Annotated in this window: 48 protein-coding genes, 7 tRNA genes and 1 pseudogene; 46 read left to right on the top strand and 10 right to left on the bottom strand. The window is 54.0% G+C overall.

Annotation, left to right across the window (positions count from 1 at the left end):
• Positions 1 to 65 precede the first annotated feature (65 nt).
• From ybfF to tcuC, 8 genes are all read left to right on the top strand, one after another.
• Positions 66 to 839: an esterase gene (gene ybfF, locus ACZAHD_RS04760; protein ID WP_462455751.1), complete on the top strand. Its 774-nt coding sequence runs from the start codon at positions 66 to 68 to the stop codon at positions 837 to 839.
• 133 nt (positions 840 to 972) lie between these two features.
• The gene (gene ybfE / locus ACZAHD_RS04755; protein WP_462455750.1) at positions 973 to 1,266 is read left to right on the top strand and encodes a LexA regulated protein; all 294 of its coding nucleotides are present in this window, start codon (positions 973 to 975) and stop codon (positions 1,264 to 1,266) included.
• Between the two features lie 150 nt (positions 1,267 to 1,416).
• Positions 1,417 to 1,947, top strand: a complete 531-nt coding sequence (fldA, locus tag ACZAHD_RS04750) for a flavodoxin FldA (protein ID WP_462455749.1) — start codon at positions 1,417 to 1,419, stop codon at positions 1,945 to 1,947.
• Positions 1,948 to 2,246: 299 nt separating this feature from the next.
• Entirely contained in the window at positions 2,247 to 2,699 is a 453-nt protein-coding gene (fur, locus tag ACZAHD_RS04745) for a ferric iron uptake transcriptional regulator (RefSeq protein WP_462455748.1), read from the top strand.
• Between the two features lie 136 nt (positions 2,700 to 2,835).
• Positions 2,836 to 3,762, top strand: a complete 927-nt coding sequence (gene tcuR / locus ACZAHD_RS04740) for a tricarballylate utilization LysR family transcriptional regulator TcuR (protein ID WP_100685674.1) — start codon at positions 2,836 to 2,838, stop codon at positions 3,760 to 3,762.
• A 97-nt stretch (positions 3,763 to 3,859) separates the two neighbouring features.
• Positions 3,860 to 5,263 carry an FAD-dependent tricarballylate dehydrogenase TcuA gene (gene tcuA / locus ACZAHD_RS04735; protein WP_100685675.1) on the top strand — a complete coding sequence of 468 codons (1,404 nt, stop codon included), beginning with the start codon at positions 3,860 to 3,862 and terminating at the stop codon, positions 5,261 to 5,263.
• A complete protein-coding gene (gene tcuB, locus ACZAHD_RS04730; protein ID WP_462455747.1) occupies positions 5,250 to 6,389 on the top strand; it encodes a tricarballylate utilization 4Fe-4S protein TcuB in 1,140 nt (379 codons plus the stop codon). Before tcuA ends, tcuB begins: the two co-directional genes overlap by 14 nt.
• A gap of 55 nt (positions 6,390 to 6,444) precedes the next feature.
• Positions 6,445 to 7,740 (top strand): tricarballylate/proton symporter TcuC, encoded by a 1,296-nt coding sequence (tcuC, locus tag ACZAHD_RS04725; protein ID WP_462455746.1) that lies wholly within the window; start codon positions 6,445 to 6,447, stop codon positions 7,738 to 7,740.
• Between the two features lie 52 nt (positions 7,741 to 7,792).
• On the opposite strand, the gene ACZAHD_RS04720 is transcribed toward tcuC, so the two are convergent.
• The 4 genes from ACZAHD_RS04720 to nagE form a co-directional block, all read right to left on the bottom strand.
• The gene (locus ACZAHD_RS04720; RefSeq protein ID WP_462455745.1) at positions 7,793 to 8,125 is read right to left on the bottom strand and encodes a ChiQ/YbfN family lipoprotein; all 333 of its coding nucleotides are present in this window, start codon (positions 8,123 to 8,125) and stop codon (positions 7,793 to 7,795) included.
• Between the two features lie 47 nt (positions 8,126 to 8,172).
• On the bottom strand, positions 8,173 to 9,576 hold the full coding sequence (gene chiP / locus ACZAHD_RS04715) for a chitoporin ChiP (protein WP_462455744.1): 1,404 nt from the start codon (positions 9,574 to 9,576) through the stop codon (positions 8,173 to 8,175).
• A gap of 451 nt (positions 9,577 to 10,027) precedes the next feature.
• A complete protein-coding gene (gene glnS, locus ACZAHD_RS04710; protein WP_462455743.1) occupies positions 10,028 to 11,695 on the bottom strand; it encodes a glutamine--tRNA ligase in 1,668 nt (555 codons plus the stop codon).
• Positions 11,696 to 11,872: 177 nt separating this feature from the next.
• Positions 11,873 to 13,894, bottom strand: a complete 2,022-nt coding sequence (gene nagE, locus ACZAHD_RS04705; protein ID WP_462455742.1) for an N-acetylglucosamine-specific PTS transporter subunit IIBC — start codon at positions 13,892 to 13,894, stop codon at positions 11,873 to 11,875.
• Positions 13,895 to 14,207: 313 nt separating this feature from the next.
• Here nagE and nagB point away from each other — a divergent pair, with 313 nt between their 5' ends.
• The 12 genes from nagB to ACZAHD_RS04645 all read left to right on the top strand — a co-directional run bounded on the left by nagB (position 14,208) and on the right by ACZAHD_RS04645 (position 21,276).
• A complete protein-coding gene (gene nagB / locus ACZAHD_RS04700; protein WP_462455741.1) occupies positions 14,208 to 15,008 on the top strand; it encodes a glucosamine-6-phosphate deaminase in 801 nt (266 codons plus the stop codon).
• Between the two features lie 129 nt (positions 15,009 to 15,137).
• Positions 15,138 to 16,286 (top strand): N-acetylglucosamine-6-phosphate deacetylase, encoded by a 1,149-nt coding sequence (gene nagA, locus ACZAHD_RS04695; RefSeq protein ID WP_462455740.1) that lies wholly within the window; start codon positions 15,138 to 15,140, stop codon positions 16,284 to 16,286.
• Positions 16,287 to 16,293: 7 nt separating this feature from the next.
• Positions 16,294 to 17,514, top strand: coding sequence for a DNA-binding transcriptional regulator NagC (gene nagC, locus ACZAHD_RS04690; RefSeq protein ID WP_462455739.1), 1,221 nt, complete (start codon positions 16,294 to 16,296; stop codon positions 17,512 to 17,514).
• A 45-nt stretch (positions 17,515 to 17,559) separates the two neighbouring features.
• A complete protein-coding gene (locus tag ACZAHD_RS04685) occupies positions 17,560 to 18,312 on the top strand; it encodes an HAD-IIA family hydrolase (protein ID WP_015584887.1) in 753 nt (250 codons plus the stop codon).
• A gap of 279 nt (positions 18,313 to 18,591) precedes the next feature.
• On the top strand, positions 18,592 to 20,256 hold the full coding sequence (gene asnB / locus ACZAHD_RS04680) for an asparagine synthase B (protein WP_462455738.1): 1,665 nt from the start codon (positions 18,592 to 18,594) through the stop codon (positions 20,254 to 20,256).
• Positions 20,257 to 20,481: 225 nt separating this feature from the next.
• A tRNA-Met gene (locus tag ACZAHD_RS04675) sits at positions 20,482 to 20,558 on the top strand.
• Between the two features lie 7 nt (positions 20,559 to 20,565).
• Positions 20,566 to 20,650: transfer RNA gene (locus ACZAHD_RS04670), tRNA-Leu, on the top strand.
• Between the two features lie 109 nt (positions 20,651 to 20,759).
• A tRNA-Gln gene (locus ACZAHD_RS04665) sits at positions 20,760 to 20,834 on the top strand.
• Positions 20,835 to 20,871: 37 nt separating this feature from the next.
• Positions 20,872 to 20,946, top strand: a tRNA-Gln gene (locus ACZAHD_RS04660).
• A 21-nt stretch (positions 20,947 to 20,967) separates the two neighbouring features.
• A tRNA-Met gene (locus ACZAHD_RS04655) sits at positions 20,968 to 21,044 on the top strand.
• 46 nt (positions 21,045 to 21,090) lie between these two features.
• Positions 21,091 to 21,165 (top strand) — tRNA-Gln (locus ACZAHD_RS04650).
• A gap of 36 nt (positions 21,166 to 21,201) precedes the next feature.
• A tRNA-Gln gene (locus tag ACZAHD_RS04645) sits at positions 21,202 to 21,276 on the top strand.
• A 149-nt stretch (positions 21,277 to 21,425) separates the two neighbouring features.
• Here the strand turns inward: ACZAHD_RS04645 and ubiF are convergent.
• Entirely contained in the window at positions 21,426 to 22,601 is a 1,176-nt protein-coding gene (gene ubiF / locus ACZAHD_RS04640) for a 3-demethoxyubiquinol 3-hydroxylase (protein WP_462455737.1), read from the bottom strand.
• 208 nt (positions 22,602 to 22,809) lie between these two features.
• On the opposite strand from ubiF, the gene miaB reads away from it, so the two are divergent.
• The 9 genes from miaB to ACZAHD_RS04595 all read left to right on the top strand — a co-directional run bounded on the left by miaB (position 22,810) and on the right by ACZAHD_RS04595 (position 32,058).
• On the top strand, positions 22,810 to 24,234 hold the full coding sequence (miaB, locus tag ACZAHD_RS04635; protein ID WP_462455736.1) for a tRNA (N6-isopentenyl adenosine(37)-C2)-methylthiotransferase MiaB: 1,425 nt from the start codon (positions 22,810 to 22,812) through the stop codon (positions 24,232 to 24,234).
• Positions 24,235 to 24,387: 153 nt separating this feature from the next.
• Positions 24,388 to 25,434, top strand: a complete 1,047-nt coding sequence (locus ACZAHD_RS04630) for a PhoH family protein (protein ID WP_004859576.1) — start codon at positions 24,388 to 24,390, stop codon at positions 25,432 to 25,434.
• Positions 25,431 to 25,898 (top strand): rRNA maturation RNase YbeY, encoded by a 468-nt coding sequence (gene ybeY, locus ACZAHD_RS04625; RefSeq protein ID WP_462455735.1) that lies wholly within the window; start codon positions 25,431 to 25,433, stop codon positions 25,896 to 25,898. The genes ACZAHD_RS04630 and ybeY overlap by 4 nt, the downstream gene beginning before the upstream one ends.
• Before the next feature lie 101 nt (positions 25,899 to 25,999).
• Entirely contained in the window at positions 26,000 to 26,878 is an 879-nt protein-coding gene (corC, locus tag ACZAHD_RS04620; RefSeq protein WP_462455734.1) for a CNNM family magnesium/cobalt transport protein CorC, read from the top strand.
• Positions 26,879 to 26,900: 22 nt separating this feature from the next.
• Positions 26,901 to 28,439 (top strand): apolipoprotein N-acyltransferase, encoded by a 1,539-nt coding sequence (lnt, locus tag ACZAHD_RS04615; RefSeq protein WP_462455733.1) that lies wholly within the window; start codon positions 26,901 to 26,903, stop codon positions 28,437 to 28,439.
• A gap of 404 nt (positions 28,440 to 28,843) precedes the next feature.
• Complete coding sequence (locus ACZAHD_RS04610; protein WP_462455732.1) at positions 28,844 to 29,752, top strand: glutamate/aspartate ABC transporter substrate-binding protein; 909 nt, start codon at positions 28,844 to 28,846, stop codon at positions 29,750 to 29,752.
• Positions 29,753 to 29,915: 163 nt separating this feature from the next.
• A complete protein-coding gene (locus tag ACZAHD_RS04605; RefSeq protein ID WP_462455731.1) occupies positions 29,916 to 30,656 on the top strand; it encodes an amino acid ABC transporter permease in 741 nt (246 codons plus the stop codon).
• A gap of 2 nt (positions 30,657 to 30,658) precedes the next feature.
• Positions 30,659 to 31,333 (top strand): glutamate/aspartate ABC transporter permease GltK, encoded by a 675-nt coding sequence (gltK, locus tag ACZAHD_RS04600; RefSeq protein ID WP_004859564.1) that lies wholly within the window; start codon positions 30,659 to 30,661, stop codon positions 31,331 to 31,333.
• Positions 31,333 to 32,058 carry an amino acid ABC transporter ATP-binding protein gene (locus ACZAHD_RS04595; RefSeq protein ID WP_462455730.1) on the top strand — a complete coding sequence of 242 codons (726 nt, stop codon included), beginning with the start codon at positions 31,333 to 31,335 and terminating at the stop codon, positions 32,056 to 32,058. The genes gltK and ACZAHD_RS04595 overlap by 1 nt, the downstream gene beginning before the upstream one ends.
• 69 nt (positions 32,059 to 32,127) lie before the next feature.
• On the opposite strand, the gene ACZAHD_RS04590 is transcribed toward ACZAHD_RS04595, so the two are convergent.
• The gene (locus ACZAHD_RS04590) at positions 32,128 to 32,610 is read right to left on the bottom strand and encodes a zinc ribbon-containing protein (RefSeq protein WP_462455752.1); all 483 of its coding nucleotides are present in this window, start codon (positions 32,608 to 32,610) and stop codon (positions 32,128 to 32,130) included.
• 224 nt (positions 32,611 to 32,834) lie between these two features.
• Between ACZAHD_RS04590 and leuS the strand changes: the two genes are divergently transcribed.
• The 16 genes from leuS to lipA all read left to right on the top strand — a co-directional run bounded on the left by leuS (position 32,835) and on the right by lipA (position 48,322).
• On the top strand, positions 32,835 to 35,417 hold the full coding sequence (gene leuS, locus ACZAHD_RS04585; protein ID WP_462455729.1) for a leucine--tRNA ligase: 2,583 nt from the start codon (positions 32,835 to 32,837) through the stop codon (positions 35,415 to 35,417).
• 14 nt (positions 35,418 to 35,431) lie between these two features.
• Complete coding sequence (lptE, locus tag ACZAHD_RS04580; protein ID WP_462455728.1) at positions 35,432 to 36,022, top strand: LPS assembly lipoprotein LptE; 591 nt, start codon at positions 35,432 to 35,434, stop codon at positions 36,020 to 36,022.
• Entirely contained in the window at positions 36,022 to 37,053 is a 1,032-nt protein-coding gene (gene holA / locus ACZAHD_RS04575) for a DNA polymerase III subunit delta (protein WP_462455727.1), read from the top strand. The genes lptE and holA overlap by 1 nt, the downstream gene beginning before the upstream one ends.
• A complete protein-coding gene (gene nadD / locus ACZAHD_RS04570; protein ID WP_462455726.1) occupies positions 37,046 to 37,696 on the top strand; it encodes a nicotinate-nucleotide adenylyltransferase in 651 nt (216 codons plus the stop codon). Before holA ends, nadD begins: the two co-directional genes overlap by 8 nt.
• Positions 37,697 to 37,798: 102 nt before the next feature.
• Positions 37,799 to 38,428: an adenosylcobalamin/alpha-ribazole phosphatase gene (locus ACZAHD_RS04565; RefSeq protein ID WP_462455725.1), complete on the top strand. Its 630-nt coding sequence runs from the start codon at positions 37,799 to 37,801 to the stop codon at positions 38,426 to 38,428.
• Positions 38,415 to 38,660, top strand: coding sequence for a hypothetical protein (locus tag ACZAHD_RS04560; RefSeq protein WP_462455724.1), 246 nt, complete (start codon positions 38,415 to 38,417; stop codon positions 38,658 to 38,660). Before ACZAHD_RS04565 ends, ACZAHD_RS04560 begins: the two co-directional genes overlap by 14 nt.
• Positions 38,650 to 38,967: a ribosome silencing factor gene (gene rsfS / locus ACZAHD_RS04555; RefSeq protein WP_123755943.1), complete on the top strand. Its 318-nt coding sequence runs from the start codon at positions 38,650 to 38,652 to the stop codon at positions 38,965 to 38,967. The genes ACZAHD_RS04560 and rsfS overlap by 11 nt, the downstream gene beginning before the upstream one ends.
• Before the next feature lie 3 nt (positions 38,968 to 38,970).
• Entirely contained in the window at positions 38,971 to 39,438 is a 468-nt protein-coding gene (gene rlmH / locus ACZAHD_RS04550) for a 23S rRNA (pseudouridine(1915)-N(3))-methyltransferase RlmH (protein ID WP_100685912.1), read from the top strand.
• A 27-nt stretch (positions 39,439 to 39,465) separates the two neighbouring features.
• Complete coding sequence (gene mrdA / locus ACZAHD_RS04545) at positions 39,466 to 41,367, top strand: peptidoglycan DD-transpeptidase MrdA (protein WP_462455723.1); 1,902 nt, start codon at positions 39,466 to 39,468, stop codon at positions 41,365 to 41,367.
• Positions 41,367 to 42,479, top strand: coding sequence for a peptidoglycan glycosyltransferase MrdB (mrdB, locus tag ACZAHD_RS04540; protein ID WP_462455722.1), 1,113 nt, complete (start codon positions 41,367 to 41,369; stop codon positions 42,477 to 42,479). The genes mrdA and mrdB overlap by 1 nt, the downstream gene beginning before the upstream one ends.
• Positions 42,480 to 42,489: 10 nt before the next feature.
• Positions 42,490 to 43,611, top strand: coding sequence for an endolytic peptidoglycan transglycosylase RlpA (gene rlpA / locus ACZAHD_RS04535; protein WP_462455721.1), 1,122 nt, complete (start codon positions 42,490 to 42,492; stop codon positions 43,609 to 43,611).
• Between the two features lie 143 nt (positions 43,612 to 43,754).
• Positions 43,755 to 44,954 (top strand): D-alanyl-D-alanine carboxypeptidase DacA, encoded by a 1,200-nt coding sequence (gene dacA / locus ACZAHD_RS04530; RefSeq protein WP_462455720.1) that lies wholly within the window; start codon positions 43,755 to 43,757, stop codon positions 44,952 to 44,954.
• A 114-nt stretch (positions 44,955 to 45,068) separates the two neighbouring features.
• Positions 45,069 to 45,332, top strand: a complete 264-nt coding sequence (ybeD, locus tag ACZAHD_RS04525; protein ID WP_004859527.1) for a DUF493 family protein YbeD — start codon at positions 45,069 to 45,071, stop codon at positions 45,330 to 45,332.
• Positions 45,333 to 45,430: 98 nt separating this feature from the next.
• Positions 45,431 to 46,075 (top strand): lipoyl(octanoyl) transferase LipB, encoded by a 645-nt coding sequence (lipB, locus tag ACZAHD_RS04520; protein WP_462455719.1) that lies wholly within the window; start codon positions 45,431 to 45,433, stop codon positions 46,073 to 46,075.
• A 142-nt stretch (positions 46,076 to 46,217) separates the two neighbouring features.
• Positions 46,218 to 47,177: a YbeF family transcriptional regulator gene (locus tag ACZAHD_RS04515; RefSeq protein ID WP_462455718.1), complete on the top strand. Its 960-nt coding sequence runs from the start codon at positions 46,218 to 46,220 to the stop codon at positions 47,175 to 47,177.
• Between the two features lie 179 nt (positions 47,178 to 47,356).
• Positions 47,357 to 48,322, top strand: a complete 966-nt coding sequence (lipA, locus tag ACZAHD_RS04510; RefSeq protein ID WP_462455717.1) for a lipoyl synthase — start codon at positions 47,357 to 47,359, stop codon at positions 48,320 to 48,322.
• Between the two features lie 226 nt (positions 48,323 to 48,548).
• Here the strand turns inward: lipA and tatE are convergent, their stop codons facing one another.
• Positions 48,549 to 48,755 (bottom strand): twin-arginine translocase subunit TatE, encoded by a 207-nt coding sequence (tatE, locus tag ACZAHD_RS04505; RefSeq protein WP_004859519.1) that lies wholly within the window; start codon positions 48,753 to 48,755, stop codon positions 48,549 to 48,551.
• Between the two features lie 127 nt (positions 48,756 to 48,882).
• Complete coding sequence (locus tag ACZAHD_RS04500; protein WP_462455716.1) at positions 48,883 to 49,671, bottom strand: deaminated glutathione amidase; 789 nt, start codon at positions 49,669 to 49,671, stop codon at positions 48,883 to 48,885.
• A gap of 90 nt (positions 49,672 to 49,761) precedes the next feature.
• Between ACZAHD_RS04500 and crcB the strand changes: the two genes are divergently transcribed.
• Positions 49,762 to 50,145, top strand: a complete 384-nt coding sequence (gene crcB, locus ACZAHD_RS04495) for a fluoride efflux transporter CrcB (protein ID WP_462455715.1) — start codon at positions 49,762 to 49,764, stop codon at positions 50,143 to 50,145.
• A 57-nt stretch (positions 50,146 to 50,202) separates the two neighbouring features.
• Here crcB and cspE read toward each other — a convergent pair whose 3' ends face one another.
• Positions 50,203 to 50,412 carry a transcription antiterminator/RNA stability regulator CspE gene (gene cspE, locus ACZAHD_RS04490; RefSeq protein ID WP_004859511.1) on the bottom strand — a complete coding sequence of 70 codons (210 nt, stop codon included), beginning with the start codon at positions 50,410 to 50,412 and terminating at the stop codon, positions 50,203 to 50,205.
• A 195-nt stretch (positions 50,413 to 50,607) separates the two neighbouring features.
• Positions 50,608 to 50,831: pseudogene (locus ACZAHD_RS04485) on the bottom strand (lipid IV(A) palmitoyltransferase PagP); the annotation flags it as partial.

The following is a 50,831-nucleotide window of genomic DNA, read 5'->3' as shown; positions in this document are numbered from 1 at the left end:
CAGCCGGATGGCAGAATGTCCAACATAATACCCTAACCCGACGAAGCGAAAAAAAGAACTTTGCCATGAAATTAAATAGCCGCACGCAATCTGCACAAAATCCGCACAATAATTCCCCTGTTGTCCTGGTTCACGGTCTGTTTGGTAGTCTCGACAACCTGGGCATCCTCGCCCGCGACCTGGTGAACGACTACGATATTTTGCAGGTAGATATGCGTAACCACGGTCTTTCCCCCCGTTCACCGGAGATGACCTACGCGGCGATGGCGCAGGATCTGATCGATACTCTTGACGATCGGCAGATCGAGAAAGCCACCTTTATTGGTCATTCGATGGGGGGGAAAGCGGTCATGGCGCTCACCGCGCTGGCACCGGAGCGCATCGCTGGCCTGGTCGCCATTGATATTGCCCCGGTGGACTACCACGTGCGTCGCCATGATGAAATTTTCAACGCCATTAATGCCGTCACCGACGCTGGTGCCGCGTCTCGTCAGCAGGCGGCCGCAGTGATGCGGGAACATCTACAGGAAGAAGGCGTAATTCAGTTTCTGCTGAAATCTTTTGTTGACGGCCAGTGGCGCTTTAATGTGCCGGTATTATGGGATCAATATCCGCACATCGTGGGCTGGCACACGGTTCCCGCCTGGCCCCATCCGACCTTGTTCATTCCGGGGGGCAACTCTCCCTACGTCACCGATGACTACCGCGATACCCTGCTCGCCCAGTTCCCGCAGGCGCGGGCGCACGTCATCGCCGGTGCCGGCCACTGGGTACATGCGGAGAAACCGGAAGCCGTCCTGCGCGCTATTCGTCGCTATCTAACCGCTTTGCAGGCTTAACTGACTAAAAACTGCCCGACCGCGCTGCAGAATGCCCGCGGTCGTTGGCGCAGCGGTTCGCCTGATGTATTATGGCGCGCTATCTGTGTCGGCTATAGCCCGGCAACTTGTTTCCCCGAAGTCACTCTGAATCATGGCAAAAGAACAAACGGACCGTACGACATTAGATTTGTTCGCAACCGAGCGTCGCCCGGGTAGACCAAAGACCAATCCGCTTTCGCGCGATGAACAACTGCGCATAAATAAACGCAATCAGCTCAAACGCGATAAAGTTCGCGGCCTGAAGCGTGTGGAGTTAAAGCTCAACGCTGAAGCGGTTGATGCGCTCAACGAACTGGCGGAAGCTCGCAATATGAACCGCAGCGATTTGATCGAAGAGATGCTAATGAACCAGCTGGCAACCCTGCGCGGTTGGGACAAAGCCTGAAAATCCTTAAAAAAAAGACTTTCATGTAGCAGAGTGTGCAGTCGGGCGTGATTGCTGTTTCCGCGCCCTCCCCTGTTCTGCTATGATTGCCTTTATCTGCGGGCATTACGCCACTACCACATCATTAAGTTTCAAGAGGTTATTTTACTCATGGCAATCATCGGCATCTTTTTTGGCAGCGACACGGGCAACACCGAGAATATTGCAAAAATGATTCAGAAGCAGCTTGGTAAAGATGTTGCTGATGTTCACGACATTGCCAAGAGCAGTAAAGAAGATCTGCAAGCCTACGATATCCTGCTGCTCGGCATTCCGACCTGGTACTACGGTGAAGCTCAGTGCGACTGGGATGATTTTTTCCCGACGCTGGAAGAGGTCGACTTTAACGGTAAACTGGTTGCGCTGTTTGGCTGCGGCGATCAGGAAGACTACGCGGAATACTTCTGTGACGCGCTGGGCACCATCCGCGATATCATTGAGCCGCACGGCGCCACCATCGTTGGCCACTGGCCAACTGCGGGCTATCATTTTGAAGCCTCTAAAGGCCTGGCGGATGACGATCATTTTGTCGGTCTGGCTATCGATGAAGACCGCCAGCCGGAACTGACCAACGAACGCGTGGATAAATGGGTTAAGCAGGTCGCTGAAGAACTGCACCTCGAAGAGATCAAAAACGCCTGATGCCGGATGATTGTGTGGCGTTATCATAAATTTTCGCCGCATTAATAGATAGAAGCAATCAAACAAATAGCTACAAGTTTTTAACTTTTAATCACATATCTGTACAATGTCCTCTGATTTAACGAGGTCAGGTGACGCAGTTTGTAGCTGGTGCCTCGTTTTTGACAGCATACAAGGCCCGATACTTGCAGTTTTCATTTGACGATGGCAGTTCTATAATGAGACGCATTGCATCGGGTGATTCTCTGTATTACTTCCGCTGATGGAAGTAGATCGTTTAGCAACAGGACAGATTCCGCATGACTGACAACAATACCGCATTAAAGAAGGCTGGCCTGAAAGTCACACTTCCACGATTAAAAATCCTGGAAGTCCTGCAGGAACCGGATAACCATCACGTCAGTGCGGAAGATTTATACAAGCGCCTGATCGACATGGGTGAAGAGATTGGTCTCGCTACTGTTTATCGCGTGCTGAACCAGTTCGACGATGCTGGCATTGTGACTCGCCACAACTTCGAAGGCGGTAAATCTGTTTTCGAACTGACCCAGCAGCATCATCACGATCACCTTATTTGCCTCGATTGTGGCAAAGTGATCGAATTCAGCGATGAGTCTATCGAAGCGCGTCAGCGTGAAATCGCCCACCGTCATGGCATCCGCCTGACCAACCACAGCCTGTACCTTTACGGTCACTGTGCGGAAGGCGACTGCCGTGAAGATGAACATGCACACGACGCGCAGGAAAAGTAATTTTCCTGCCGCGTTAAGCGCAAAAAGCCAACCTGACAGTTGGCTTTTTTTATGCGTGGAATCTGCCGCTCGACCTTCCCTCCCGGGCGATGTTGCTTTACTGTGAAATTCCTTTCCGTCTTACCCGAGAATCGACATGGAACTTCGTCAGCTACGTTACTTCGTCCGGATTGTGGAAACCGGCAGCATGGGCAGCGCTGCGCTCGATCTCAATATTGGCGTCTCGGCGCTCAGCCAGCAAATGACACGCCTGGAAAATGAACTCTCCATTCGCCTGCTGCAGCGCACCTCACGCGGCGTCACTCCCACCAATGCTGGCCTGGCCTTTTACTCTCAGGCGCAGCTGGCGCTACGCCATGCTGATGATGCGATCCTTGCTGCCCGGGAAGCTCGCCTGTCCGGGCACGTCAGCGTCGGCATGGCTCCCAGCACCGCATCAATACTGGGGATGCCTTTTATTAATGCGATGCGGGAAAGCTATGCTGATGTGCGCCTGCACGTCGTGGAAAGTCTCTCCGGCAATCTGGAACGAATGATCAACACCCGCCAAATTGATTTAGCCGTCGTTTTCCAGAAAGAGAAAATCCTGCGCTGGAGCGCCAGACCCATCCTCGAAGAACGGCTATTTTTGATTGGAACCTACGCCGTACTGACCGAGATTGCTGACGACACCATTTCCCCCTCGCAGCTGGCGAATATTCCCCTGATTATGCCCAGTCAGGGTCACGGCCTGCGCGGCAGGCTAGAGGCTATCAGCCAGGAACATGCCCTGAAGCTGGACATTGCCGCCGAAATTGATGGTCTGACCCTACTGATGCGCGCCGTGCGCAGCGGTCTTGGAGCGACACTGCAGCCCGGGGCTGCAATTTCCCACCTTGATAAAGAGGCATTAAGAGTGATCGGCGTCCATAACCCGATACTCAGTCGCCCCAACTTTTTAGTGAGCCTGTCTGACGATGAGCTCACTCCGGCAGGCCTCGCCGCCCGCGTGGTGCTCAGCAAAGTCATGCGCCAGCTGGTGGAAACTGGCCACTGGCCTGGGGCCACTCTTTACGCCAACTAAAGAGGTCTTTAGCCGAGCAGCATAGCGCCCACACAACTCCTGCGTATACATTTCAATTACAGATTTAACAATTGGTTAAAGAGTAATGGAGTCTACGATGGTTGATGTACTGGTGATTGGCGGAGGCAATGCCGCGTTATGTGCCGCCTTAACCGCCCGCGAAGCAGGAGCGTCGGTGCTGTTGCTTGAGGCTGCCCCACGCGAATGGCGCGGGGGAAATTCCCAGCATACCCGCAATTTACGCTGCATGCACGATGCGCCGCAGGATGTGCTGGTGGACAGCTATACCGAAGAGGAATTCTGGCAGGATCTCTGGCGAGTCACCGAAGGCAATACCAATGAAGCGCTGGCGCGTCTGGTGATCCGCACCTCGTCGCAATGTCGCGACTGGATGCGCCAGCACGGCGTTAACTTTCAGCCTCCCCTCTCCGGGGCACTGCACGTGGCGCGGACCAATGCGTTCTTCATGGGTGGCGGCAAAGCCCTGGTGAATGCCTACTACCGGAGCGCGGAAAAGCTGGGCGTACAAATTCGTTACAATACGCCGGTGCAGGCGCTTGAGCTACGCAACGGCACGTTTGTCGCAGCCATCGCGGGAGAGGAGCGCATTGCCGCCAAATCCTGCGTACTTGCTGCCGGTGGTTTCGAATCCAACCGCCAATGGCTCCGTGAAGCCTGGGGGGAAAACGCGCGCGGCGAGTGGCCTGCCGATAACTTTCTCATTCGCGGCACCCGCTTTAATCAGGGGGTACTGCTCAAATTTATGATCGATGCTGGTGCAGATATTATCGGCGATCCCTCTCAGTCGCACTGCGTGGCGATTGATGCCAGAGCACCGCTGTATGACGGTGGCATCTGTACCCGCGTGGACTGTGTCTCGTTAGGGGTGGTGGTTAACCGTGACGCGGATCGCTTTTATGATGAAGGCGAAGATTTCTGGCCGAAGCGTTACGCCATCTGGGGACGTCTTGTTGCCCACCAGCCGGGGCAAATTGGTTATTCCATTATCGACAGTAAAGCGATCGGCCACTTTATGCCGCCGGTTTTCCCTGGCGCGCAGGCTAATACGCTGGAAGAACTGGCCCGCCAGCTAGGCCTGGATGCTATGCGCTTTACCCACACGGTGAATCAATACAATCAGGCCTGCCAGCCGGGACAATTCGATCATACCACCCTTGATAACTGCGTAACGGCCGGTCTGACGCCGCCGAAAACTCACTGGGCACGCCCGATCGATACCCCGCCTTACTACGGATATGCCCTGAGACCGGGGATAACTTTCACCTATCTGGGGCTGAAAGTGAATGAACATGCGGCGGTTCACTTCGCCGGACAGCCAAGCCGCAATCTGTTCGTTGCTGGCGAGATGATGGCCGGCAACGTGCTTGGTAAAGGCTATACCGCAGGCGTTGGCATGTCTATCGGCACGACCTTTGGGCGTATCGCCGGCAAAGAGGCCGCCCTGGCCGCAGGTAAGGAGGCGCACCATGAAGCCGCTTGAGAAATTAATCATCGAGGCTCAAATTCTTAGCGAGCCAGAAGCAGAAGTCGAACGCGTCATGCAGGTCTGTAATGCCTGTCGCTATTGTGAAGGCTTTTGCGCGGTGTTCCCGGCGATGACCCAGCGCCTTGAATTCGGTAAAGCAGATATTAATTATCTGGCGAACCTGTGCCACAACTGCGGTGCCTGTCTGCATGCCTGTCAGTACGCGCCGCCGCATGAATTTGCGATTAACGTGCCGAAGGCGATGGCAGAAGTCAGGCTGGAAACGTATCAACATTATGCCCAACCAGCCGCTTTCGGCGCGCTGTATCGCCGGGCGGGCGTGACCGTTACGCTGACGCTGGTCTTTGGCCTGATTCTCTTTTTACTCCTCGCGATGGGGTTGAAAGGCTCGCTGATTCATCCCCCTTTAGCGGGCGATTTCTACCAAATCTTCCCGCACAGTCTGCTGGCGTGGATGTTTGGTTCGGTGTTTATTGTGGCGATCGGTTTGCTCATGGCGGGCGTTGTCCGCTTCTGGCGAGAGATCTCTCCCGGCACGCCGCGCTCCGCAGACATTGCCGAGGCCTCACACAACGCGTTGACGCTGAAATATCTTGATGGCGGACACGGCAAGGGCTGTAACGAAGCGGATGATGCCTTTACGTTAATGCGCCGTCGCTTTCACCACTTCACCTTCTACGGTTTTATGCTCTGTTTCACTGCTACCCTGGTTGCGACGGGATATCACTACTTCGCCGGTTGGGAAGCGCCCTACCCGTTTTTCAGCGTTCCGGTGCTCCTCGGCACGCTGGGCGGTATTGGTCTTGTTGTCGGCCCGGCGGGCCTGCTGTGGCTGAATCTGAAACGCTCAGCGCTGCATGGCGACCCGCGGCAGAAGCCGATGGATCGCGGCTTTATATTGCTGCTGTTGCTGACCAGTCTGACTGGCCTGGGACTACTGGCGGGGAGAGAAACATCGTGGATGGGTATTCTGCTCGCCATCCATCTCGGCGTGGTCATGGCACTCTTTTTGACTATCCCTTACGGAAAATTTGCCCACGGATTTTACCGCTGCGCTTCTTTACTCAAATGGGCGATAGAGAAGCGCCGTGGAAAGCAAACGGGGGTCGCTGGCGACTAACCCACACACTCTTACCTCTATAAATACAAGATAAAGACAATGGAGAGCAAACCCTATGACTCAATCCACATCGCGCGCCGGAACCTTCGGCGCAATACTGCGTGTGACCAGCGGTAATTTCCTCGAACAGTTCGACTTTTTTCTGTTCGGTTTTTACGCTACCTATATCGCAAAGACCTTCTTCCCGGCGGAGAGTGAGTTCGCCGCATTAATGTTGACCTTTGCCGTTTTTGGCTCCGGTTTTTTGATGCGCCCTATCGGGGCTATTGTGCTGGGCGCCTATATCGACAGAATCGGTCGACGCAAAGGGCTAATGGTGACCCTGGCGATCATGGGCTGTGGCACGCTGCTGATCGCCCTGGTTCCCGGTTATCAAACCATCGGCATCCTGGCACCAGTGTTGGTTTTACTGGGGCGGTTGCTACAGGGGTTTTCCGCTGGCGTGGAGTTAGGCGGGGTTTCCGTTTATCTCTCTGAGATCGCCACGCCAGGAAATAAAGGCTTCTATACCAGCTGGCAGTCTGCCAGCCAACAGGTGGCGATCGTCTTTGCTGCACTGATTGGCTACGCTCTGAACGCCACGCTGGGGCACGATGAGATTTCCGAATGGGGCTGGCGGATCCCCTTCTTTATTGGCTGTATGATTATTCCGCTAATTTTTGTTTTACGCCGCTCGCTCCAGGAAACGGAAGCCTTTTTACATCGGACCCATCGTCCTGACACCCAGGAGATTTTCACCACGATGGCTAAAAACTGGCGCATCATCGGCGCTGGCACTCTGCTGGTGGCGATGACGACAACCACATTTTATTTTATAACCGTCTATACCCCGACCTATGGAAGAACGGTTTTGCACCTCAGCGCGCGGGATAGCCTGATTGTCACGATGCTGGTTGGCATTTCCAACTTTATCTGGTTACCAATCGGCGGCGCAATTTCCGATCGCATCGGGCGTCGCCCGGTGCTAATGGGCATTACCATACTTGCTCTGCTCACCACATGGCCAATGATGAACTGGCTTACCGCCGCGCCGGATTTCACGCGTATGACGCTGGTGCTGCTCTGGTTCTCGTTCTTTTTTGGTATGTACAACGGCGCAATGGTTGCTGCACTCACCGAGGTGATGCCTGTGTATGTGCGCACCGTGGGCTTTTCACTCGCGTTCAGCCTCGCCACCGCCATTTTCGGCGGCCTGACGCCGGCTGTCTCTACCGCACTGGTTCAGATGACTGGCGATAAGAGTTCACCGGGATGGTGGTTGATGTTCGCCGCACTGTGCGGACTCGCCGCTACCGCGATGCTGTTTGGTCGTCTCAGTCGCAATTATCAACCGGCGGAACATAAACTCTGAAACGCCAACGGGCGGAGATAATACTCCGCCCGTTTTCTTACTGTCGCCCGTTTTATTTCGTCGTGTTGTTGCTGCGAATCTCTTTCCAGATGCGATCGCAACGCGCTTTCACCGCCTGGTCGTTACCGGTACGGGTTGCCTGAATACACTGTTGGTAATCCAGAACGCGCACGCTTTCCTGGTTGGCAAACGCCTGATGCTGTTTCTCTTCTTTCAGCACGTCCAGAACGCTCTGACAGGCCTGAACCTTGTCCGGGTTGCCTTCCGCCGTATTGATACAAGCGCTATAAGCCTCTTTTAGTTTCGTATCTTCCTTCGGCGCGGGAGCCTGCGTACAGGCTGTCAGGCCCGATGCCATAACCGCGATGAGCAATAGCTTCTTCATAATTAACCTCTCAGGTTTGCGGCAGGTTTATGCCTGCCGCAGCGGCATCAGAAAATAGTGAACGGAGCGATAACCACGAACTTCACGTCACGCTCATCCTGGAAGATGTTGCCATAGCCACCGCTCCAGCTCGGGATATCGGAGTGGTTGTCGTATTGGGTAAAATGCAGTTTAAACAACGTTCCTTTGGCCCGACCGTCCTGTACGGTGTACATGGCATCCAGGCTATACGCGGACTCTTCCAGACGTTTGTCCGGATTGTAGTAGGCGTCTGGTGTGGACATTCTGCCCGGTTTGGCATCCCAAGCGTAAACGTATGACGCGCCAAACGCCCAGCCCGGCATATTCCAGTTTTTCATGTCATACATCGCGCCGAAGAAGACGGCTTTTTCACCGTTGGCGTTGAAGTCAGAACGGTTATCCCACCATATATCAAGACGACCGTTAGAAGAGGCATAGGTCGGGGTCATACGTTGCAGGAAGTAGCCCTGCTGGCCTTCAGCTTTTACCCAGGTGCCCTCCAGACGCAGGTCGAGGACGTCAGCGACCTTGTAGCCAAAGGTCAGCGCCTGCAGCCAGGCGGTACCGTCGTAGATATCGTTCGTACCGCCATTACTGACTTTGTCGCGCGTGCCATAGAACTGGTAGCTGGTGTTTAACGGTGTACCTGCGATATCAAATTTGTAGCTGGCCTTGGCAAAATACTGGTCGATATAGCCTTCAGCCTGACCAAACGCCGCTTCCAGCACGAGGTCATTTTTAAAATCGTATTTGGCGCCCAGGGAGTGCAGATAATCGACTTTGGTTTTCTTGTCGTTCTGGTAGAAATTATCCATTTCGATGTGCCACGGCGCTTTGTATTCGTTCGTCCACATATAGGAGAAACTCAGCGCACCGGCGTCACCGTAATCAAAGTTGGCCCCGGCTTCGGCCCCCTGATAAGTCCCCGGCATAAAGCTCCAGTGCGGAGCCAGCAGCGTTTGCCCGGCTGGCTGGATATAACCGCCGCGAGCCCATACCGGGCCATATTTAAATTTCGCCGCCGCTTTATACAGGCTGATCCCGCTCTTGTCGCCAGAATAATCTTCGTCGTAGCCTTTATTTTTCGAGGAGAAGGCAATTTCGTTCGGATGACCGCTTTCACTGCTTTCCGCCATTTCAATCGCGGTGAAGGCAGCCACGTCAATACCAAACATATCAGCAGCATAGCCGGACTGGAAATCCAGATTGGCGTTCCAGGTCGAATGGGAAAGGTTGGTTTTGTATTTATCACCGTCGGTCACATCTTTACGGTCGCGCTCACGCTGCCAATAATAGATGCCGCCGGTTAAGGTGGAATCATCAATAAAACCTGCTGCGCTGGCCTGCGGAACAACAATCCAGCCCGACATCGCGGTGACGGCGGCAATAGCCAGCGCCAGCGTACTACGTTTGCCACTAAACGTACGCATGTGCATATCCTCTTTGACGTTTTAAAAACGCGGTGCCAAAGGCAAGCCGCGAAAAAATAAATAAGACTGCAAAAAAGTGGAGCGGTAAAAGCCACATAACCACTGTTGATAGACTATTTTTCGTGACGCGAATTATCAATCTCTTTCGCCGATCAAAGCTTAAGATTATGACAAAGCGCACATATTCTATTTCTTTTTGTAACCAAATTAGCTCTCATACTTTTTTCGTGTAAGTAATTACTAAATCGAAAGAAAATAACGAATGAAAACGCTTACAGCCATTTTATATAGCGGCGGGAGGAGTGGCGGGCCTGACAGATATGGCAGAAAGCAAACAAGATTAATTCGCATCGCGAAAATATTAAGCTTAATCCCCTGATTCCAAAATAAAAAAACGCCGCGAAATGCGACGTTTTTACGCAGAGACGACAACCGGGTCGCGATAAAAAAGTTACTCGCCGACTTTCGCCCAGGTATCACGTAGGCCAACGGTGCGGTTAAACACCAGATGCGCTGTGGTTGCATAGCGGCTATCAAGACAGAAATAACCTTCACGCTCAAACTGATAGGCTTTGCTGGCTTCGGCACCGGCCAGGCTTGGCTCAGCGAAGCCCTGTTTGATCACCAACGATTCAGGGTTCATCACCGTCAGGAAGTCTTCTTCCGCCCCCGGGTTCGGCACGCTGAACAGACGATCGTAGAGACGTATTTCCACCGGCAACGCATGCGCCGCGCTGACCCAATGGATAACGCCCTTCACCTTGCGACCATCGGCAGGATCTTTGCTCAGCGTATCGGCATCATAGCTACAGAAGATCGTGGTGATCGTGCCCTCTTCATCCTTCTCGACACGCTCGGCCTTGATCACGTAGGCATTACGCAGGCGAACTTCTTTACCCAGCACCAGACGCTTGTACTGCTTATTCGCCTCTTCACGGAAGTCGGCGCGATCAATCCAGATCTCAGCGCTAAACGGTACTTCGCGGCTACCCATCTCCGGTTTATTCGGATGATTCGGCATCGTCACCATTTCGCTTTCACCCTGCGGGTAGTTTTCGATGACCAGCTTAACGGGGTCGATAACGGCCATGGCGCGCGGAGCGTTTTCGTTGAGATCTTCGCGGATGCAGGATTCCAGCGACGCCATCTCAATGGTGTTGTCCTGCTTGGTCACCCCAATACGCTTGCAGAATTCACGAATAGAACTGGCGGTATAGCCACGACGACGCAGACCGGAAATGGTCGGCATGCGCGGATCATCCCAGCCTTCCACGTGCTTCTCGGTAACCAATTGGTTCAGCTTACGCTTGGACATCACAGTGTATTCGAGATTCAGACGCGAGAATTCGTACTGACGCGGGTGAACCGGGATGCTGATGTTGTCCAGCACCCAATCATACAGGCGACGGTTGTCCTGGAACTCCAGCGTACACAGGGAGTGCGTAATGCCCTCCAGCGCATCGCTAATGCAGTGCGTGAAGTCGTACATCGGATAGATGCACCACTTGCTGCCGGTCTGATGATGATCGGCAAATTTAATGCGATACAGCACCGGATCGCGCATGACGATAAACGGCGAGGCCATATCGATTTTCGCGCGCAGGCAGGCTTTCCCCTCGGCAAATCCACCGCTACGCATTTTTTTAAACAGTGCCAGATTCTCTTCCACGCTGCGGTCGCGGTACGGGCTATTTTTACCCGGCTCTTTCAGCGTGCCGCGGAATTCGCGGATCTCTTCGGCCGACAGTTCGTCAACATAGGCCAGGCCTTTGCTAATCAGCTCAACGGCATACTGATGCAATTGGTCAAAATAATCAGACGAGTAGCAAACATCCCCGGACCAGTGGAAACCTAACCACTGCACGTCGTTTTTAATCGACTCTACGTATTCAATATCTTCTTTCACCGGGTTGGTGTCATCGAAACGCAGGTTGCATTGACCTTGATAATCCTGAGCAATACCAAAGTTCAGGCAAATAGACTTCGCGTGGCCAATGTGCAGATAACCGTTCGGTTCCGGCGGGAAACGAGTATGAACGGTGGTGTGCTTACCAGTAGCCAGATCTTCATCGATGATCTGACGAATAAAGTTAGTCGGGCGGGCTTCTGCCTCACTCATCGTGGGTTCCTCAAAGCGTAAACAACGTATAACGGCACATGATCTTACAAGCGGGGCGTAGAGACAACTATTAGTTACTGAAAATACGTATTTGAAGAAGATTATGGGGTCAGATGCGCCAAAAAAAAGCGGCGGAGGTTTCCCCCGCCGCTCAGGCATAAATGCTACTCAGGAGCCTTACTTGCCTTTAATCTCATACAGCGGCGTCTGGCCTGCCACAACCTTACCGGTAGCCTGAATCACCAGCGCACTGTAATCATCGCTGTTGCTGCACACGACCGGGCTGATCATTGAACGGGCATTGGCATTCAGGAAATCCAAATCCATTTCCAGAATTGGCTGGCCGGTTTGCACTTCCGCGCCCTCTTCAACCAGACGTTTGAAGCCCTGGCCGTTCAGCGCCACGGTGTCGATGCCCATATGGACGACGATTTCCGCGCCATTTTCCGTTTCCAGGCAGAACGCGTGGTTGGTGTTGAAGATCTTCACGACGGTACCTGCAGCCGGAGCCACGACGGTTTTGTCGGTCGGTTTCACCGCCACGCCATCGCCGACCGCTTTGCTGGCGAAGGCTTCATCAGGCACCTGCTCCAGCGCAACGATATCACCGGTAATCGGCGATACCAGCGCCGCAATAGTTTTGGCGTTAGCCACGGCCTGCGGTTTTGCCGTCGGAGCGGCGGCGGCCGGCGCAGCGTTGCCTTCTGCCGCAGGTACCGAACCCGTCGTTTTCATCGCATTAGCGATTTTTTCCGCCACGAAGCCGACAATAATCTGTACGCTCGTTTTGTTCAGACGAATCACGCCAGATGCGCCCAGACGTTTCGCCAGCGCCTCGTTCACCAGAGAAGAGTCCTTAACATTCAGACGCAAACGGGTGATACACGCATCGATACCAGTCAGGTTGTCAGAACCGCCGACGGCGGCGATGTACTGACGTGCCAGACCCGTCACATCCTGCTCTTTGCCACTGCTGACATTCACATCCTGACCATCCGCTTCGCTACCGGCAACGGCCAGTTCGCGACCTGGGGTCATCAGATTGAATTTAGTAATGGTGAAGCGGAAGATCACGTAGTAAATAACGAAGAAGACCAGACCCTGAGGGATCAGCATGTACCAGTGGGTTGCCAGCGGGTTACGAACCCAAAGCATCATATCCACCAGACCGGCACTGAAACCGAATCCTGAAATCCAGTGCATGCTGGCAGCGATGAACACAGAGATACCGGTCAGCACAGCGTGAATGACATACAGCACCGGCGCAACGAACATGAAGGAGAATTCCAGCGGTTCGGTGATCCCGGTAAAGAAGGAGGCAAAGGCGCCCGCCATCATAATACCCAGCACTTTCGCTTTGTTCTCAGGACGTGCGCAGTGGTAGATAGCCAGCGCTGCACCCGGCAGGCCGAACATCATGATCGGGAAGAAGCCCGCCTGGTAACGACCAGTAATACCGATTTCTGCTTTTCCTGCAGCGATAGACTGCGCGCCGCCGAGGAAGTTAGGAATATCGTTAATACCGGCAACGTCAAACCAGAACACGGAGTTGAGCGCATGGTGCAGGCCGACCGGAATTAGCAGGCGGTTGAAGAATGCATAGATACCCGCACCAGCAGAACCCAATTTCTGGATGTGTTCGCCGAAGTTTACTAAACCACCAAAAATGATCGGCCACAGATACATCAAAATGAATGCTACGGCGATCATCACAAAGGATGTCAGAATTGGCACCAGACGGCGGCCGCTAAAGAATGACAACGCTTTTGGCAGTTCAACACCACTAAAGCGATTGTACAGTTCTGCAGAAATAATACCGACGAGGATACCCACAAACTGGTTTTCAATCTTCCCAAATGCTGCAGGCACTTGATCAACAGGGATTTTTTGAATCATCGCCACCGCAGCCGGAGAGCAAAGAGTGGTTAAAACAAGGAAACCGACAAAGCCGGTCAGTGCCGCTGCACCGTCTTTATCTTTGGACATACCATAAGCCACACCAATGGCAAACAGTACTGACATGTGATCGATAATGGCGGAACCCGATTTAATTAATAATGCAGCCAGGGCGTTGTCCCCCCCCCAACTAACCGGGTCAATCCAGTAACCGACACCCATTAATATCGCTGCCGCCGGCAGCGTGGCAACCGGCACCATAAGCGCGCGGCCAACCTTTTGTAGATAACCTAGAATACTCACTTTATTCCCCCTATGAGACCCGGATAAGGCTCATTCAAAGCCAATTTTTTATTGTGTAACCAGGTTGGTTTTTTAACTTACTTGCAAAGTGTGTGGAAAATTAATTCGTATCGCAAATTAAATGCGTTTTTTTTGTGACAATAATCACCAAATATCGTATTAACCCCTCCCTTTGACTGGCTAACATCGAAAACTTATTTTATCATTCAAAAAATCAACACGGATTGACCCCGCTGGTCGTGGTGACTGTAATACTCTTAATAGTATGCTGGCGCCAATCCGCCAGGTTCTAATTTAACTATAGAGGTGAAGAATGAGACTGATCCCCCTGGTAACCGCTGAACAAGTCGGCAAATGGGCCGCTCGCCACATCGTTAACCGCATTAACGCGTTCAAACCGACGGCGGATCGTCCGTTTGTCCTGGGTCTGCCTACCGGTGGTACGCCTCTGACTGCTTACAAAGCGCTGGTTCAAATGCACAAATCAGGCCAGGTTAGCTTTAAGCACGTTGTAACCTTCAACATGGACGAATACGTTGGTCTGCCGAAAGAACATCCGGAAAGCTATCATAGCTTCATGCATCGTAATTTTTTTGATCACGTTGATATTCCGGCAGAAAACATTAACCTGCTGAACGGCAATGCGCCAGATATCGATGCAGAATGCCAGCGTTACGAAGAAAAAATCCGCTCCTACGGTAAAATCAACCTGTTTATGGGCGGCGTCGGCAACGACGGGCATATCGCATTCAACGAACCCGCCTCTTCACTGGCCTCCCGCACCCGTATTAAAACCCTGACCCATGACACCCGCGTGGCAAACTCCCGCTTCTTCGACGGCAACGTGGACCTGGTGCCAAAATATGCGCTGACCGTGGGCGTGGGCACTCTGCTGGATGCGGAAGAAGTGATGATTCTGGTACTGGGTCACCAGAAAGCGCTGGCGCTGCAGGCGGCGGTTGAAGGCAACGTCAACCATATGTGGACCATTACCTGTCTGCAGCTACACCCGAAAGCGGTTGTCGTCTGCGACGAGCCGTCCACCATGGAGCTGAAAGTGAAGACGTTGAAATACTTCAATGAATTAGAAGCCGAAAGCGTCAAAGGGCTGTAAGGTAGTCTCGTCCTGCGGCTTCTCCGCGGGACATTTCATTTTTTTGCTACACCAACTCCGCCAGGCGGCATCAAACCAACCCGATAAAAAGCCAGCCTGCAACAGAGTGTGTGTGAACCGGGGGTCGTAATGTATGCATTAACCCAAGGCCGGATTTATACCGGTCATGAAATTCTGGATGACCATGCGATTATCATCGCTGATGGCCTTATCGAACGAATCTGTTCACTGGCTGATTTGCCGTCGGAAATTGAGCAACGCACGGTCAATGGCGCCGTTCTTGCCCCCGGTTTTATCGACGTACAGCTGAACGGCTGTGGCGGCGTGCAGTTTAACGACAGCCCTGATGCCGTCACCGTCGAAACGCTGGAAATTATGCAGAAGGCCAACGAACGTTCTGGCTGCACCAGCTATCTGCCGACGCTGATTACCTCCAGCGATGATTTGATGAAACAGGGCGTGTGCGTCATGCGCGAGTACCTGCAAAAACATCCGAACCAGGCGCTGGGCCTGCACCTTGAAGGCCCATGGCTGAACATGGTGAAAAAAGGGACGCACAACCCGGACTACGTTCGTAAGCCGGAAGCGGCACTGGTCGATTTTCTGTGTGAAAACGCCGATGTGATCACCAAAGTAACTCTTGCCCCTGAGCGCGTCAGTACCGAGGTGATTCGTAAACTGGTGGCTGCCGGGATCGTCGTTTCCGCAGGCCACTCCAATGCCACGCTGAAAGAGGCGAAAATCGGTTTTCGTGCCGGCATCACCTTTGCCACGCATCTGTACAATGCCATGCCGTATATTACCGGTCGTGAACCGGGTCTGGCAGGCGCGATTTTCGACGAACCGGACGTTTACTGCGGTATTATCGTCGATGGCATGCACGTTGATTATGCTAATGTGCGCAATGCAAAACGCCTGAAAGGCGACAAGCTGTGCCTCGTCACTGACGCAACCGCCCCGGCTGGCGCGCATATTGATCAGTTCATTTTTGCCGGTAAAACAATATACTACCGTAACGGGCTGTGCGTGGATGAAAATGGCACTCTCAGCGGTTCTTCACTGACCATGATTGAAGGTGTCCGCAATCTCGTCGAACATTGTGGTATCGCGCTGGACGAAGTGTTGCGGATGGCAACGCTCTACCCCGCGCGCGCAATTGGCGTAGAGAAACAGCTCGGCAGCATCGCACCGGGAATGGTCGCTAACCTGACCGCCTTCACCCGCGATTATAAAATCATCAAGACCATCGTTAATGGTAACGAGGTCGTCACTGAGTAAGTAAAGAATGACAGCAGGCGGACATGCTCAAATTGGTAACGTTGATCTCGTAAAACAGCTGAACAGCGCGGCCGTGTATCGGCTCATTGACCAGAACGGCCCCATTTCGCGCATTCAGATCGCGGAACAAAGCCAGCTTGCCCCTGCCAGCGTGACGAAAATCACGCGTCAACTGATTGAACGCGGGCTGATCAAAGAAGTCGATCAGCAGGCCTCTACCGGAGGCCGCCGCGCCATCTCTATTATTGCGGAAACCCGCAACTTCCATGCTATCGGCGTGCGCCTTGGTCGCTACGACGCGACCCTGACCCTGTATGATTTAAGCAGCAAGACGCTGGAAGAAGAACATTTCCCGCTGCCGGAACGTACGCAGGAGACGCTGGAACATGCGCTACTGAACATCATTGCGACCTTTACTGAACGCTGCCAGCGCAAGATCCGCGAACTTATCGCCATCTCGGTGATCTTACCCGGGCTCGTCGACCCGGAAAGCGGTGTGATTCGCTATATGCCGCATATTCAGGTTGAGAACTGGGGGCTGGTTGAAGCGCTGGAAAAACGCTTTAAAGTCACCTGTTTTGTTGGCCACGATATTCGCAGCCTTGCGCTGGCGGAGCACTATTTTGGTGCGAGTCAGGATTGCGAAGACTCTATTCTGGTGCGCGTCCATCGCGGTACCGGCGCGGGAATTATCTCCAACGGCCGCATTTTCATTGGCCGTAACGGCAACGTCGGCGAGATAGGCCATATTCAGGTCGACCCGCTGGGCGAACGCTGTCACTGCGGCAATTTTGGCTGCCTTGAGACCGTCGCGGCCAATGCGGCCATCGAACAACGTGTGCGTTACCTTCTTGAACAGGGCTACCAAAGTAAACTGACCGCAGACGAGTGCACGATCAAAGCCATTTGCAAAGCCGCCAATAAAGGCGACGCCCTGGCCTGTGAGGTCATCGAATATGTGGGGCGTCACCTGGGCAAAACCATTGCTATCGCCATTAACCTGTTTAATCCGCAAAAAGTGGTGATCGCCGGCGAAATAGTCGAAGCAGAGAAGGTGCTGCTACCCGCGATTCAAGGCTGCATTAACGCTCAGGCACTGAAGGCGTTTCGCAAGAATCTCCCGGTCGTTCGCTCCACGTTGGATCACCGCTCCGCCATCGGTGCTTTTGCGCTGGTGAAACGCGCCATGCTCAACGGTATTCTGCTCCAGCGTTTGCTGGAAAGCTAACGCGGCTATATAGTTTCGCCTTTCTTCAACGATGTCGGACTGTCCATGACCATTCAAAACGTAATCTGTGATATTGACGGCGTGCTGATGCACGACAACGTGGCCGTACCGGGCGCTGCTGAATTTATCAAACGCATTCTTGAGAAAGATATGCCGTTGGTGATGTTGACCAACTACCCTTCCCAGACCGGGCAAGACCTGGCAAACCGCTTTGCGACCGCCGGGATCGACGTGCCGGATAGCGCCTTTTATACCTCCGCGATGGCCACCGCTGATTTTCTGCGCCGCCAGGAAGGCAAGAAAGCCTACGTGGTTGGTGAAGGCGCGCTGATTCATGAGCTTTATAAAGCCGGCTTTACCATTACCGACGTCAATCCAGATTTTGTTATCGTCGGTGAAACCCGTTCCTTTAACTGGGAAATGATGCATAAAGCGGCCTTTTTTGTCGCCAACGGCGCGCGCTTCATTGCCACCAACCCGGACACTCACGGTCGCGGCTTCTATCCGGCCTGCGGCGCTCTCTGTGCCGGGATTGAAAAAATCTCCGGCCGCAAGCCGTTCTACGTGGGTAAACCCAGCCCGTGGATTATCCGCTCTGCGCTGAATAAGATGCAGGCGCACTCCGAGCAGACGGTTATCGTCGGCGACAATCTGCGTACCGATATCCTCGCCGGTTTCCAGGCCGGTCTGGAAACCATTTTGGTTCTCTCCGGCGTGTCGACGCTCGACGATATCGACAGCCTGCCATTCCGACCATCGTGGATCTATCCGTCCGTTGCCGAAATTGATATTTTCTGAATAAAACCACGTCCCAGGACGTGGTTTTGCATTTCTCGCAGCCGAAAAAAGAATCCCATCTAATAAAATTGGCTTATTAATGAATATCCATCAATAAAGCCGCTTAAAAGATGCTCTTTTTTTAATATTCAGTAATCGTCATTGCGTTTTTTCTTTTATTGACTGTAAATCTCTTGCGCCCTCCTCTCCTTTACGGCATTTTCTTAGGCATGCACTGAGACTTCGCGATAAGACGACGTCTGCACAACATCACAACACGACAGGGTAATGGAGAAGGTTATGTGTTCAATTTTTGGCGTACTGGATATTAAAACTGACGCAACTGAGCTGCGTAAAAAGGCACTGGAACTTTCCCGCCTGATGCGCCACCGCGGTCCAGACTGGTCCGGCGTCTACGCCAGCGATAAAGCTATTTTGGTCCATGAGCGTCTGTCTATCGTCGACGTGAACGCCGGGGCCCAGCCGTTGTACAACGTGCAAAAAACCCACGCTCTGGCGGTAAACGGCGAAATTTATAACCACCAGGTGCTGCGTGCGGAATACGGCGACCGCTACACCTTCCAGACCGGCTCCGACTGTGAAGTCATCCTCGCCCTGTACCAGGAAAAAGGCCCGGCATTCCTCGACGATCTGCAGGGGATGTTCGCCTTCGCGCTGTACGACAGCGAACAGGACGCGTATCTGATTGGTCGCGACCATATCGGCATCATTCCGCTGTATATGGGCCATGACGAGCACGGTAACTTCTACGTCGCCTCGGAAATGAAAGCGCTGGTTCCAGTCTGCCGGACAATCAAAGAGTTCCCTGCCGGTAGCTACCTGTGGAGCAAAGACGGTGAAATCCGCCAGTACTATCAGCGCGACTGGTTCGACTATGATGCGGTAAAAGATAACGTCACGGATAAAAACGAACTGCGTCAGGCGCTGGAAGAGTCCGTCAAAAGCCATCTGATGTCTGATGTGCCTTACGGCGTACTGCTGTCCGGTGGACTGGACTCGTCGGTTATCTCCGCCATCACCAAAAAATTCGCCGCTCGCCGGGTTGAAGATCAGGAACGTAGCGAAGCCTGGTGGCCGCAACTGCACTCTTTCGCCGTCGGCCTACAAGGCTCGCCGGACCTGAAAGCCGCGCAGGAAGTGGCCAACCATCTGGGTACCGTCCACCACGAGATCCACTTCACCGTGCAAGAAGGCCTTGATGCCATCCGCGACGTTATCTATCACATCGAAACCTACGATGTGACCACCATCCGCGCGTCGACGCCGATGTATTTAATGTCGCGTAAAATCAAAGCGATGGGCATCAAAATGGTGTTGTCAGGCGAAGGTTCTGATGAGGTGTTCGGCGGCTATCTCTATTTCCATAAAGCGCCAAACGCCAAAGAACTGCATGAAGAGACCGTGCGTAAACTGCAGGCTCTGCATATGTTTGACTGCGCCCGGGCAAACAAAGCCATGTCAGCCTGGGGGGTGGAAGCGCGCGTCCCGTTCCTCGACAAGCAGTTCCTTGACGTTGCAATGCGAATTAACCCGCAGGATAAAATGTGTGGTAACGGCAAAATGGAAAAACATATCCTGCGTGAATGTTTTGAATCCTATCTGCCGGCCAGCGTCGCATGGCGCCAGAAAGAGCAGTTCTCTGACGGCGTAGGCTACAGCTGGATCGATACGTTAAAAGAGGTTGCGGCGAAACAGGTCTCCGATCAGCAACTGGAAACCGCCAGCTTCCGTTTCCCGTACAACACGCCGTCTTCCAAAGAAGCGTACCTGTATCGTGAAATCTTCGAAGAGCTGTTCCCGGTACCTAGCGCTGCCGAATGCGTACCTGGCGGCCCGTCAGTCGCCTGTTCGTCGGCTAAGGCGATTGAGTGGGACGAAGCGTTCAAAACCATGAACGATCCATCAGGACGCGCCGTTGGCGTTCACCAGTCAGCTTATAAATAAACAATTTATCCAACCAACGGACCCCAAGGGGTCCGTTTTTTTATTGCTTTTTTTGCTGCTGAAAAACGATAAATAACCAAGAATTGCCGATTATTCCATCACGCTGTTCGCAACCTAACCAAACAGTCACATTCCGGCGATTTTCATTGAAAAAGGGGTTGACGCTCGCAGGCCCAATACGCATAATGCGCCCCGCAACGCCGATAAGGTAACGCGAAAAAAGATGGCTACGTAGCTCAGCTGGTTAGAGCACATCACTCATAATGATGGGGTCACAGGTTCAAATCCCGTCGTAGCCACCATCTTTTTGCGGGAGTGGCGAAATTGGTAGACGCACCAGATTTAGGTTCTGGCGCCGCAAGGTGTGCGAGTTCAAGTCTCGCCTCCCGCACCATTCACCCAAAGCGTTGCACAGATGGGGTATCACCAGGCTGTAAGATGGCCATAAAGGCTGCCGTAATAAGTTTGTAGATAACCTCTTCTGGAAGTAAAAGATTTTTTGTTGGGGTATCGCCAAGCGGTAAGGCACCGGTTTTTGATACCGGCATTCCCTGGTTCGAATCCAGGTACCCCAGCCATTTTTCTTCGATGTTTGCGGCTCACCGCGACGATTATTGGGGTATCGCCAAGCGGTAAGGCACCGGTTTTTGATACCGGCATTCCCTGGTTCGAATCCAGGTACCCCAGCCATCGAAGAATTATGATAAAATTGGCTACGTAGCTCAGTTGGTTAGAGCACATCACTCATAATGATGGGGTCACAGGTTCGAATCCCGTCGTAGCCACCATATAAAGGAGTTATTGATTCATTTCGATAAATCCAGAAAGAATTGTTGGGGTATCGCCAAGCGGTAAGGCACCGGATTCTGATTCCGGCATTCCGAGGTTCGAATCCTCGTACCCCAGCCAATTTTAAAAAGTCGTTCACACTGTGGACGCACCCGTTGGGGTATCGCCAAGCGGTAAGGCTCTGGTTTCTGATACCAGCATTCCGAGGTTCGAATCCTCGTACCCCAGCCACTTAATAACAAAAAGCTCGCTTCGGCGAGCTTTTTGTTTTCTCCGCTCGGTTCAATACTCATCGCGGTGTCAACGCCATACGCAGGCAATGACGTACAACGCGTAGCAATCATATCCCGGCGAAGCGGCGCGCCAGCCGGGAACTGCGCTTACAATCCTAACGCGTATTTCAGCGCCTGACGCTTTAAAACGCCCGCATGTGCCGCGGCCATTAAGCCGATATTGCGCAGCACGCGCACCGGCGCCAGATCGTTGGTGAAGCCGGCATAAAACAGATCCATGCCCGACTGCATAATAAAATTATCCGCCCGGCGTCGCGCCTGGTAGCGTTTCAGTACCGGCAGACTTGCCCACGCCTCACTCCGGCCTTTCGCCTCACTCAGAATATCCAGCAGGGCATCAACATCGCGATAGCCCAGATTCACTCCCTGCCCCGCCAGCGGATGAATAGTATGCGCAGCATCCCCTACCAGCGCCAGCCCCGGCTGTACATACTGCAGCGCGTGGCGACGGGTCAGTGGAAACGCCCCGGAGTTCAGCGGCGTGACGTGCCCCAGTCGGGACGGGAAGTGGCGCGCAATCTCCTGCTGCAACTGCGACATACTGATGCCCTGCAACTGGCGAATACGCGCGGGTGTGTCATACCACACCAGCGATGCCCAATTGTCGAACAACGGCAGAAACGCGCGCGGGCCAGATGGCGTAAACTGCTGCCAGGTACTGTTGCCAGGCTCCTCTGCACACTGCACGCTAATTAACATGCAGGATTGCTGATACTGCCACGCGTGAACGCCAATTCCGGCCAGCTGGCGCACCTGCGAGTTTGCACCATCGGCCCCGATAACCAGACTGGCCGCACACTCGCCGCCGTCGGTCAGACGCAATGTCGTGCAGGTCTCCTCCCGCTGCATCTCCTGTAACGAGGAGCCGACCTGGAGCGTGATGCGCTCATGCGCCGTCAGTGCCTGCCATAGGGCGAGCTGCAGAACATTGTTCTCCACCATGTAACCCAGCTCAGGCAGCTTCAGTTCAGCGGCATCAAAGGTCACATGCGCGTCCTGCCATTCCCAGGTCTCGAGACGGCGATAGGGATGCGTACGCATGGCGCGCACCGCATCCCAGACGCCGAGGCTTTTCAGTAACCCGACGGAAGCGGCGCTAATTGCCGAAATACGCACATCCGGCGGCGCAGAGGGCACAAATGCCGGCGGGGCCGAGGTCTCGATGACCGTTACGGTAAAACCGTGCTGCGCCAGCCCCAGCGCCAGGGCTCCGCCAACCATTCCGCCACCCACGATGGCGACATCTGTTGCATGAATTGTCATGGCAATTATCCTTAAACCTGAATCCGCTCAGTTTACCGGATTTTTTCTCACCTCGTGGTGATAACGCTCGTACTGGTCAGGGCGCGACCAAAGCATTACAATACGCGCCCTGCAATCCTGGCTTTATACCCGCTATCCTTCACATTGCAGAGTCATTCCCGGTGAAGAAAGTAGCTTTGGGTATATCTACTTAAGCATGAGCAAGTCGATGACAAAAAAACTCCATATTAAAACCTGGGGCTGTCAGATGAACGAATATGATTCATCAAAGATGGCCGATCTGCTAGATGTCACACACGGGTATCAACTGACCGACGTGGCGGAAGAAGCGGATGTGCTGCTGCTCAATACCTGCTCAATCCGTGAGAAGGCTCAGGAAAAAGTCTTCCATCAGTTAGGTCGCTGGAAGCTACTGAAAGAGAAGAACCCCAACCTGATTATTGGCGTCGGTGGTTGTGTCGCTTCTCAGGAAGGCCATCATATCCGGCAACGCGCCCATTATGTCGATATTATTTTCGGGCCGCAGACGCTCCATCGCCTGCCGGAGATGATCAACTCCGTTCGCAGCAACCGCAGTCCGGTTGTGGACGTCAGTTTCCCCGAAATCGAAAAATTCGACCGTCTGCCGGAACCGCGCGCCGAAGGCCCAACGGCATTCGTCTCCATTATGGAAGGCTGCAATAAATACTGTACTTACTGCGTGGTGCCTTACACCCGCGGCGAAGAAGTCAGCCGCCCCTGCGACGATATTCTTTTTGAAATCGCGCAGTTGGCCGCTCAGGGGGTTCGTGAAGTCAACCTGCTGGGTCAAAACGTCAATGCCTGGCGTGGCGAGAACTACGATGGAACGACCGGCAATTTTGCCGATCTGTTGCGTCTGGTGGCGGCGATCGACGGTATCGACCGCATTCGCTTTACCACCAGCCACCCGATCGAGTTTACCGATGACATCATTGAGGTCTATCGCGATACGCCGGAGCTGGTGAGCTTCCTGCATTTACCGGTGCAAAGCGGTTCTGACCGGGTGCTGAACCTGATGGGGCGCACTCATACGGCGCTGGAATACAAAGCGATTATCCGCAAGCTGTACGAAGCGCGCCCGAATATCCAGATTAGCTCTGACTTTATCGTTGGCTTCCCTGGCGAAACCAATGAAGATTTCGAAAAGACCATGAAGCTGATTGCCGATGTCAATCACGACATGAGCTACAGCTTTATCTTCTCTGCCCGACCGGGAACTCCGGCGGCGGATATGATCGACGACGTCCCGGAGAAGGATAAGAAGCAGCGCCTGTATATTCTGCAGGAGCGCATCAACCAGCAGGCTATGGCCTGGAGCCGCCGCATGCTTGGCACCACCCAACGCATTCTGGTTGAAGGCACCTCCCGCAAAAGCATCATGGAACTTTCAGGGCGCACCGAGAACAACCGGGTAGTCAACTTCGAAGGCACACCGGATATGGTCGGTAAGTTTGTCGATGTCGAAATCGTTGACGTTTATACCAACTCGCTGCGCGGTAAAATTGTGCGTACCGAAGAGGAGATGGGGCTGCGTATCGCGGAATCGCCGGAATCCGTTATCGCCCGTACCCGCAAAGAAAACGACCTCGGCGTCGGAACCTACCAGCCGTGATCCGTTCAGGCCTGCCGACCCCGGCAGGCCTTGTATTTCCTCTCCCCGGCCCAATATTCATCGCAATGCTTGCGCCATATTCCCATGACGTGAATAATTTCCTTACTGGCCGGAAACGTTCGCTATCCGGCAAAACGCGTAAAGAGGAACAGTTTGAACATAGAAACCCGTGAAATTACCCTGGAGCCAGCGGATAACGCACGCCTGCTGGGGCTGTGTGGCCCGTTTGACGACAACATCAAACAGCTGGAACGTCGATTAGGCATCGAAATTAATCGCCGTGACAATCACTTTAAACTGACCGGGCGCATGATATGCGTGAACGCGGCGGCCGATATCCTGCGCAGCCTGTACGTCGATACTGCGCCGATGCGCGGACAGATTCAGGATATTGAACCGGAACAGATTCATCTGGCCATTAAAGAGGCGCGAGTACTGGAACAAAGCGCCGAGAGCGTGCCGGAGTACGGCAAAGCCGTCAATATCAAGACCAGGCGTGGCGTGATTAAGCCGCGTACGCCAAACCAGGCGCAGTACATCGCCAATATCCTCGATCATGATATTACCTTTGGCGTCGGCCCTGCCGGGACCGGGAAAACCTACCTTGCGGTTGCCGCTGCGGTTGACGCGCTCGAACGCCAGGACGTACGCCGTATTCTGCTCACCCGTCCTGCCGTCGAAGCCGGGGAAAAGCTCGGCTTCCTGCCCGGTGACCTGAGCCAGAAAGTCGATCCGTACCTACGTCCGCTGTACGATGCGCTGTTCGAAATGCTCGGCTTTGAGAAGGTCGAGAAACTGATTGAGCGCAACGTTATCGAAGTCGCGCCGCTGGCCTATATGCGTGGCCGAACGCTGAACGACGCGTTTATTATTCTCGATGAAAGCCAAAACACCACCATCGAACAGATGAAAATGTTCCTGACCCGTATCGGTTTTAACTCAAAAGCGGTAATCACCGGCGACGTCACTCAAATAGACCTGCCGCGCAGCACCAAGTCCGGCCTGCGCCACGCTATTGAGGTGCTGGCGGAAGTCGATGAAATCAGCTTCAATTTCTTCCATAGCGAAGATGTAGTACGCCACCCGGTAGTTGCCCGCATCGTGAATGCTTATGAAGCGTGGGAAGAAGCTGACCAGAAACGTAAAGCAGAACTGGCCGCTGAGCGCAAACGCGAAGCCCAGGAACAGGAGCAGAAATGAGTCAGGTTATTCTCGATTTACAGCTGGCTTGCGAAGATAACGCGGGGTTGCCGGATGAAACTCAGTTTCAACGCTGGGTGGACGCCGTCATTCCTCAGTTCCAGGAGGAGTCAGAAGTGACCGTGCGCCTGGTAGACGAAGCCGAAAGCCATGAGCTGAATCTGACCTATCGCGGCAAGGATAAGCCGACAAACGTACTGTCGTTTCCGTTTGAAGCTCCGCCGGGTATTGAACTGCCGCTGCTCGGCGATCTGATCATCTGCCGTCAGGTCGTTGAACAGGAAGCCAAAGAGCAAGACAAACCGCTGGAGGCGCACTGGGCGCATATGGTGATTCACGGCAGTCTGCATCTGCTGGGCTATGACCATATCATTGATGAAGAAGCGGAAGAGATGGAAGGCCTCGAAACAGAGATAATGCTTGCTCTGGGCTATGAGGATCCGTACATTGCCGAGAAGGAATAAGCCTGCCTCCGGTTTACCGGCGATGGGCCCCCATGCCGTCCGGCGCTGAACACACGCGCGACGAGCGACAAATTAACTGACATGAGAACCCACACGACGCCATGAGCGACGACAATTCACACAGTAGTGACACAGTAAACAGCAAAAAGGGATTCTTCTCCCTGTTACTCAGCCAGCTTTTTCACGGAGAACCGAAAAACCGTGACGAACTGCTGGAGCTGATCCGTGATTCCGGGCAAAACGACCTTATCGATGAAGATACGCGCGATATGCTCGAAGGGGTCATGGACATCGCCGACCAGCGCGTCCGCGATATCATGATCCCCCGCTCGCAGATGATTACCCTGAAACGCAACCAGCCTCTGGACGAATGCCTCGATGTGATCATCGAGTCCGCCCACTCGCGTTTCCCGGTCATCAGCGAAGATAAAGATCACATTGAAGGGATTCTGATGGCCAAGGACCTGCTGCCATTTATGCGCAGCGACTCCGAAGCATTCAGCATGGAAAAAGTGTTACGCCCGGCGGTTGTCGTGCCTGAAAGTAAGCGGGTCGACCGCATGCTGAAAGAGTTCCGCTCCCAGCGTTACCATATGGCTATCGTGATCGATGAGTTCGGTGGCGTCTCCGGTCTGGTGACCATTGAAGACATTCTTGAGCTTATCGTCGGCGAGATCGAAGACGAATACGATGAAGAAGAAGATATCGATTTTCGTCAGCTGAGCCGCCACACCTGGACGGTGCGCGCCCTGGCCTCTATTGAAGATTTCAACAAAGCCTATGGCACTCACTTCAGCGATGAAGAGGTCGATACCATTGGCGGGCTGGTGATGCAGGCCTTTGGTCATCTGCCGGCGCGCGGAGAGTCTATTGACATCGATGGTTACCAATTCAAAGTCGCCATGGCCGATAGCCGACGTATCATCCAGGTACATGTCAAACTTCCTGACGATGCGCCGCAGCCGAAGCTGGAAGATTAATTACACGGGACGATCAACCTAAATGGTATTTGCCTCTCTCATCGAACGCCAGCGCGTACGTCTGCTGCTGGCGCTATTATTCGGAGCCAGCGGAACGCTGGCTTTTTCTCCTTATGACATCTGGCCTGCGGCAATTGTTTCGTTAATTGGCCTGCAGGGGCTGACCCTCAACCGACGTCCGCTGCAAAGCGCCTGGATCGGCTTTTTCTGGGGGCTGGGGCTGTTCGGTTCCGGCATCCACTGGGTCTATGTCAGCATCGCCCAGTTCGGCGGCATGCCCGGCCCGGTCAACGTGTCCCTCGTGGTACTGCTGGCGGCATATATGTCGCTGTACACCGGATTGTTCGCTGGCATCCTGTCGCGCCTGTGGCCCAAAACCCACTGGATACGCGTCGCGGTCGCCGCGCCGGTCGTCTGGCAAATCACCGAATTCCTGCGCGGCTGGGTTCTAACCGGCTTCCCCTGGCTGCAGTTTGGCTACAGCCAGATTGACGGCCCGCTGAAAGGGTTAGCGCCCGTGATGGGCGTTGAAGCCATTAACTTCCTGTTGATGGTGGTCAGCGGCCTGCTGGTGCTTGCGCTCATTCAACGTAGCTGGAAACCGCTGATTGCTGCCATCGTACTGTTCGCTCTGCCCTTCCCGCTGCGTTATATCCAGTGGTATCAGTTGCTGCCTGAGCGAGCAACTCAGGTATCTTTGGTACAGGGTAATATTCCCCAGGCGCTGAAATGGAATGAAAACCAGCTGGTGAATACGCTGAAAATCTATCTGGATTTGACGCAGCCGCATATGGGCTCATCCCAGTTGATCGTCTGGCCAGAATCAGCGATCCCGGATCTGGAAATCAACCAGCAGAATTTCCTGAGTATGATGGACGACCTGTTGCGCGCGAAAGACAGTTCGTTGATTACCGGTATTGTCGACGCCCGGCTTAACAAACAGAACCGTTACGATACCTACAACACCATCATTACGCTGGGCAAAGATAACCCTTACAGCTACGATTCCACTGATCGCTACAATAAGAATCACCTGGTGCCGTTCGGGGAATTCGTGCCACTGGAGTCTATTCTGCGCCCGCTGGCGCCATTCTTCGATTTACCGATGTCCTCTTTCAGCCGCGGTCCGTACGTGCAGCCGCAGCTGGTGGCACATAACATGAAGCTCACGGCGGCTATCTGCTACGAGATTATTCTCGGCGAACAGGTACGGGATAACTTCCGCCCGGATACCGACTACCTGCTGACCATCTCCAACGATGCGTGGTTTGGGAAGTCCATCGGTCCGTGGCAGCACTTCCAGATGGCGCGCATGCGCGCCCTCGAGCTGGCGCGTCCGCTGCTGCGCAGCACCAATAACGGTATTACCGCCGTCATTGGCCCGCGCGGGGAAATTCAGGATATGCTCCCGCAGTTCACCCGCGCAGTGCTGACCACTAAAGTCACTCCGACTTCTGGCCTGACTCCGTACGCCCGTACCGGTAACTGGCCGCTGTGGGCGCTGACCGCGCTGTTGGGTTTTGGCGCTCTGGTCATGAGCCTGCGCCAACGTCGTCGCTAGTCGTTACTGCCTGCGGATCGTATTGTCGATCCGCGCCCCCCGGCCGGTAACCATCGCCGGGGCCGCCTTTTTCTTCTTCAGACCTCTTGCTACTCGCCAACCTGGCACGACCATTGCTTAATATACTCATGTCACCGCAACATTCATTGCTGGTATAACCCGGTTGCACCAGCATCACTCACCTAAGGCACTAACCTGGTGCAAGGGACGATTTTTGCCTTTAAATGGTGCGGAGTACTTCGCAAAAATAAACAAAAAAGCAGCAAAATCTTTACATTAAGCCAAACTAAATGCTAACAAACACATACAAATGCTGCACGTTAGTATTGCAGCCATAATAACGCACACACACCTTCACAATGGGTATCAAAAGCGTCAGTGACGCTACGGATAAGGAGTTGGATATGCAATTACGTAAACTGGCCACAGCAATGCTGGTTATCGGTATGACCGCCAGTCTGGCGCATGCGGAAGATGCTGCCCCGGCAGCAGGCAGCACGCTGGACAAAATCGCTAAAAACGGCGTTATCGTTGTCGGCCACCGTGAATCCTCCGTACCGTTCTCTTACTATGACAATCAACAAAAAGTGGTCGGTTACTCTCAGGACTACTCCAACGCTATCGTTGACGCCATCAAGAAGCAGCTGAATAAGCCTGACCTGCAGGTAAAACTGGTTCCGGTAACCTCGCAAAACCGTATTCCGCTGCTGCAGAACGGCACGTATGACTTCGAGTGCGGCTCCACGACCAATAACCTTGAACGTCAGAAACAAGCCGCCTTCTCCGATACCATTTTTGTCGTGGGTACCCGCCTGCTGGTGAAAAAAGGCGGTGCAATTAAAGATTTCCCGGACCTGAAAGACAAAGCGGTTGTCGTCACCTCCGGTACCACCTCCGAAGTTCTGCTGCATAAGCTGAATGACGAGAAGAAAATGAACATGCGCATTATCAGCGCGAAAGACCACGGTGACTCCTTCCGTACTCTGGAAAGCGGCCGGGCGGTGGCCTTTATGATGGACGATGCGCTGCTGGCCGGCGAACGCGCGAAAGCGAAGAAACCGGATAACTGGGAGATCGTCGGCACGCCCCAGTCGAAAGAAGCCTACGGCTGCATGCTGCGCAAAGATGATCCGCAGTTTAAAAAGCTGATTGATGATACCGTGGCCAATGCCCAGACCTCCGGCGAAGCGGAAAAGTGGTTTGATACATGGTTCAAAAAACCGATTCCGCCGAAAAATCTGAATATGAACTTCGAACTCTCCGACGACATGAAGACGCTGTTCAAGACCCCTAACGACAAAGCTCTGAACTAATTAAAAAAACAAGGGGCAGGAGATCCTGCCCTCCCGATTGTTGTAACAGCACGGACAGACTATACGGCGGCTGGTCGTTCCCCAGCCGCCGCGAATACCGAAACAGGCTGCACAACGATCTTCGAGGGTAGCTATGCTACCCTTTTTTTTCCAGGAGTCATTTATGTCAATAGACTGGAACTGGGGAATCTTCCTGCAACAGGCCCCGTTCGGCAATACCACCTATCTGGGTTGGCTCTGGAGCGGCTTTCAGGTCACCATCGCCCTATCGATTAGCGCCTGGATTATCGCTTTTTTCGTCGGCTCGCTGTTCGGCATTTTACGCACTGCCCCCAACCGCTGGTTATCCAGTATCGGAACCTGCTACGTCGAACTGTTCCGTAATGTCCCGCTGATCGTTCAGTTCTTCACCTGGTACCTGGTCGTGCCGGAGCTCCTGCCGGAAAACATCGGCATGTGGTTTAAATCTGAGCTCGATCCGAATATTCAGTTCTTTCTCTCTTCGATGATATGTCTGGGGCTGTTTACCGCCGCTCGCGTATGCGAACAGGTGCGCGCCGCCATTCAGTCACTGCCGCGCGGACAGAAAAACGCCGGGCTGGCCATGGGCCTGACGCTGCCGCAAACCTATCGTTACGTTCTGCTACCCAACGCCTATCGGGTAATTGTGCCGCCGATGACCTCTGAGATGATGAACCTGGTGAAAAACTCGGCCATCGCCTCCACCATCGGGCTGGCGGATATGGCGGCACAGGCAGGCAAGCTGCTGGATTACTCGGCCCACGCCTGGGAATCCTTTACCGCGATTACCCTCGCCTACGTGTTTATTAATGCGGTGATTATGCTGGTGATGTATGTGGTTGAACGCAAGGTCCGCCTGCCGGGCAATATGGGAGGCAAATAATCATGTACGATTTTGACTGGAGCTCTATCGTTCCATCGATGCCCTATTTGTTGGCCGGGTTGGTTATCACCCTGAAAATCACCGTGACCGCCATCATTTTCGGTATCGTCTGGGGCACTCTGCTGGCGGTTATGCGCCTGTCAAGTTTCCTGCCGCTGGCATGGTTTGCGAAGACCTATGTCAACGTGTTCCGCTCGATCCCGCTGGTGATGGTCCTGCTGTGGTTTTATCTGATTGTTCCCGGCTTCCTGCAGAACGTCCTTGGCCTGTCACCGAAGAGCGATATCCGGTTGATCTCCGCGATGGTGGCCTTCTCGATGTTTGAAGCGGCGTACTATTCGGAAATTATCCGCGCGGGTATCCAGAGTATCTCTCGCGGCCAGTCGAGCGCCGCGCTGGCGCTGGGGATGACCCAGTGGCAATCCATGAAGCTGATTATTCTGCCGCAGGCGTTTCGCGCCATGGTGCCGCTGCTGCTCACCCAGGGGATCGTTCTGTTCCAGGATACGTCTCTGGTTTACGTTCTGAGCCTGGCCGACTTCTTCCGTACCGCCTCCACCATCGGCGAGCGCGACGGAACCCAGGTCGAGATGATCCTGTTCGCAGGCGCCGTTTATTTTGTCATTAGTCTCAGCGCATCGCTGTTGGTCAGCTGGTTGAAGAAAAGGACTGTGTAATGATTACCCTGAAAAACGTTTCAAAATGGTATGGTCACTTTCAGGTGCTGACCGATTGCTCCACGGAAGTGAAAAAAGGTGAAGTGGTGGTGGTGTGCGGACCTTCCGGCTCGGGCAAATCGACACTGATTAAAACCGTCAACGGCCTGGAGCCTATTCAACAGGGCGAGATCACCGTCGATGGTACCCGGGTCAACGATAAAAAAACCAACCTTGCCAAACTGCGCTCCCGCGTTGGGATGGTGTTCCAGCACTTTGAACTATTTCCACATCTGTCGATTATCGATAACCTGACGCTGGCGCAGGTAAAAGTGCTTAACCGCGACAAAGCCGTTTCCCGGGCAAAAGGCCTGAAGCTGCTGGAACGCGTGGGACTCTCCACCCACGCCGATAAATATCCGGCCCAGCTCTCCGGCGGCCAACAGCAGCGCGTGGCTATCGCCCGTGCGCTCTGTATGGATCCGATTGCTATGCTGTTTGACGAGCCGACTTCCGCGCTGGATCCGGAAATGATCAACGAAGTGCTGGATGTCATGGTCGAACTGGCCAACGAAGGCATGACGATGATGGTGGTGACGCACGAAATGGGCTTTGCCCGTAAGGTGGCCAACCGGGTGATCTTTATGGATGAAGGGAAAATTATCGAAGATTCTGACAAAGAAGAATTTTTTGCCAATCCGCAATCCGAACGCGCTAAAGACTTCCTCGCCAAAATCCTGCATTAATTTGTTGCTTTGCAGGCGCGCATCAGCAGGTGCGCGCCTGGTTTCATTCAGCCACGTCAGCGCGACATATCAAGGCTCAAAAGGACGACGCTGGAACTGGTCATGGCCGCATTTCGGGCAACGCGGCAGAATATCCGGGGTATAAACCGCCAGGTGATAATGGCAGTGTTCACATACCAGGTTTCCCAGCCCCACCACTTCGCCACTGTGGTAAACCCCGTGGTGGTTAAGATCCTGGAACACTTCGCGCCATTCCAACTGGGTTTTATCGGTAATATCCGCCAGCTCCTGCCACAGGCTCTCCTTGATCACCCGCATAAACACGCTGTCCGTCAGTTCATCCTGGCTCTCTTCATAGCTGAGGGCAAACTCTTCCAGATCGCGCCTGACCGCCTTGGTCAGCGTTTCAGCTTCGCGATGCGTTAACTCACCAGACTGGCTAATTTTCACCCGCGCCTGTTCCACCAGCGCGTCAATATCGCGTTCTCCTTTGCGTAGCCGTTCACTGAGCGTCGACACCAGTTCACGGTAGAATTGAGCAACCTTGTTCATCATTTCGCCTCCGGTGTGGTTAACTTATTCTAATAATAGACGTTATTTGCCGTCTGCTTTGCCAGTTAGCCCACAGAGTTGCGAAATAGTCTCCGCCGCTTTTGCCGATGTTAATGTGCGAAAGGCTGTTTTGACGTGGGCGTTTGGGCTATGCTATGCCGATCTGATAACACATCCATTGGCTACATTTTGTAGCTGTATTGAAAACAGGACCACTGGCTGCCATGCAAGAGCAATACCGCCCGGAAGAGATAGAATCGAAAGTCCAGCTTCACTGGGACGATCATCGTACATTTGAAGTAACTGAAGACGAGAGCAAAGAGAAGTATTACTGCTTGTCGATGCTTCCTTATCCTTCTGGTCGACTACACATGGGTCACGTGCGTAACTATACCATCGGTGACGTGATTGCCCGCTACCAGCGCATGCTGGGCAAAAACGTTCTGCAGCCGATCGGCTGGGATGCGTTTGGTCTGCCGGCGGAAGGTGCCGCGGTAAAAAACAACACCGCGCCAGCCCCGTGGACCTACGACAATATTGCCTACATGAAAAACCAGCTGAAAAAGCTGGGCTTTGGCTATGACTGGAGTCGTGAATTGGCGACCTGCACCCCGGAATACTACCGCTGGGAGCAAAAATTCTTCACCGAGCTGTATAAAAAAGGCCTAGTGTACAAAAAAACGTCTGCGGTGAACTGGTGCCCGAACGACCAGACGGTTCTCGCCAACGAACAGGTTATCGACGGCTGCTGCTGGCGCTGCGATACCAAAGTTGAGCGTAAAGAGATCCCGCAGTGGTTTATCAAAATCACCGCCTACGCGGACGAGCTGCTCAATGATCTGGATAAGCTGGATCACTGGCCTGATACCGTTAAGACCATGCAGCGCAACTGGATCGGTCGTTCCGAAGGGGTAGAAATCTCCTTCAACGTTAACGAGTATGCCGACAAGCTGACCGTCTACACCACCCGCCCGGACACCTTCATGGGCTGCACCTACCTGGCCGTTGCCGCGGGTCACCCGCTGGCGCAGCAGGCGGCAGAGAACAACGCGCAACTGGCTGCGTTTATCGACGAATGCCGCAACACCAAAGTCGCCGAAGCAGAAATGGCGACGATGGAGAAAAAAGGCGTTGATACCGGCTTCAAAGCGATTCACCCGCTGACCGGCGAAGAAATTCCGGTCTGGGCGGCCAACTTTGTGCTGATGGAATACGGCACCGGCGCCGTCATGGCCGTTCCGGGTCACGATCAGCGCGACTACGAATTTGCCAGCAAATATAGTCTGAACATTAAGCCAGTTATTCTGGCGGCAGACGGCTCAGCACCAGATCTGTCCGAACAGGCACTGACTGAAAAAGGCGTGCTGTTCAACTCCGGCGAATTCGACGGCCTGGACCACGAAGCAGGCTTCAACGCTATCGCCGACAAACTGGCGTCAATGGGCGTTGGCGAACGTAAAATTAACTACCGCCTTCGCGACTGGGGCGTGTCCCGTCAGCGTTACTGGGGCGCGCCGATTCCAATGATCACCCTGGAAGACGGTACCGTGATGCCGACGCCGGAAGATCAACTGCCGGTGATTCTGCCGGAAGATGTGGTCATGGACGGCATTACCAGCCCCATCAAGGCCGATCCGCAGTGGGCAAAAACCACCGTTAACGGTCAGTCTGCGCTGCGTGAAACCGACACCTTCGATACCTTTATGGAGTCCTCCTGGTACTACGCGCGCTATACCTGCCCGCAGTACAATGACGGAATGCTGGATCCGAACGCCGCCAACTACTGGCTACCGGTCGATATTTACATCGGCGGGATCGAACATGCGATCATGCACCTGCTGTACTTCCGCTTCTTCCATAAGCTGATGCGCGATGCGGGTATGGTGAACTCCGATGAGCCGGCGAAACAGCTGCTGTGCCAGGGGATGGTACTGGCTGACGCCTTCTATTACGTTGGCGAAAACGGCGAGCGCAACTGGGTTTCTCCGGTTGATGCCACCGTGGAGCGCGATGAAAAAGGCCGAATCGTAAAAGCCTACGATCCGCAGGGTCGCGAGCTGGTGTATACCGGCATGAGCAAAATGTCCAAGTCGAAGAACAACGGCATCGACCCGCAGGTGATGGTTGAGCGCTACGGCGCGGATACCGTTCGTCTGTTCATGATGTTCGCCTCTCCGGCAGATATGACTCTGGAATGGCAGGAGTCCGGCGTTGAAGGGGCGAACCGCTTCCTGAAACGTGTCTGGAAACTGGTTTATGAGCACACGACTCAGGGCCCGGTTGCCGCACTGGACGTTACCAACCTGAGCGAAGATCAGCAGGCGCTGCGTCGCGATGTCCACAAAACGATCGCCAAAGTGACCGATGATATCGGCCGTCGTCAGACCTTCAACACCGCAATCGCCGCGATCATGGAGCTGATGAACAAACTGGCGAAAGCACCGCAGGAAAGCGCACAGGATCGCGCGCTGATGCGTGAAGCTCTGCTGGCGGTTGTGCGCATGCTCAATCCGTTTACCCCGCACGCCAGCTTCACGCTGTGGCAGGAGCTGGGCGGTGAAGGCGATCTCGACAATGCGCCTTGGCCGGTCGCCGATGAAAGCGCCATGGTTGAAAATACCACCCTGGTTGTTGTTCAGGTCAATGGTAAAGTCCGTGGCAAAATTACCGTTCCTGTCGATGCAAGCGAAGAACAGGTTCGTGAACGTGCGGGCCAGGAACATCTGGTCGCGAAGTATCTCGACGGTGTAACCGTACGTAAAGTGATTTACGTCCCGGGTAAACTGCTCAACCTGGTCGTTGGCTAAGCGCAGGAGGAAGCGTGCGATATCTGGCAACATTGTTGTTATCTCTGGCGGTGCTGGTCACCGCCGGATGTGGCTGGCATCTGCGGAGTACCACTCAGGTACCCACCGCGATGAAAACCATGATCCTTCAGTCGAGCGATCCGAATGGTCCGTTAAGTCGTTCGGTGCGTAATCAACTGCGTCTGAATGGCGTCGAGATTGTCGACGGCAGCACGCTGCGCAAGGATATTCCTTCCCTGCGTCTCGATACTTCGTCCATTCAGAAAGACACGGCCTCCATTTTCCAGGATGGTCGTACGGCTGAATATCAGATGGTGCTGACGGTGCAGGCAAGTGTGCTAATCCCGGGTCATGATATCTATCCGATCTCGACGAAAGTCTACCGTTCGTTCTTCGATAACCCGCAGGCGGCGTTAGCGAAAGACGCAGAGCAGGATATGATCATCCAGGAGATGTACGACAAAGCCGCTGAACAGCTGATTCGTAAGCTGCCAAGCGTCCACGTTGCGGATGTCGAAGCCACGAAAGGGGAAGAGAAGACGGTCACGCCGCCTCCCGCTTCCACAACCTCTGGCAACCGCGTCTCCACCACGCTGAGTAACTGATGATTCGGCTGTACCCAGAACAACTCCGCGCGCAGCTCACTGAAGGGCTGCGCGCGGCCTATTTATTACTCGGCAGCGATCCGTTGCTGCTGCAGGAAAGCCAGGACGCGATTCGCGAAGCCGCTGCTACCCAGGGCTTTACCGAACACCATACCGCGACCATCGACGCCAGCACCGACTGGCCCACCCTCTTCTCCCTCAGCCAGGCCATGAGCCTGTTCGCCAGCCGTCAGACACTGCTTCTGGTCCTGCCGGAAAATGGCCCTAACGCGGCGATTAATGAACAGCTTGCCACCCTGGTCAGCATGCTCCATGACGACCTGCTGTTAATCGTGCGCGGGAATAAGCTCAGCAAAACGCAGGAAAATGCCGCGTGGGTTAGCGCGCTGGCCAGTCGCGCGGTTCAGGTGAGCTGTCAGACGCCGGAATATGCACAGCTGCCGCGATGGCTGGCGGCGCGGGCAAAACAACACCATTTGCATCTTGATGACGCTGCCAGTCAGTTGCTGTGCTACTGCTATGAAGGCAACCTGCTGGCGCTGGCGCAGGCGCTGGAGCGGCTCTCTCTGCTGTGGCCGGATGGCAAGCTGACACTGCCGCGCGTCGAGCAGGCGGTGAACGACGCCGCCCACTTCACTCCCTATCACTGGGTGGATGCGCTGCTGGCGGGCAAAAGCAAGCGGGTGCTGCATATTCTGCAGCAGCTACGCCTGGAAGGAAGCGAACCGGCTATTCTGCTGCGCACGCTCCAGCGCGAGCTGCTGCTGCTGGTTAATCTGAAACGCCAGTCAACCCATACGCCGCTACGTACGCTCTTCGATAAGCATCGGGTGTGGCAGAACCGTCGTCCGCTGTTAAGCGATGCACTCACGCGCCTCAACGCGGACCAGTTGCGCCAGGCCGTCACTCTGCTGACCCGGGCGGAGCTCACCTTTAAGCAGGATTACGGCAGCGCCATCTGGCCGGAATTAGAGAGCCTTTCTTTGTTGCTCTGCCATAAAGCCTTGGCAGACGTGTTTATTGATGGTTGATATGACTCAGTTGCAGGCAATGTACGGCGGCACCTTTGATCCGGTGCACTACGGGCATCTCAAACCGGTTGAGATTCTGGCGAATCAGATTGGCCTTGAGAAAGTCATTATCGTCCCAAACAATGTTCCACCACACCGCCCACAGCCTGAAGCCACCAGCGCCCAACGTAAACAGATGCTGGCGCTGGCCATTGCCGATAAGCCGTTATTCGTGCTTGATGAACGCGAACTTCAGCGCCAGACACCCTCCTGGTCGGCACAAACGCTGGAAGAGTGGCGACAGGAGCAAGGGCCAGACCGGCCGCTGGCGTTCATTATTGGCCAGGACTCTCTGCTCACCTTCCCGACCTGGCACAATTACAGCTCGATTCTCGATAATGTGCATCTCATCGTTTGCCGCCGCCCGGGCTATCCGCTGGTGATGCCGCGGGAAGAGGATCAGCAGTGGCTGGACAAACATTTAACGTACGACGCAGAACAGCTACACAGCCGTCCCGCCGGGGTTATCTATCTGGCGGAAACTCCGTGGTTTGACATTTCGGCAACGCTTATCCGCCAGCGCCTTGAACGCGGTGAATCCTGCGCTGACATGCTACCGGCCGCGGTACTGACTTATATCCATGAGCAAAAGCTCTACTGTTAATTGGCCGTTACCCCGGCGTTCGTGACGCCGGGTGCACTCGCAGAGCGCCGATTCGCTTATACTCTCCCTCATCCCTTTACGATGCCAGAAGGCGTATAGTCAGTGAAGTTATGGTTAGTTCGACATGGTGAAACTGAGGCCAATGTTGCCGGCCTTTACAGCGGGCACGCCCCTACCCCGTTAACCGGGCGCGGCATGATGCAGGCGCAAACGCTCGGTCAGCTGCTGCAGGCGGTACCGTTCGATCGCGTGCTCTGCAGCGAGCTGGAACGCACCCATATCACCGCCGACCTGATGCTCGGCACACGAAATATCCCCCGGCAGATCGTCCCCGGGCTCAATGAGATGTTTTTTGGTGACTGGGAATTGCGCCATCATCGGGACTTACGCCTCGAAGACGCCGAAAACTATGCCGCCTGGTGCGCGGACTGGCAGCATGCGGCGCCGACTAACGGCGAAAACTTTCAGCATTTCGCCCACCGCATCCGCTCCTTTGCGGAGAACCTGACCCGTTCCCCGCAGCCAGACCATCTGCTGATCGTCGGCCATAAAGGTGGACTGAGCCTGCTCATCGCACTGTTGCTAAAGCTGCCGGCTGAGGCCATGTGGCATTTTCCGGTTACCCATGGCGCATGGAGCGAACTCGAACTGCACGCTGATTTTGCCACCCTACGGGTATTAAATAGCCAGGCGCGCTGGCAGAAGGCAGAAGAATTCCGTGCAGACCATTGACAGGTCAGAGCAGGCTGTTATTCTCCGCAGCCTGAACGCATCAGCCAAACGAAGTTTCCAGAAATTGTTTTACAAAAATGGCGATGCAATCACGGGCGATGGATGGGATGATAGCCGCCGCTATCGCTTGCTGACCGACATTTATCCCGACTTTTCGACGAGTTCAGGTATACTGTCAGGCTGTTTATTATTATCAATCTTCATTCACCCAGGGGGAACTCTTGCAGGGTAAAGCACTCCAGGATTTTGTTATCGACAAAATTGATGACCTGAAAGGTCAGGACATCGTTGCCATTGACGTTCATGGCAAATCCAGCATTACAGATTGCATGATTATTTGCACCGGCACCTCCACGCGCCATGTCATGTCCATCGCCGACCACGTAGTACAAGAGTCTCGCGCCGCAGGAATGCTGCCGCTGGGCGTTGAAGGTGAAAGCGCCGCCGACTGGATTGTTGTCGACCTTGGCGACGTCATGGTTCACGTTATGCAAGAAGAGAGCCGTCATCTGTACGAGCTGGAAAAACTCTGGAGTTAATGCGTGAAGCTGCAACTGGTGGCCGTTGGCACCAAGATGCCGGACTGGGTTCAGACCGGCTTTAGTGAATATTTGCGCCGTTTTCCAAAAGATATGCCGTTCGAGCTGCTGGAAATTCCTGCCGGTAAACGCGGTAAAAATGCCGACATCAAGCGCATCCTCGAAAAAGAAGGGGAAATGATGCTGGCGGCCGCAGGCAAAAATCGCATTGTGACCCTGGATATTCCGGGAAAACCGTGGGATACGCCGCAGCTGGCGCGAGAACTGGAGCGCTGGAAACAGGATGGCCGCGACGTCAGCCTGCTTATCGGCGGTCCCGAGGGGCTCTCTCCGGCTTGTAAAGCAGCAGCGGAACAGAGTTGGTCGCTCTCCACCCTCACGTTGCCTCACCCGCTGGTACGCGTACTGGTTGCTGAGAGCCTGTATCGTGCGTGGAGCATTACCACCAACCACCCTTACCACCGTGAATAATGATGACCAGGGTAGACTAAGCAGCGAATGAAATTACAGAATTCTTTCCGCGACTATACGGCTGAATCCTCGCTGTTCGTGCGCCGGGCGCTGGTCGCTTTTTTGGGGATTTTGCTGCTTACCGGCATACTGGTTGCCAATCTTTATAACGTGCAGATTGTTCGCTACACCGACTATCAAACGCGCTCCAACGAAAACCGGATTAAGCTGGTCCCTATTCCGCCCAGTCGCGGCATTATCTATGACCGCAACGGTACGCCGCTGGCGCTGAACCGCACCATCTACCAGCTGGAGATGATGCCGGAAAAAGTCGATAACGTGCAGCAAACGCTGGATGCGTTACGCGACGTTATCGATCTGACCGATGATGACATTGCCAACTTCAAGAAAGAACGTTCGCGTTCCCATCGCTTCACCTCGATTCCCGTCAAGGTCAATCTGAGCGAAGTCCAGGTGGCCCGTTTTGCGGTTAACCAGTACCGCTTTCCCGGTGTCGAAGTGAAAGGCTATAAACGCCGCTACTACCCCTATAATTCTGCGCTGACCCACGTTATCGGCTACGTCTCAAAAATTAACGATAAAGACGTCGATCGCCTGGATAAAGAGGGCAAACTGGCCAACTATGCGTCTACCCATGACATTGGCAAGCTGGGCATCGAGCGCTATTACGAAGACGTACTGCACGGTCAGACCGGCTATGAAGAGGTCGAAGTCAATAACCGTGGCCGCGTCATTCGCCAGCTCAAAGAGGTGCCGCCGCAGGCCGGGCGCGATATCTATTTAACCCTCGATCTCAAGCTACAGCAGTACATTGAGACCCTGCTCGCCGGCAGTCGCGCTGCCGTGGTCGTCACCGACCCGCGTACCGGCAGCATCCTCGCGCTGGTCTCCACGCCGAGCTATGACCCAAACCTGTTTGTGGACGGCATTTCCAGTAAAGACTACTCCACCCTGCTAAACGACCCAAATACTCCGCTGGTCAACCGCGCGACCCAGGGGGTCTACCCGCCGGCATCGACGGTGAAGCCTTATGTCGCGGTATCGGCCCTCAGCGCGAACGTCATCACCCGCAATACCAGCCTGTTCGACCCAGGCTGGTGGCAGTTGCCGGGTTCTGACAAGCGTTACCGCGACTGGAAAAAATGGGGGCACGGACACCTGAACGTGACCAAAGCGCTCGAAGAGTCTGCCGACACCTTCTTCTATCAGGTCGCCTATGATATGGGGATCGACCGCCTCTCTGAGTGGATGAGCAAATTCGGTTACGGCCACTATACCGGTATCGATCTGTCAGAGGAGCGCTCCGGAAACATGCCAACCCGCGAATGGAAGCTGAAGCGCTTTAAGAAACCCTGGTATCAGGGGGACACCATCCCGGTCGGGATAGGCCAGGGCTACTGGACCGCAACGCCGATTCAGATGAACAAGGCGCTGATGATCCTGATAAACGACGGTGTGGTGAAAGTGCCGCATCTGCTGCAAAGCACCGTCGAAGATGGTAAGCAGGTTCCCTGGGTTCAGCCGCACGAACCCCCGGTCGGCGATATTCACTCCGGCTTCTGGGAAATTGCCAAAGACGGGATGTTCGGCGTAGCCAACCGTGGCAACGGTACCGCACATAAATACTTCGCCAGCGCGCCATATAAAATTGCGGCGAAATCAGGTACAGCCCAGGTATTTGGTCTGAAAGCCAATGAAACCTATAACGCGCACCGCATCGCGGAACGTCTGCGTGACCATAAACTCATGACAGCGTTTGCCCCTTATAACAATCCCCAGGTTGCTGTTGCCATCATTCTTGAAAACGGCGGTGCTGGCCCGGCGGTCGGCACGATTATGCGCCAGATTCTCGACCACATAATGCTGGGTGATAACAACACAAACCTGCCGAGTGAAAACCCTGCGGTAACGGCGGTGGAGGATCAATAATGACCGATAATCCGAACAAAAAATCGCTATGGGATAAAATCCATCTCGATCCGACCATGGTGCTGATTCTGCTGGCGCTGTTGACCTACAGCGCGCTGGTTATCTGGAGCGCCAGCGGCCAGGACATGGGGATGATGGAGCGCAAAATAGGCCAGATCGCCATGGGTGTGGTGATCATGATCGTAATGGCGCAAATTCCGCCACGCGTGTATGAAGGTTGGGCGCCCTATCTCTATATCTTCTGTATTATTTTGCTGGTCGCGGTTGATGCTTTCGGCGCGATTTCTAAAGGCGCCCAGCGTTGGCTGGATCTTGGTGTCGTGCGCTTTCAGCCGTCGGAAATTGCTAAAATCGCCGTCCCGCTGATGGTTGCGCGCTTTATCAACCGTGACGTTTGTCCACCCTCCCTGAAGAATACCGCCATTGCGCTGGTGCTGATTTTCCTGCCAACTCTGCTGGTTGCCGCCCAGCCTGACCTCGGGACATCCATTCTGGTTGCCTTGTCTGGCCTGTTCGTTCTGTTCCTTTCCGGGCTGAGCTGGCGTCTGATTGGCGTGGCTGTGGTCCTGGTTGCGGCGTTTATTCCGATTTTATGGTTCTTCCTGATGCATGATTATCAGCGTCAGCGCGTCATGATGTTGCTTGACCCGGAGACCGATCCGCTGGGTGCTGGTTATCATATTATCCAGTCGAAAATCGCCATTGGCTCCGGCGGCTTACGCGGCAAAGGCTGGCTGCACGGCACCCAGTCACAGCTTGAATTCCTGCCGGAACGCCATACCGACTTTATCTTTGCGGTCCTTGCCGAAGAACTCGGTCTGATTGGCGTGCTGATTCTGCTGGCGCTCTATATTCTGTTGATTATGCGCGGGCTGTGGATCGCCGCCCAGGCACAAACCACCTTTGGTCGCGTTATGGCCGGTGGTTTAATGTTGATTTTATTCGTTTATGTCTTCGTAAATATTGGTATGGTGAGTGGTATTTTACCAGTGGTGGGGGTACCGTTGCCGCTGGTCAGCTACGGGGGCTCAGCCCTGATCGTATTGATGGCCGGGTTTGGTATCGTGATGTCGATCCACACCCACAGAAAAATGTTGTCGAAAAGCGTTTAAGGGGTTCGCGATGCGTAAGCAATGGCTGGGAATCTGCATAGCAGCGGGGCTGCTGGCGGCATGTTCGGGTGAAGACGTTCAACAGAAGACGGTCAGCACTCCGCAGCCGGCCGTCTGTAATGGCCCAAGCGTGGAAATCAGCGGCGCCGATCCGCATTATGAGACGCCAAATGCCGCGGCGAATCAGGATTATGAGCGCGATGGTAAAAGCTATAAAATCATCCAGGATCCGTCTAACTTTACTCAGACCGGTCTGGCAGCCATTTATGACGCGGAACCCAACAGCAACCTGACGGCATCCGGCGAAGCCTTCGACCCAACGCAGCTTACCGCAGCGCACCCGACGCTGCCGATCCCAAGTTACGTACGCGTGACTAACCTGGCAAACGGTCGGATGATCGTCGTGCGTATTAACGATCGCGGGCCGTATGGCAACGATCGCGTCATCTCGCTCTCACGTGCTTCCGCCGATCGTCTGAACACGTCCAATAACACCAAAGTGCGTATCGATCCGATCATCGTCGCACCGGACGGTTCGCTTTCCGGCCCGGGTATGGCCTGTACGACCGTCGCCAAACAAACCTATGCGCTACCTGCCCGTCCGGATCTTGACGGCGGCGCCGCTATTTCCAGCGAAGCGCCCCCGCAAACTGACGTTCGCCCGATCAGCAATGACACGCTGAAACCAGAAGACAGCGTTGGCGCTCCGGTGAAAAGCAGCGGCTTCCTCGGCGCGCCTACACCGCTGAATAGCGGCGTACTGGAAAGCAGCGAGCCTGCAGTCCAGACGGCCACCCAAAGCGCACCGGTTACCGCGCCTGGTTCTGTGCAAGGTAGCGTCACGCCGGCAGTACCAGCTGCTGCTGCAGCGACCACGGCCGTCGCCGCTTCTACGGCAAGCGCCAGCGGCGATTTTGTCGTTCAGGTCGGCGCCGTCAGCGATCGGACCCGCGCGCAGCAATATCAGCAGCGTCTGAGCCAACAGTTTTCCGTGCCTGGTCGCGTCGAGCAGAACGGTGCAGTATGGCGCATTCAGCTGGGGCCGTTCGCCAGCAAATCGCAGGCCAGTACGCTACAACAGCGCCTGCAAAACGAAGCTCAGCTGCAGTCATTTATTACTCACGCCAACTAAACAGGCAGGACCGTTGTTCGTACAGTGATGCGCATGAAAAAGTCATTAACAAAGTCATGCGCAATGTCGGATGCCGGTCCACGGAGCATTTGTTATAGTAGGGCACTTTTTTTAACTCCATCACGGATGCCGTTGTTCTGACCATGAAGACCTCTTTCACCGCACGTTTACTCGTTACGGCCCTCTCCGTTGCAGCGCTCTCTTCCGCTGCCCACGCCGATGACCTGAATCTCAAAACCATGATCCCAGGCGCGCCACAGATTGACGCCGAATCCTGGATTCTTATTGATTACAATTCGGGCAAAGTGCTGGCGGAGAATAACGCCGATTCCCGCCGCGACCCGGCGAGTCTGACCAAAATGATGACCAGCTATGTCATCGGTCAGGCCATGAAAGCGGGTAAGTTTAAAGAAACCGACCTGGTGACGGTAGGTAACGATGCGTGGGCAACCGGTAACCCGGTATTTAAAGGCTCTTCACTGATGTTCCTGAAGCCGGGCATGCAGGTTCCGGTTTCTCAACTGATCCGCGGCATCAACCTGCAGTCAGGTAACGATGCCTGCGTCGCCATGGCCGACTACGTCGCCGGTAGCCAGGATGCCTTCGTCAGCCTGATGAACAACTACGTCAATGCGCTGGGCCTGAAAAACAGCCACTTCCAGACCGTTCACGGCCTGGATGCCGACGGACAATACAGCTCTGCGCGCGATATGGCGTTGATTGGCCAGGCGCTGATCCGCGACGTACCGAACGAATACACCATCTATAAAGAAAAAGAGTTCACCTTTAACGGCATTCGTCAACTGAACCGTAACGGTCTACTGTGGGATAACAGCCTGAACGTCGACGGGATTAAAACCGGGCATACCGACAAAGCGGGCTATAACCTCGTCGCCTCGGCGACTGAAGGCCAGATGCGTCTGATCTCCGCCGTCATGGGCGGCCGTACCTTCAAAGGTCGCGAATCCGAAAGCAAAAAGCTGCTGACCTGGGGCTTCCGCTTCTTCGAAACCGTTAATCCGCTGAAAGCCGGGAAAGAGTTCTCTTCCGAACCCGCCTGGTTTGGCGACAGCGATCGCGCTTCGCTGGGGGTCGATAAAGACGTTTATCTGACTATCCCTCGTGGTCGCATGAAAGATCTGAAAGCCAGCTATGTGTTGAACAATACCGAACTGCACGCACCGCTGCAGAAAAACCAGGTTGTCGGCACCATTAACTTCCAGCTCGACGGTAAAACAATCGATCAACGCCCGCTGGTGGTCCTGCAAGAAATTCCTGAAGGCAATTTCTTCGGAAAAATGATTGATTACATCAAGTTAATGTTCCATCACTGGTTTGGTTAAAAATCGAACGCTTGAAAGTGTGATTTACATCCCCATATACTAATCATCAAAGTAACCTGATAACTCCCACACTTCGTGGGAGTTATTCTTTTTTGTCGTAACACCGGAGCTGACATGAAAACCAAACTTAACGAACTGCTTGAATTCCCTACTCCATTTACTTACAAAGTAATGGGGCAGGCGTTGCCTGAGCTGGTTGATCAGGTGGTGGAAGTGGTACAGCGCCATGCGCCAGGTGATTACTCTCCACAGGTAAAACCGAGCAGCAAAGGGAACTACCACTCGGTTTCTATCACCATCAACGCGACCCATATCGAGCAGGTCGAAACCCTGTACGAAGAGTTGGGCAATATCGACATCGTCCGGATGGTGCTGTAACCCATCCACAGACCCGGTCCTGCACCGGGTCATCCCTCCCCGCTATGCTGTGATATACTCCCCCCTCAAGTCACTTCTCTCTCTGCGGAGACGTTGTTTTGCAGCATAACAAAATCCTTATTCGTCAACTTGGCCTGCAACCTTACGAACCGGTCTCGCAGGCGATGCATGAATTTACCGACACTCGCGACGACGCCACGCTGGATGAAATCTGGCTGGTCGAACACCCCCCGGTCTTTACTCAGGGTCAGGCGGGGAAAGCCGAACACCTGCTGGTTCCGGGCGATATTCCGGTCATTCAAAGCGATCGCGGCGGCCAGGTCACCTACCACGGACCAGGGCAGCAGGTGATGTACGTTCTGCTGAACCTCAAGCGTCGAAAACTGGGCGTGCGCGAACTGGTTACTCTGTTGGAACAGACCGTGGTCAATACGCTGGCAGAATACGCGATTGAATCGCATCCTCGCGCCGATGCCCCCGGCGTCTACGTCGGCGAGCAAAAAATCTGTTCGCTGGGTTTGCGTATCCGGAAAGGCTGTTCGTTTCACGGGCTTGCGCTGAATATTGCGATGGACCTGTCGCCATTCCTGCGGATTAACCCCTGCGGCTATGCCGGAATGGAGATGGCGCAAATGCGCCAGTGGCAACCGGATATTCAACCGCAGATGGTGGCGCCTCATCTGGTTGCCAACCTGCTGGCCCTACTCGGCAACCCGCCTCACGAGATGATTGCCGCCACTTAACCCCGTCTGCTCGCGTCACTGTCATGGGGCGCGACATCCGCATTATCGATATTTAAGCCATTATATTTGCAATTAAACGTCACGCACAGCGCCTCTGCTGGCCGCTATACTTGCGCTATCTCCGATAACAAGGAAGCGCTGAGTGGAAAATAACACGCCGTCATCAGAGTCGCCGACACCGTGGGAACCGCACCGCGACCGCCAGGCCTTCCGTATTCTACGTCATGTGGATCTGAACCTGCTGACCGTTTTTGAAGCGGTGTATGTCCACAAGGGCATTGTGAATGCCGCTAAAGTGCTGAACATTACGCCATCGGCGATCAGCCAGTCGCTTAACAAACTGCGTGCTTTGTTCCCCGATCCGCTGTTTACCCGTAAAGGCCAGGGCGTGACGCCTACGCCGTACGCGACCCATCTTCACCAGTACATCAGTCAGGGAATGGAATCCTTCCTCAGCGCCCTTGACCTGGCCGGCGGGTCAGTTAAGCAACGCGCCATCACCATCGCGACCTCCCCCTTTATCGGGGCTCTGGTCATCCCCGCGATTGCGCACGCGCTCAAGCCGTGTTTTCCCCAGATCCTGTTACACAACATCACCATTACCGATGCCAGCAGCCAGTTGAATCAACGTCAGGTCGATTTTCTGATCGACAGTGATACCTACAATAGCCAGACCATCGTGCGTCACCTGCTGTTTGAAGATCGGCTGGTGATGTATTGCCGCGAGGGACATCCGGCGCTGCAAATGCCGTTAACCGAAGAGAATCTCCGCCAATATGAGTTTGCTCTGATGCTGCCGCAGGGCCAGCGCTATCCGACAATATACCGGCAGTTGCAGGGGCGCCCAGGGGAGCGCCGCTGTGGCTTCAGCAGCGACAACCTTTTTGCCCAGGCTGCGCTGGTTAGCCAAAGCGATATGATAGGGCTGATGCCGGAGCAGATGTTTTCTCTGCTGGCACGCACGTGGCCGCTGGCAAAACTCGACTACGCTCAATTACCAGAAGAACGCATTGAGATTTCACTGCACTACAACCGACTGAGCGCGCAGGAACCGTTGCTGAATCAGGTCATCGAGGTGATTCGCCAATCGTTTAAACAATAAAGCACGTGAGGATAAGCATAAAACAACAACTATTTTACAATTTGCCGAACAGGTAGGCTGCTTTCTGTCCCATATCAATGGTATACTGCCTGTCCTTAATTCAAAAATAGTTGATAAATACAACATTTCCTTGAATTGATTCGCTTTCCTTCGTGACTCGCAACTGGAACACGCACGCTATGAGTAAACCCATTGTGATGGAACGCGGTGTTAAGTACCGCGACGCCGATAAAATGGCCCTTATCCCGGTGAAAAACGTGGCAACTGAGCGTGAAGCTCTGCTCAGAAAACCGGAATGGATGAAAATCAAACTTCCGGCTGACTCGTCCCGTATCCAGGGAATCAAAGCAGCGATGCGTAAGAACGGTCTGCACTCCGTGTGCGAAGAAGCTTCTTGCCCAAACCTTGCGGAATGCTTCAACCACGGAACGGCCACCTTTATGATCCTCGGCGCGATTTGTACCCGCCGCTGCCCATTTTGTGACGTTGCGCACGGCCGTCCGGTAGCTCCGGATGCCAACGAAGCGCAGAAACTCGCGCAAACTATCGCCGATATGGGTTTGCGCTATGTCGTAGTGACCTCCGTTGACCGCGACGATCTTCGCGACGGCGGCGCTCAGCACTTTGCCGATTGCATCAGCGCTATTCGTGAGAAAAACCCGACGATTAAGATTGAGACCCTGGTCCCTGATTTCCGTGGCCGTATGGATCGCGCGCTGGATATCCTCACAGTGACTCCGCCGGATGTGTTTAACCACAACCTGGAAAACGTGCCGCGTCTGTATCGTCAGGTTCGCCCCGGTGCCGACTACAACTGGTCGCTGAAGCTACTGGAGCGTTTTAAAGAAGCGCATCCGGAGATCCCGACTAAATCAGGTTTGATGGTCGGCCTCGGCGAGACCAACGAAGAGATCATCGAAGTTATGCGCGACCTGCGTCGCCATGGCGTGACCATGCTCACCCTGGGCCAGTATCTACAGCCGAGCCGTCATCACCTGCCGGTTCAGCGCTACGTCAGCCCGGACGAGTTTGAAGAGATGAAAGCCGAAGCGATGGCGATGGGCTTCACCCACGCCGCCTGCGGTCCGTTCGTTCGTTCGTCCTATCATGCCGACCTGCAAGCCAAAGGGATGGAAGTGAAGTAAATTTCACTGCCCTGCAATCGCCGCGTGAGCTCTTTCGCGCGGCGGTCCGTTTTTATCCTCCCCGCCTGACGTTTCTCTGCCCCTGGTAACAACTGGTTGCATTTTTTATGCATCTTGACGAACAGGCAATAAAAAGAGGCCGCAACGCTTATCGTTGCAGCCTCTTCAACGTTCAGACTCTCGCCTGTCGGTTACGCCCTCCCGTTGTCGGGGAAAGCGCCTTTAATTACTCTTTATGAGAGAGCTTCTGTGCCGGAGCGTCTTCTTCCGCACTGGTTTTCTTCGCGCTATCGTCATCGTCGTTCATGGCTTTCTTAAAGCCTTTGATAGCTGAACCCAGGTCTCCACCCAGCGTACGTAATTTTTTGGTACCAAACACTAAAATAATCAGTGCTGCGACAACCAGCAGTTTGGTAATACTAATCTCACCCATAGATAACCTTCTTCTCTAAAACAAGCTGCGAATACGCCATCATACACGCGAATAATTAACGGCTATTTGACGCGCGGACACAATAGCAATCTGTAACAAGGTGAATCAAGCCTTGTTTAAAAAAACATCACAATAATTGCGGTGGCGCAAAGCGGCGGTTCTTCAATACCGGCAAACGCTCGCGAACCTGGCGCAGCGACGCTGTTGATATATCGGCAGTAATCATTTGCGGCCCGTCCCCCGCGCCCGCCATTGTCGTTCCCATCGGGTCGATAATGCGGCTCTGACCAATATTGCGGGTTCCGCATTCCCCGGCTGCAACAACATAGCAGGTCGTATCCAGAGCCCTGGCCGCCAGTAGCGTACTCCAGTGATACTCCTTCATCGGCCCTCTAACCCACGCGGTGGGCAAAACCAGCACTTCAGCACCGTTAAGCGCCAGCGTTAACGCCAGTTCGGGAAAGCGTAAATCGTAACAGGTCATCAGACCAACGCGTACCCCATCGACATCAATCAGCGGCGGAATCTGTTGCCCAGCATCGACAAGACGCGATTCCTGCATCGCAAACGCGTCATACAAATGGAGCTTCTGATATTGGGCAATCACCTCACCCTGGCGTATCGCCACCAGGGTATTTGTCGCTCGCCCCTCACCAGAAGGCACATGCAACGTCAGCACCGTAGTTAAACCATGATTGCAGCTTTCATCACGCAACAGCTGCAAAAAACCACCATCAATCTCCTGCGCCGACTTTACCGAAAGATCGGGATCGCTGTCGTCGCGCGCCAGCAATGCTTCCGGTAATACCAGCAATGATACACCCTGCCCGGCCGCCAGATTCATCATCGCGACGCAGGTCCGCGCATTGACTCGCCAGTCCGGCGTTACAGCAAATTGTCCCGCAGCAACCCGCATTCTCTTCTCCCGTCAGGTATTTCGTAGCCAGTGACGCATTTTACGCGCTACACTCAACCCCCTGTATTAACCAAATAGCAGGGAATGAGAGTGTCACAACTACTTTTAGCCGTTTTTGTTGGTGGTGGTACCGGCAGCGTATTGCGCTGGTGGCTTGGTATGAGGTTCAATCCAATGCATCATGCTATTCCCATCGGCACACTCGCGGCAAACCTGCTGGGCGCGTTTATCATTGGTGCCGGGCTGGCATGGTTTAATCGCCTGACAAACATTGACCCAATGTGGAAACTGCTGCTCACTACCGGATTTTGCGGCGGGCTGACGACATTTTCAACCTTCTCATCGGAGGTCGTTTTCCTGCTGCAACAGGGTCGTTTCAGCTGGGCACTGCTGAACATTTTGGCCAATCTGTTAGGCTCATTCGCCATGACGGCAATGGCATTCTGGCTCTTTTCCCACGCGGCCAGTCGCTAATGGCAGGCAAAAAAAAACCCGCGTTTAGCGGGTTTTTATATTCTACTGACGTAATGCTTAGATAGCGTTTACGTTTGCAGCAGAAGGGCCTTTGGCACCGTTAGTGATTTCGAACTCTACACGCTGACCTTCAGCCAGAGTTTTGAAACCGTTGGACTGGATTGCAGAGAAATGTACGAATACATCTTTGCTGCCATCTTCCGGAGTAATGAAACCGAATCCTTTGGATTCATTAAACCACTTAACGTTACCTTTAATCTTAGACATCAAAATTACCTTTATATGAAAAAACGACACTGATACTGTGTCGAGCACCAGTACATCAATTGTGATGCCTTTTGTCCAGTCTAACTTTGTTAAAAAGTGACAAATATCGCTATCTTTTTTAGGAGGTCACACCTTAGTTGTTGTTTTTTCACAGGACAAACGACTTAGCTCTTTTATTGCTAAGTTATGCCAGTTCTAAAACTGAAAACGTGCCCAGGCAAAGTAGACGTTACCGTTATTGTAGGTCCCAGGGATATAGGTCATCTGGAAGGTTGCAGGACCATAACCAATGGATGCCAGTGGCAAAATGACCGGAATGGGAATGTAATTCCAGTTATCTCGCGCCGTCACGCCCAGTGTGTACCCCAGGCCAAGATGAAAATTGTCATCCGCTAACGGACGCCAGGTTTTCTCCCAGC

The organism is Raoultella sp. (assembly GCF_039594335.1).
In the GTDB taxonomy this organism is placed as follows: Bacteria; Pseudomonadota; Gammaproteobacteria; order Enterobacterales; family Enterobacteriaceae; genus Klebsiella.
This window is presented reverse-complemented; position numbering and strand designations above follow the sequence as displayed.

Excerpts from the sequence above, each read along its gene's own strand:
- ybfF (WP_462455751.1), top strand. The coding sequence starts at position 66 with ATGAAATTAAATAGCCGCACGCAATCTGCACAAAATCCGCACAATAAT.
- ybfE (WP_462455750.1), top strand. The coding sequence starts at position 973 with ATGGCAAAAGAACAAACGGACCGTACGACATTAGATTTGTTCGCAACC.
- fldA (WP_462455749.1), top strand. The coding sequence starts at position 1,417 with ATGGCAATCATCGGCATCTTTTTTGGCAGCGACACGGGCAACACCGAG.
- fur (WP_462455748.1), top strand. The coding sequence starts at position 2,247 with ATGACTGACAACAATACCGCATTAAAGAAGGCTGGCCTGAAAGTCACA.
- tcuR (WP_100685674.1), top strand. The coding sequence starts at position 2,836 with ATGGAACTTCGTCAGCTACGTTACTTCGTCCGGATTGTGGAAACCGGC.
- tcuA (WP_100685675.1), top strand. The coding sequence starts at position 3,860 with ATGGTTGATGTACTGGTGATTGGCGGAGGCAATGCCGCGTTATGTGCC.
- tcuB (WP_462455747.1), top strand. The coding sequence starts at position 5,250 with ATGAAGCCGCTTGAGAAATTAATCATCGAGGCTCAAATTCTTAGCGAG.
- tcuC (WP_462455746.1), top strand. The coding sequence starts at position 6,445 with ATGACTCAATCCACATCGCGCGCCGGAACCTTCGGCGCAATACTGCGT.
- ACZAHD_RS04720 (WP_462455745.1), bottom strand. The coding sequence starts at position 8,125 with ATGAAGAAGCTATTGCTCATCGCGGTTATGGCATCGGGCCTGACAGCC.
- chiP (WP_462455744.1), bottom strand. The coding sequence starts at position 9,576 with ATGCGTACGTTTAGTGGCAAACGTAGTACGCTGGCGCTGGCTATTGCC.
- glnS (WP_462455743.1), bottom strand. The coding sequence starts at position 11,695 with ATGAGTGAGGCAGAAGCCCGCCCGACTAACTTTATTCGTCAGATCATC.
- nagB (WP_462455741.1), top strand. The coding sequence starts at position 14,208 with ATGAGACTGATCCCCCTGGTAACCGCTGAACAAGTCGGCAAATGGGCC.
- nagA (WP_462455740.1), top strand. The coding sequence starts at position 15,138 with ATGTATGCATTAACCCAAGGCCGGATTTATACCGGTCATGAAATTCTG.
- nagC (WP_462455739.1), top strand. The coding sequence starts at position 16,294 with ATGACAGCAGGCGGACATGCTCAAATTGGTAACGTTGATCTCGTAAAA.
- ACZAHD_RS04685 (WP_015584887.1), top strand. The coding sequence starts at position 17,560 with ATGACCATTCAAAACGTAATCTGTGATATTGACGGCGTGCTGATGCAC.
- asnB (WP_462455738.1), top strand. The coding sequence starts at position 18,592 with ATGTGTTCAATTTTTGGCGTACTGGATATTAAAACTGACGCAACTGAG.
- ubiF (WP_462455737.1), bottom strand. The coding sequence starts at position 22,601 with ATGACAATTCATGCAACAGATGTCGCCATCGTGGGTGGCGGAATGGTT.
- miaB (WP_462455736.1), top strand. The coding sequence starts at position 22,810 with ATGACAAAAAAACTCCATATTAAAACCTGGGGCTGTCAGATGAACGAA.
- ybeY (WP_462455735.1), top strand. The coding sequence starts at position 25,431 with ATGAGTCAGGTTATTCTCGATTTACAGCTGGCTTGCGAAGATAACGCG.
- corC (WP_462455734.1), top strand. The coding sequence starts at position 26,000 with ATGAGCGACGACAATTCACACAGTAGTGACACAGTAAACAGCAAAAAG.
- lnt (WP_462455733.1), top strand. The coding sequence starts at position 26,901 with ATGGTATTTGCCTCTCTCATCGAACGCCAGCGCGTACGTCTGCTGCTG.
- ACZAHD_RS04610 (WP_462455732.1), top strand. The coding sequence starts at position 28,844 with ATGCAATTACGTAAACTGGCCACAGCAATGCTGGTTATCGGTATGACC.
- ACZAHD_RS04605 (WP_462455731.1), top strand. The coding sequence starts at position 29,916 with ATGTCAATAGACTGGAACTGGGGAATCTTCCTGCAACAGGCCCCGTTC.
- gltK (WP_004859564.1), top strand. The coding sequence starts at position 30,659 with ATGTACGATTTTGACTGGAGCTCTATCGTTCCATCGATGCCCTATTTG.
- ACZAHD_RS04595 (WP_462455730.1), top strand. The coding sequence starts at position 31,333 with ATGATTACCCTGAAAAACGTTTCAAAATGGTATGGTCACTTTCAGGTG.
- ACZAHD_RS04590 (WP_462455752.1), bottom strand. The coding sequence starts at position 32,610 with ATGAACAAGGTTGCTCAATTCTACCGTGAACTGGTGTCGACGCTCAGT.
- leuS (WP_462455729.1), top strand. The coding sequence starts at position 32,835 with ATGCAAGAGCAATACCGCCCGGAAGAGATAGAATCGAAAGTCCAGCTT.
- holA (WP_462455727.1), top strand. The coding sequence starts at position 36,022 with ATGATTCGGCTGTACCCAGAACAACTCCGCGCGCAGCTCACTGAAGGG.
- nadD (WP_462455726.1), top strand. The coding sequence starts at position 37,046 with ATGGTTGATATGACTCAGTTGCAGGCAATGTACGGCGGCACCTTTGAT.
- mrdA (WP_462455723.1), top strand. The coding sequence starts at position 39,466 with ATGAAATTACAGAATTCTTTCCGCGACTATACGGCTGAATCCTCGCTG.
- mrdB (WP_462455722.1), top strand. The coding sequence starts at position 41,367 with ATGACCGATAATCCGAACAAAAAATCGCTATGGGATAAAATCCATCTC.
- rlpA (WP_462455721.1), top strand. The coding sequence starts at position 42,490 with ATGCGTAAGCAATGGCTGGGAATCTGCATAGCAGCGGGGCTGCTGGCG.
- dacA (WP_462455720.1), top strand. The coding sequence starts at position 43,755 with ATGAAGACCTCTTTCACCGCACGTTTACTCGTTACGGCCCTCTCCGTT.
- ybeD (WP_004859527.1), top strand. The coding sequence starts at position 45,069 with ATGAAAACCAAACTTAACGAACTGCTTGAATTCCCTACTCCATTTACT.
- lipA (WP_462455717.1), top strand. The coding sequence starts at position 47,357 with ATGAGTAAACCCATTGTGATGGAACGCGGTGTTAAGTACCGCGACGCC.
- tatE (WP_004859519.1), bottom strand. The coding sequence starts at position 48,755 with ATGGGTGAGATTAGTATTACCAAACTGCTGGTTGTCGCAGCACTGATT.
- ACZAHD_RS04500 (WP_462455716.1), bottom strand. The coding sequence starts at position 49,671 with ATGCGGGTTGCTGCGGGACAATTTGCTGTAACGCCGGACTGGCGAGTC.
- cspE (WP_004859511.1), bottom strand. The coding sequence starts at position 50,412 with ATGTCTAAGATTAAAGGTAACGTTAAGTGGTTTAATGAATCCAAAGGA.